Source organism: Kibdelosporangium persicum, from assembly GCF_013280595.1.
GTDB lineage: Bacteria > Actinomycetota > Actinomycetes > Mycobacteriales > Pseudonocardiaceae > Kibdelosporangium > Kibdelosporangium persicum.
In genome coordinates this window covers 1-57,549 of record NZ_JAAATY010000026.1, presented here as the reverse complement: position 1 = coordinate 57,549, position 57,549 = coordinate 1, and the positions used below count along the sequence as shown (strand labels likewise).

At 68.5% G+C, this 57,549-nt stretch carries 51 protein-coding genes (1 of these 51 only partly in view); 18 read left to right on the top strand and 33 right to left on the bottom strand.

All coding sequences use genetic code 11. The features are described 5' to 3' along the window. Positions 1–2,990, top strand: the final stretch of a protein-coding gene (locus GC106_RS34720) for an RHS repeat domain-containing protein (RefSeq protein ID WP_173139370.1). The gene continues 3,181 nt to the left of window position 1, outside the view; 2,990 of the gene's 6,171 nt are visible here — the last part of the coding sequence; its start codon lies off the left edge, out of view; it ends in the stop codon at positions 2,988–2,990. Between the two features lie 3 nt (positions 2,991–2,993). Continuing rightward, entirely contained in the window at positions 2,994–3,479 is a 486-nt protein-coding gene (locus GC106_RS34715) for a tetratricopeptide repeat protein (protein WP_173139369.1), read from the top strand. Between the two features lie 66 nt (positions 3,480–3,545). Here GC106_RS34715 and GC106_RS34710 read toward each other — a convergent pair whose 3' ends face one another. Next, complete coding sequence (locus GC106_RS34710) at positions 3,546–7,043, bottom strand: RICIN domain-containing protein (protein ID WP_173139368.1); 3,498 nt, start codon at positions 7,041–7,043, stop codon at positions 3,546–3,548. 164 nt (positions 7,044–7,207) lie between these two features. Continuing rightward, entirely contained in the window at positions 7,208–8,509 is a 1,302-nt protein-coding gene (gene ftsY / locus GC106_RS34705; protein ID WP_173139367.1) for a signal recognition particle-docking protein FtsY, read from the bottom strand. A 115-nt stretch (positions 8,510–8,624) separates the two neighbouring features. Between ftsY and GC106_RS34700 the strand changes: the two genes are divergently transcribed. The 3 genes from GC106_RS34700 (at position 8,625) to GC106_RS34690 (ending at position 12,041) form a co-directional block, all read left to right on the top strand. Next, positions 8,625–9,776, top strand: coding sequence for an anhydro-N-acetylmuramic acid kinase (locus GC106_RS34700; protein ID WP_173139366.1), 1,152 nt, complete (start codon positions 8,625–8,627; stop codon positions 9,774–9,776). Then, positions 9,763–11,337 carry a sodium:solute symporter gene (locus GC106_RS34695; protein WP_173139364.1) on the top strand — a complete coding sequence of 525 codons (1,575 nt, stop codon included), beginning with the start codon at positions 9,763–9,765 and terminating at the stop codon, positions 11,335–11,337. Before GC106_RS34700 ends, GC106_RS34695 begins: the two co-directional genes overlap by 14 nt. 62 nt (positions 11,338–11,399) lie before the next feature. Further along, complete coding sequence (locus GC106_RS34690) at positions 11,400–12,041, top strand: TetR/AcrR family transcriptional regulator (protein ID WP_173139362.1); 642 nt, start codon at positions 11,400–11,402, stop codon at positions 12,039–12,041. On the opposite strand, the gene GC106_RS34685 is transcribed toward GC106_RS34690, so the two are convergent. Beyond that, the gene (locus GC106_RS34685; protein ID WP_173139360.1) at positions 12,038–12,727 is read right to left on the bottom strand and encodes a YceI family protein; all 690 of its coding nucleotides are present in this window, start codon (positions 12,725–12,727) and stop codon (positions 12,038–12,040) included. The genes GC106_RS34690 and GC106_RS34685 overlap by 4 nt on opposite strands. Positions 12,728–12,875: 148 nt before the next feature. Between GC106_RS34685 and GC106_RS34680 the strand changes: the two genes are divergently transcribed. Then, complete coding sequence (locus GC106_RS34680) at positions 12,876–14,051, top strand: YncE family protein (protein ID WP_173139358.1); 1,176 nt, start codon at positions 12,876–12,878, stop codon at positions 14,049–14,051. Positions 14,052–14,103: 52 nt separating this feature from the next. After that, the gene (locus GC106_RS34675) at positions 14,104–15,237 is read left to right on the top strand and encodes a helix-turn-helix domain-containing protein (protein WP_173139356.1); all 1,134 of its coding nucleotides are present in this window, start codon (positions 14,104–14,106) and stop codon (positions 15,235–15,237) included. Here the strand turns inward: GC106_RS34675 and GC106_RS34670 are convergent. Beyond that, entirely contained in the window at positions 15,205–16,116 is a 912-nt protein-coding gene (locus tag GC106_RS34670; protein ID WP_173139355.1) for a GNAT family N-acetyltransferase, read from the bottom strand. The two genes, GC106_RS34675 and GC106_RS34670, sit on opposite strands and share 33 nt — an antisense overlap. Before the next feature lie 327 nt (positions 16,117–16,443). Then, positions 16,444–17,574 (bottom strand): alpha/beta hydrolase family protein, encoded by a 1,131-nt coding sequence (locus GC106_RS34665; protein ID WP_173139354.1) that lies wholly within the window; start codon positions 17,572–17,574, stop codon positions 16,444–16,446. Between the two features lie 122 nt (positions 17,575–17,696). On the opposite strand from GC106_RS34665, the gene GC106_RS34660 reads away from it, so the two are divergent. From GC106_RS34660 to GC106_RS34650, 3 genes are all read left to right on the top strand, one after another. Continuing rightward, on the top strand, positions 17,697–18,335 hold the full coding sequence (locus GC106_RS34660; protein WP_173139353.1) for a TetR/AcrR family transcriptional regulator: 639 nt from the start codon (positions 17,697–17,699) through the stop codon (positions 18,333–18,335). 8 nt (positions 18,336–18,343) lie between these two features. Next, a complete protein-coding gene (locus GC106_RS34655) occupies positions 18,344–18,742 on the top strand; it encodes a hypothetical protein (protein ID WP_173139352.1) in 399 nt (132 codons plus the stop codon). 168 nt (positions 18,743–18,910) lie between these two features. Further along, complete coding sequence (locus tag GC106_RS34650) at positions 18,911–19,519, top strand: GNAT family N-acetyltransferase (RefSeq protein ID WP_312873133.1); 609 nt, start codon at positions 18,911–18,913, stop codon at positions 19,517–19,519. A 79-nt stretch (positions 19,520–19,598) separates the two neighbouring features. Here GC106_RS34650 and smc read toward each other — a convergent pair whose 3' ends face one another. From smc to GC106_RS34635, 3 genes are all read right to left on the bottom strand, one after another. Continuing rightward, complete coding sequence (smc, locus tag GC106_RS34645) at positions 19,599–23,180, bottom strand: chromosome segregation protein SMC (protein ID WP_173139351.1); 3,582 nt, start codon at positions 23,178–23,180, stop codon at positions 19,599–19,601. A gap of 130 nt (positions 23,181–23,310) precedes the next feature. Continuing rightward, positions 23,311–24,045: an anti-sigma factor family protein gene (locus GC106_RS34640; protein ID WP_173139350.1), complete on the bottom strand. Its 735-nt coding sequence runs from the start codon at positions 24,043–24,045 to the stop codon at positions 23,311–23,313. Beyond that, entirely contained in the window at positions 24,042–24,560 is a 519-nt protein-coding gene (locus GC106_RS34635) for a sigma-70 family RNA polymerase sigma factor (RefSeq protein WP_173139349.1), read from the bottom strand. The genes GC106_RS34640 and GC106_RS34635 overlap by 4 nt, the downstream gene beginning before the upstream one ends. A gap of 104 nt (positions 24,561–24,664) precedes the next feature. On the opposite strand from GC106_RS34635, the gene GC106_RS49010 reads away from it, so the two are divergent. Then, positions 24,665–24,799 (top strand): hypothetical protein, encoded by a 135-nt coding sequence (locus GC106_RS49010; protein WP_281368706.1) that lies wholly within the window; start codon positions 24,665–24,667, stop codon positions 24,797–24,799. Here the strand turns inward: GC106_RS49010 and GC106_RS34630 are convergent, their stop codons facing one another. Next, positions 24,800–25,093, bottom strand: a complete 294-nt coding sequence (locus tag GC106_RS34630) for an acylphosphatase (protein WP_173139347.1) — start codon at positions 25,091–25,093, stop codon at positions 24,800–24,802. It lies immediately after the preceding gene. 147 nt (positions 25,094–25,240) lie between these two features. Between GC106_RS34630 and GC106_RS34625 the strand changes: the two genes are divergently transcribed. Beyond that, on the top strand, positions 25,241–25,804 hold the full coding sequence (locus tag GC106_RS34625) for a hypothetical protein (protein ID WP_173139345.1): 564 nt from the start codon (positions 25,241–25,243) through the stop codon (positions 25,802–25,804). 237 nt (positions 25,805–26,041) lie between these two features. Here GC106_RS34625 and GC106_RS34620 read toward each other — a convergent pair whose 3' ends face one another. Next, entirely contained in the window at positions 26,042–26,320 is a 279-nt protein-coding gene (locus tag GC106_RS34620; protein ID WP_173139343.1) for a hypothetical protein, read from the bottom strand. On the opposite strand from GC106_RS34620, the gene GC106_RS34615 reads away from it, so the two are divergent. Next, positions 26,319–26,687 (top strand): CAP domain-containing protein, encoded by a 369-nt coding sequence (locus tag GC106_RS34615; RefSeq protein ID WP_173139341.1) that lies wholly within the window; start codon positions 26,319–26,321, stop codon positions 26,685–26,687. The two genes, GC106_RS34620 and GC106_RS34615, sit on opposite strands and share 2 nt — an antisense overlap. A 93-nt stretch (positions 26,688–26,780) precedes the next feature. Here the strand turns inward: GC106_RS34615 and GC106_RS34610 are convergent, their stop codons facing one another. Beyond that, positions 26,781–27,002, bottom strand: a complete 222-nt coding sequence (locus tag GC106_RS34610; RefSeq protein ID WP_246367500.1) for a hypothetical protein — start codon at positions 27,000–27,002, stop codon at positions 26,781–26,783. 369 nt (positions 27,003–27,371) lie between these two features. On the opposite strand from GC106_RS34610, the gene GC106_RS34605 reads away from it, so the two are divergent. Next, positions 27,372–28,130, top strand: a complete 759-nt coding sequence (locus tag GC106_RS34605; protein WP_246367499.1) for an alpha/beta fold hydrolase — start codon at positions 27,372–27,374, stop codon at positions 28,128–28,130. A 49-nt stretch (positions 28,131–28,179) separates the two neighbouring features. Here GC106_RS34605 and GC106_RS34600 read toward each other — a convergent pair whose 3' ends face one another. From GC106_RS34600 to GC106_RS34565, 8 genes are all read right to left on the bottom strand, one after another. Beyond that, positions 28,180–28,884 carry a response regulator gene (locus GC106_RS34600; RefSeq protein ID WP_173139335.1) on the bottom strand — a complete coding sequence of 235 codons (705 nt, stop codon included), beginning with the start codon at positions 28,882–28,884 and terminating at the stop codon, positions 28,180–28,182. After that, a complete protein-coding gene (locus GC106_RS34595) occupies positions 28,881–31,427 on the bottom strand; it encodes a DUF4118 domain-containing protein (protein ID WP_173139333.1) in 2,547 nt (848 codons plus the stop codon). The genes GC106_RS34600 and GC106_RS34595 overlap by 4 nt, the downstream gene beginning before the upstream one ends. A gap of 26 nt (positions 31,428–31,453) precedes the next feature. Next, positions 31,454–32,047: a potassium-transporting ATPase subunit C gene (locus tag GC106_RS34590; protein ID WP_217281345.1), complete on the bottom strand. Its 594-nt coding sequence runs from the start codon at positions 32,045–32,047 to the stop codon at positions 31,454–31,456. 5 nt (positions 32,048–32,052) lie between these two features. Next, entirely contained in the window at positions 32,053–34,122 is a 2,070-nt protein-coding gene (gene kdpB, locus GC106_RS34585) for a potassium-transporting ATPase subunit KdpB (RefSeq protein ID WP_173139329.1), read from the bottom strand. After that, positions 34,119–35,777 (bottom strand): potassium-transporting ATPase subunit KdpA, encoded by a 1,659-nt coding sequence (gene kdpA, locus GC106_RS34580; protein WP_173139327.1) that lies wholly within the window; start codon positions 35,775–35,777, stop codon positions 34,119–34,121. Before kdpA ends, kdpB begins: the two co-directional genes overlap by 4 nt. Further along, positions 35,777–35,878 carry a K(+)-transporting ATPase subunit F gene (gene kdpF / locus GC106_RS34575; protein ID WP_173139325.1) on the bottom strand — a complete coding sequence of 34 codons (102 nt, stop codon included), beginning with the start codon at positions 35,876–35,878 and terminating at the stop codon, positions 35,777–35,779. Before kdpF ends, kdpA begins: the two co-directional genes overlap by 1 nt. Before the next feature lie 418 nt (positions 35,879–36,296). Continuing rightward, a complete protein-coding gene (locus GC106_RS34570; protein ID WP_173139323.1) occupies positions 36,297–37,670 on the bottom strand; it encodes a serine hydrolase domain-containing protein in 1,374 nt (457 codons plus the stop codon). Further along, positions 37,667–37,924 carry a hypothetical protein gene (locus GC106_RS34565; protein WP_173139321.1) on the bottom strand — a complete coding sequence of 86 codons (258 nt, stop codon included), beginning with the start codon at positions 37,922–37,924 and terminating at the stop codon, positions 37,667–37,669. Before GC106_RS34565 ends, GC106_RS34570 begins: the two co-directional genes overlap by 4 nt. A 178-nt stretch (positions 37,925–38,102) precedes the next feature. Between GC106_RS34565 and GC106_RS34560 the strand changes: the two genes are divergently transcribed. Then, on the top strand, positions 38,103–39,011 hold the full coding sequence (locus GC106_RS34560; RefSeq protein ID WP_173139319.1) for a GbsR/MarR family transcriptional regulator: 909 nt from the start codon (positions 38,103–38,105) through the stop codon (positions 39,009–39,011). Between the two features lie 202 nt (positions 39,012–39,213). Here the strand turns inward: GC106_RS34560 and mutM are convergent, their stop codons facing one another. The 6 genes from mutM to GC106_RS34530 all read right to left on the bottom strand — a co-directional run bounded on the left by mutM (position 39,214) and on the right by GC106_RS34530 (position 42,964). After that, entirely contained in the window at positions 39,214–40,077 is an 864-nt protein-coding gene (gene mutM, locus GC106_RS34555) for a bifunctional DNA-formamidopyrimidine glycosylase/DNA-(apurinic or apyrimidinic site) lyase (protein ID WP_173139317.1), read from the bottom strand. Further along, positions 40,070–40,816 carry a ribonuclease III gene (gene rnc, locus GC106_RS34550; protein ID WP_173139315.1) on the bottom strand — a complete coding sequence of 249 codons (747 nt, stop codon included), beginning with the start codon at positions 40,814–40,816 and terminating at the stop codon, positions 40,070–40,072. The genes mutM and rnc overlap by 8 nt, the downstream gene beginning before the upstream one ends. Positions 40,817–40,842: 26 nt before the next feature. Then, positions 40,843–41,025, bottom strand: a complete 183-nt coding sequence (gene rpmF / locus GC106_RS34545; protein ID WP_054294974.1) for a 50S ribosomal protein L32 — start codon at positions 41,023–41,025, stop codon at positions 40,843–40,845. A gap of 2 nt (positions 41,026–41,027) precedes the next feature. Continuing rightward, the gene (locus GC106_RS34540; RefSeq protein WP_173139313.1) at positions 41,028–41,618 is read right to left on the bottom strand and encodes a YceD family protein; all 591 of its coding nucleotides are present in this window, start codon (positions 41,616–41,618) and stop codon (positions 41,028–41,030) included. Between the two features lie 88 nt (positions 41,619–41,706). After that, on the bottom strand, positions 41,707–42,471 hold the full coding sequence (locus GC106_RS34535) for a flotillin family protein (protein ID WP_312873116.1): 765 nt from the start codon (positions 42,469–42,471) through the stop codon (positions 41,707–41,709). 85 nt (positions 42,472–42,556) lie between these two features. Further along, complete coding sequence (locus GC106_RS34530; protein WP_173139311.1) at positions 42,557–42,964, bottom strand: guanyl-specific ribonuclease; 408 nt, start codon at positions 42,962–42,964, stop codon at positions 42,557–42,559. A 55-nt stretch (positions 42,965–43,019) separates the two neighbouring features. Between GC106_RS34530 and GC106_RS34525 the strand changes: the two genes are divergently transcribed. Beyond that, the gene (locus GC106_RS34525; RefSeq protein ID WP_376777798.1) at positions 43,020–43,460 is read left to right on the top strand and encodes a GNAT family N-acetyltransferase; all 441 of its coding nucleotides are present in this window, start codon (positions 43,020–43,022) and stop codon (positions 43,458–43,460) included. Between the two features lie 244 nt (positions 43,461–43,704). On the opposite strand, the gene coaD is transcribed toward GC106_RS34525, so the two are convergent. Genes coaD through GC106_RS34505 form a run of 3 tightly spaced genes read right to left on the bottom strand, consistent with a single transcriptional unit; the run spans position 43,705 to position 45,517 of the window. Then, complete coding sequence (gene coaD / locus GC106_RS34515) at positions 43,705–44,187, bottom strand: pantetheine-phosphate adenylyltransferase (protein ID WP_173139307.1); 483 nt, start codon at positions 44,185–44,187, stop codon at positions 43,705–43,707. Positions 44,188–44,239: 52 nt separating this feature from the next. Next, positions 44,240–44,782, bottom strand: coding sequence for a 16S rRNA (guanine(966)-N(2))-methyltransferase RsmD (gene rsmD / locus GC106_RS34510; RefSeq protein WP_173139305.1), 543 nt, complete (start codon positions 44,780–44,782; stop codon positions 44,240–44,242). A gap of 12 nt (positions 44,783–44,794) precedes the next feature. Further along, entirely contained in the window at positions 44,795–45,517 is a 723-nt protein-coding gene (locus tag GC106_RS34505) for an SDR family oxidoreductase (RefSeq protein WP_173139303.1), read from the bottom strand. Positions 45,518–45,669: 152 nt separating this feature from the next. On the opposite strand from GC106_RS34505, the gene GC106_RS34500 reads away from it, so the two are divergent. Then, complete coding sequence (locus GC106_RS34500; RefSeq protein WP_173139301.1) at positions 45,670–47,760, top strand: HelD family protein; 2,091 nt, start codon at positions 45,670–45,672, stop codon at positions 47,758–47,760. A 141-nt stretch (positions 47,761–47,901) separates the two neighbouring features. Here GC106_RS34500 and GC106_RS34495 read toward each other — a convergent pair whose 3' ends face one another. From GC106_RS34495 to GC106_RS34480, 4 genes are all read right to left on the bottom strand, one after another. Then, positions 47,902–48,198, bottom strand: a complete 297-nt coding sequence (locus GC106_RS34495; protein WP_173139299.1) for a DUF2087 domain-containing protein — start codon at positions 48,196–48,198, stop codon at positions 47,902–47,904. A gap of 67 nt (positions 48,199–48,265) precedes the next feature. Then, positions 48,266–49,036, bottom strand: coding sequence for an arginase family protein (locus tag GC106_RS34490; RefSeq protein ID WP_376777791.1), 771 nt, complete (start codon positions 49,034–49,036; stop codon positions 48,266–48,268). An 89-nt stretch (positions 49,037–49,125) separates the two neighbouring features. Beyond that, complete coding sequence (locus GC106_RS34485; protein WP_173139295.1) at positions 49,126–52,503, bottom strand: pyruvate carboxylase; 3,378 nt, start codon at positions 52,501–52,503, stop codon at positions 49,126–49,128. A 102-nt stretch (positions 52,504–52,605) separates the two neighbouring features. Then, positions 52,606–53,397, bottom strand: coding sequence for a response regulator transcription factor (locus GC106_RS34480; protein WP_173139293.1), 792 nt, complete (start codon positions 53,395–53,397; stop codon positions 52,606–52,608). Positions 53,398–53,669: 272 nt separating this feature from the next. Between GC106_RS34480 and GC106_RS34475 the strand changes: the two genes are divergently transcribed. Next, on the top strand, positions 53,670–54,677 hold the full coding sequence (locus GC106_RS34475) for a coiled-coil domain-containing protein (RefSeq protein ID WP_173139291.1): 1,008 nt from the start codon (positions 53,670–53,672) through the stop codon (positions 54,675–54,677). Positions 54,678–55,156: 479 nt separating this feature from the next. On the opposite strand, the gene recG is transcribed toward GC106_RS34475, so the two are convergent. Further along, entirely contained in the window at positions 55,157–57,319 is a 2,163-nt protein-coding gene (recG, locus tag GC106_RS34470) for an ATP-dependent DNA helicase RecG (RefSeq protein ID WP_173139289.1), read from the bottom strand. Between the last annotated feature and the right edge of the window lie 230 nt (positions 57,320–57,549).

Sequence of the window (57,549 nt, the reverse complement as noted above, 5' to 3'; positions counted from 1 at the left end):
TGGTGCGCACCAACGGACCCAACGCGGTCATCAACAAGACGTTGCAGCCCGACGGCCAGTACGTCACGGACATCGATCTGCTCGACGGCCAGATGCGTCAACGGCAGTCGCAGGACCCCGCGCCGGGCGGCGGTCGTGTCATCACCGACACGATCTACGACTCGCGTGGTCTTGAGATCAAGACGAACGGCCCGTACTACAACGACGCTCCGCCCGGCACCGACGTGGTCACGCCGGACGAAGCGATGTTGCCCGCGCAGACCCTGTTCGAGTACGACGGCGAGAACCGGCTGAAGGCCGAGATCTTCAAGGTCGAGGGCGTCGAGAAGTGGCGGACCACGCACTCGTACTCGGGCAACCGCTACGACATCGATCCGCCGGACGGGGCCACCCCGACCAGCAAGATCATGGACGCCGAGGGCAGGCTCGTCGAGCTGCGGCAGTACAAGGGCTCGTCGCCGACCGGGGAGTACGACAAGACGACGTACACCTACACCCCGCACGGTCAGCTGGAGACCATCACCGACCCGGCGGGCAACGTCTGGCGGCACGAGTACGACCTGCTCGGCCGTGAGATCAAGACGACCGACCCGGACCGTGGCGTCACCGAGTTCACCTATGACGACGGTGACCAGGTCGCCACGAAGAAGGACGCCAAGGGCAACGTGCTGGCGTTCGCGTACGACGCCATCGGCCGCAACACCGCGATCCACGAGGGTTCGCTGGCCGGGCCGAAGCGTGCCGAGTGGACGTTCGACAAGCTGTCGGACGGGACCGCCGTTCCCGGCGTTCCGGTCTCGTCGACGCGGTACATCGACGGCCACGCGTACACCCAGACGGTGACCGGCGTCGACTCCGGCAACCGGCCGACCGGGATGAGCCTCACGATCCCGGCGGTGGAAGGGAAACTGGCCGGTACGTACAAGTTCTCGACCACCTACCGGCAGGACGGTGACATCGCCACGGCGACGATGCCGGCCGCGGGCGGACTGGCCGAGGAGACGCTGACCTACGGCTACAACAGCCTGGGTCTGCCGACCACGTTGTCCGGCAAGACGACGTACGTCACCAACACCACTTACACCCCGTACTCGGAGCCGCAGCAGGTCACGCTGTCCGCGGGTGGCAAGTGGGTCAAGCGGTCCGCCGAGTACGAGATCGGCACCCGGCGGCTGCTGCGGGCCGTGACCGAGCGCGAGACGCCCGGCCGGATGGTGGCCAACTCGTCGTTCACCTACGACCCGGCGGGCAACATCACCCGGATCCGCAACCAGCCGGGCGCGGACACCGGGGAAGCGGCCGACACCCAGTGTTTCCAGCACGACTACCTGCGCCGGATGACCGGTGCGTGGACGCCGCGCGACGGGAACTGTGCCACGCCACCGAGTTCGGCGAACCTCGGCGGCCCGGCGCCGTACTGGCACGGGTGGACCTACGACAAGGTCGGCAACCGGACCAGCGAGACCAAGGTGACACCGGACGGCAAGACGACGTCCAGTGTGTACACCTACCCGGAGCCCGGCCAGGCCCGTCCGCACGCCGTGCAGAAGGTGACCACGACCGGGCCGTCCGGCACGAAGGTCGACGACTACGGCTACGACGCGAACGGCAACACCACCGCTCGTAAGGGTCAGACCCTGGAGTGGGACCTCGAAGGCCAGCTGACCAAGGTCACCGAGGGCTCGAAGGTGACGTCGTACGTGTACGACGCGGACGGCGAACGCCTGATCCGTCGTGACAGCAGCGGAACCACGTTGTACCTCGGCACGACCGAGGTCCTGCTCACGCCCGCGGGCGTGGCTCAGGGCACGCGGCACTACGTGCACGACGACGAGACCGTCGCGGTCCGTACCTCGGACGGCAAGCTGCACTGGTTGGACCCCAACCACGTCGGCACCGCCGAGCTGTCGATCGACGCGGACACGCAGGAAGTGACGCGGCGGCGGACCGACCCGTTCGGCTCCGTGCGCGGCACCGCTCCGGCGTCGTGGCCGAGCCAGCAGGGGTTCGTCGGCGGCACGATCGATGCCGACACCGGGCTGACCCAGCTCGGTGAACGCGCGTACGACCCGTCGACAGGCAAGTTCGTCTCAGCCGACCCGGAGATCGACTACGCCGAGCCGCAGCAGATGAACGCGTACGCGTACGCCAACAACAACCCGACCACCTACGCCGACCCCGACGGCCGGTTCTGGGTGATCGTGGCCAGGGTCGTGGCGACCAAGGTCCTTGTGCCCGTGCTGAAACGGTACGTGGTGCCGGTGCTCAAACGTGTCATGGTCTGGGTCGGCAAGAAGATCGTGAGCGGCATCGCCTGGCTGGCCAAGAAGATCGGCATCAAATGGGTGCAAGTCTCCCGATGGGTGACCGTGATGGTGGTCAAGACGGTCCGGGTCTGGGTCCCCAAGATCGTCAAACAGATCAAGAAGTCCAGGATCTGGAAGGAAGCCAAGAAGAAGATCGCCAAATGGATAGGCAAGAAGAACGTCCAGCGCATCAAGAAGGCGGTCCAGAAGGTCAAACGGGTCTGGAAGAAGATCAAGGAGCGGGTCAAGAAGAAGCGGCAGGAGCCGAAGAAACCGCGCAAGAAGCAGAAGGCGAAGAAGCGCGACCCCAGGCCGGACCTCGTCGCGACCGGCAAGAACACCACCGTCGGGCCGCAGGTCAACCCGAGACGTGCCGGTAAGGACTTCGAACTCGACGGCGACGACGTGCTGCCCCAGCCGAACAAGGACGGCGAGCACCTCGGGCACTCCACGTTCGACAACGAGGAGGCACTGGCCCGCAACACCAGCGGTGGTGCGATGTGGCGGCTGCCGAAGGACGCGCAACTGCCCGAAGGCCTCGACTGGGTCAACGACAACGACCCGCCGGGCCACTACACGATCTACGCGACCCGCCGGATGAAGTTCAGCGAGTACAAGGCGAAGATCGAAGGGCTGCCGTGGGAGTATGTGAAGAAGGTCAAGAGCACGAAACCCAAGGGATGAGCAGTGGACAAAGCTGACAAGGCGTGGAAGGCGCTTGAGCGGGCCACTGCGTCCTACCGGGAAGCCGGTGACGCGGTGCTGGCCGGTGCCGACCCGGTGGAGACGCTCCGGGCGATCTTCGCGTCGGGCCGCAGCCACCACACCGCGGTGCGGCTGATCGGGGATCGTGCGGCCGACCGGCCGGAACTCGTTCAGGCACTGTTGCCCGAGCTGTTCGACACGGCACTCGGCGAATCTCCGATCGCCGCTCGTGCCAGGTACATCCTGGCCGGGCTGCGGGCTGACATGCGCGACCCGCAACTGGAAGCGCTGGCGTCACGGGAGATCGCCGATCCGGACCCCGACCGGTGGGAGGAGCTCCGCGCCCTCGCGGTGCTGCTCGAACAGGTCGGCCGGCTGGACATCCTCGAGTTCCTGAAGGATGCCGTCCGGGACTCGCCTGAGGAGGCCCTCCGCTGGATCGCGGAGGACTTCCCGCAGTACAGCTGAAACAACCTCGTGAGTGTTTGTCCGGGTTCTAACCCGGATAAACACTCACGAGGGTTTACCTGGGGGTCAGGGTTCGATGCGGAGGATGTAGCGCTGGTTCGCCGCTCCCGTGCAGGCGGACTGGACGATCGCCGTGTTGGTCGCGGTACTCGCGCCGCTCACCGTCAGGCACTTGTCGCTGTGCACGATCCGCGGCTGGACCACGACGTCCATGCCGCTGCCGCTCACGTAGTCCAGGCGGAACTGCTGGTTCGCCTGCGGCGCCCCGGTCGGCTCACAGGTCCACTGGCCGATCGCGATGTTGTCCTCCAGCTTCCAGCTCGGGATGTCCAGGCACTTGCCCGCGACCGTCCTGATCTGGAAGTACGGCGTGCTGCCGATGCGGTCCAGGTCGAACTGCTGGTGCGTCGCCGACGTGACACAGTCCTGCTGCTGGAACGGCCCGCCGTCGGCCACGTTGCCCGCCGGGGTGCCTGAGCACTTCTCGCTGTGGCTCGGCTGGAGGCGGTACTTGCGGTTCGGTTCGATGTAGACCGCGTCCGCCACGTTGGCGACCGCGCCCTGCCAGTCGGTTCGCTTGTCGGCGAAGGCCGTTCCGGTCGAGACGAACGTGTACATCTGCCGCTGGCCGTTGCCGGTGTCGTACAACGTGGCGATGTCACCCTTGCCGTCGCCGTTGAAGTCGCCCGCGGCGAGCGAGGACTTCAGCGAGTCGAACGCCGTGCTCTCCCAGCCGACTGCCACGGACCATGCGCTGCCCGTGGTGGTGAAGATCTGCACCTGGGTCGACGTGCCTCCACGGTTGTACGAGGCCACGATCTCGTCCTTGCCGCCCGCGTCACCGTTGACGTTCGTGGTCACGAAGGTCGCCTTGGACCGGTCGAACGCGGTGCTTTCCCACTGCGACACCGGGGCCGCGAACGTGGTGCCGGTTGAGACGTGCAGCCACAGCTTGGTCTGCGACGCACCCGGGGCACCACGGAAAGCGGCGATGTCGTCGTCGCCGTCACCGTCGAAGTCACCCGCGACCGGCGAGAGGTGGTTGACGTCCAGGCCCGCCGCGCCACTGTCCCACTGCAAGACGGGCGCCGCGAACATTCCTCCGCTTGACCGGTGCAGCCACAGCTTGGTCTGTGCTCCGGCGAGCCCCTGGAACACGGCCAGGTCGTCATCGCCGTCGGCGTCGAAGTCGCCCGCGGCGAGGCGCAGGTGCGACAACCGGTAGTCACCGGTCCACGCCGGTTCGCTCTCGGCGTTGAACCTGTTGCTGTCCGAACGCAACACGAACAACCTGACCTTGCGGTCGGGGTCCTCGCGCAGCACCGCGATGTCGCTGCGGCCGTCGCCGTCGAAGTCACCGTTCGCGCTCTTGATCCGGTACATCGGGAAGCCGCCGCTGACGTCGGTGTCCCAGCCGACATAGCCGGACGAGAAACCGCCGCCCGTGGACAGGAAGTTCCACGCCGCCGTCCGGCCGTTGCCCTGGTCGAACAGCATCGCGAAGTCCGCGCGCCGGTCGCCGTTGGTGTCCGCGCGCACCGCCGTGCCCGGGACGGCCCGCACCTGGGCCGTCAACGTCCACGACGGCGCCGACGGGCTGATGTTGCCTGCCTTGTCGACCGCCCTGACGTAGAGCGGCCGGGTGGATTCGTCGTCCCACACCGTGATCGGCACCGTGGCCGAGCCCTGCGCGTCAGCCGCGACCCACATCGTGGTCTTGTCCTGCTGGAACCCGTAACGGAACCCGGCGATGTCGGTGTCCGTGCCGCCCCGGGTGAAGGTCACCGTGCCGAGTTCGCCGACCGACCGGACCGGTGTGCTGTCGGGGAAGTCGGTCGACGTGATGACCGGCGGGACGGGCCGGGTCCGGTCCACGGTGAAGTAACACCTCGGCGAGTCCGGGCCGGCGATCAGCGCGTCCATGATCCGGGCGCGGTAGTTGAACACCTTCGCCGGCTGGTCCTCGGGCAGGACACCGGCCGGTACCGGGGACCACGAGAACGCGCCGCCGGAGCGGAACATCGGGGTGTCCATGGTCTGCACGACCGTGTCACCGTCGAGGATCTCCAGCCGTCCCTTGACGTTGTCGCCGTCCGGGTCCGACGCGACCGAGGAGAACGTCGGGGAGCTCGTGTTCAACGCCGTCGGCGCGGTGGCCGTGCCGCACGGCGTGGGCGGGACTGTCGTGAAACCGGTCGGCACACGCGGTTTGTTGTTGTACTCCACGACAAGCCGGGCGGTGCCGGGGATGAACTTCTTCCACTGCGAGTTCGTGCCCTCGTTGGGCGCTCGCAAGCCGAACGTCAGCGTGCCGGTCTTGGCGTCGGCGGTGTTCTGCACCAACGTCTTGAGCGCCGCGGACCCGAACTCCATCGGCAGGTCCGGCTGGGTCGTCGTGCAGCCGCCGCCCTCGTTGGCGTTGCCGGACCGGCTGTCCAGTTTGGTCAGCCACCACTTCTTGTCGGTGCTCGTCTCCGTCGTGGTGTTCCAGGTGATCTTGGTCCCCGCCTCGATCCCCTTGGTGTGGTACAGGTCCACCGGTGTCGCGGCGCAGGCGCCGGAGTGGTCGAGGGTGATCGCGAACCAGGTGTCCACCACCTGCGCGCCGGCGATCGGGGACGTGTTGACCTGGAAGAACGACCGGTGCCGGCCGTACGGCGACGAGAAGGTCTGCAGGCCGACCCGTGCGGTGTCCCGGTCGGAGGTCCAGTACTCGGTGTTCGGGGAATAGGAGTCCACCGAGACCCAGCGGTTCTGCGTGCCGCTGTAGGACGGGTCGATGTACAGCGGGAAGGTGGTGTCCGGTGACGTGAGCATCCCGGCGTCCGGCACGACGGTCAGTTCACCGTCGCCGACGCGCAGGCCCATCGGGTGGTGCTCGATCTCCTGCTCCACCGCGGATCGAGCGGCGGGTGGCGTCTCCCACATGGTCGGCGCGCCCGACTCGAAGACCACGTTCCCGCCCTCGTCGACGGCCATGGTCTTGCCGTTCTCGCCTGCCTTGATCTTCAGGCCGGACGTGCGGAACCTGATCTCGCGCAGCGCCGGGTTCGCCGCGGCCTCGGCGTTGTGCACGACCAGGACCTGGGAGAACCCGTCGACGTCGGCCGTGACGCGCAGGTCGACACCCGGCAGCACCTCCCGGTACGTGGCCGTGTCCCCCGTGAGCTCGGGCGCGGGCAACGCGCCCGGCCACGACAGCGCCAGCACCTTGCCGTCCTGCTCCAGCGAGGCCAGCGGGCTGTGGCCGCCGCCGGACATCCGGATCTTCATCGGCGTGACCTTGGGGCGGACCGAGCCGTCCGCGTCACGCACCAGCGTCGTGTCCACCGGAGCCCAGCCATCGGCCGTCCTGGCCCGGAACGGCCGGACGAACTGCTCGAGTGTCCTTGTCCCGGACGGATTCTGGAACACCCTGGTGGTCTCGGTGCCCAGTTCGGGCAGCTCGACCGGAACGTCCAGCCCGGACACCCCGGGACGGGCGTGTGCCGCGGAGGTTCCCGCACCGAGGCACACCAGAGCCAGGGCGCACGCCAGCAGGCGTGCGGATCTTCGTGATGTCAAGCCATGTCCCCTTCAGACACGAAGGCGGGGACTCGCACCGGCACCCCCCACGGAACCGTTGTAGCCCAGGCCATTCATCCCCGCGGGAGAATCCTCGCAGGTTCCGGGCGAAGAAGACATAGCTCTTGCAGTGACCGGCACCCCACCGGTCAGCCGGTCAGCGCTCAGCCCAGCAGGGCGTCGACGAACGCACCGGGCTCGAACGGCGCCAGGTCGTCGGCGCCCTCGCCGAGACCGACCAGCTTGACCGGGACGCCGAGCTGGCGCTGCACCTGGAAGACGATGCCGCCCTTGGCGGTGCCGTCCAGCTTGGTCAGCACGATGCCGGTGACGTCGACCACCTCGGCGAAGACCTTGGCCTGGGTGAGGCCGTTCTGGCCGGTGGTCGCGTCCAGCACGAGCAGCACCTCGTCGATCGTGGCCTGCTTCTCCGCCACCCGCTTGACCTTGCCCAGCTCGTCCATCAGACCGGTCTTGGTGTGCAGGCGGCCCGCCGTGTCGACGAGAACGGCGTCCACACCGGTGTCGGTCCCCCGCTTCACGGCGTCGAACGCCACGGCGGCCGGGTCGGCGCCTTCCTTGCCGCGGACGACCTCGGCGCCGACGCGGCTGCCCCAGGTGGTCAGCTGCTCGGCGGCGGCAGCACGGAACGTGTCGGCGGCGCCGAGCAGGACCGTCCGGCCGTCGGCGACGAGCACGCGGGCGAGCTTGCCGGTGGTGGTCGTCTTGCCGGTGCCGTTGACGCCGACGACCAGGACGACGGCGGGCTTGGACTCGTGCGGCAGTGCACGCACCGAACGGTCCATCTCCGGGTGCAGCGCCTCGACGAGCACCGAACGCAGGACCGTACGGGCCTCGTCGGCGGTCCGGACACCGCGGGCCTTCAGCTCCTCCCGGAGCTTCGAGATGATCTCGGCGGTGGTGGCCGCGCCGAGGTCGGCGAGCAGCAACGTGTCCTCGACGTCGGTCCACGAGTCCTCGTCGAGGTCGCCCGCGCCCAGCAGGCCGAGCAGGCTCTGGCCGAACGTCGACCGGGAGCGGGCCAGCTTGCCGCGCAGCCGTTCCAACCGGCCCGCGGTCGGCTCGATCTCGTCGAGCTGGGGCTTCTCCTCCTCGACGACGAGGGTGTCCGCGCCGGGCAGCGGAATGTCGACTATGTCGCGTTTCTCGGAATCCCTCGGTACCGAGGCGTCGTCGCCCACGCCGGGCTGGCCGTCGACCTCGGTGCGGTCCTCGACCGGGTGCACCGGCGGTTCGATCGTGGCCGTGCCGGACGCCGGGCCGGCCCCGCCGGACGACAGGCTGATACCGCCGCCGGCCTGGTACTTGGCCCGGTCTTCGACCGGCTTGCGCTCGGTGTCGGTCAGGCTCACGCGCCGGCGCCTGGCCAGCACCAGTCCGGTCACCACCGCCCCGATGACCAGGACCAGGACGACCGCGAGGATCACGATGAGTTCGGTGGACACAGGGCCATCCTCGCATCCATCGCTTCGACAAGCTTCAACTGCTTTTAACTCGTTTAGGTCAAGAATTCACCGTAAGGCTTGCGTGATCCCGACGTGTGGAATACACCACAGGTTCATGGACTCGTGCCGGGTCATCGGGCTGATCTCGGGCACGTCGGTGGACGCCATCGACGTGGCCCTGGCCGACATGCGGCTGTCCGGGGACGTCATCGAGCTCGTACCTGGCGGGCACATGGACATCGGCTACCCGGACGACCTGCGGACCGAACTGCTCACTGCCGGTTCCTGCACAGTGTCTTCTTCCTGGGCGGACCAGATGTGCAGACTCGACACCCGAATCGGACAATCGTTCGCCCATGCCGCCGCGACGGCCATCCGTGAGCTCGGTGAGGCCGACGTGATCGCATCCCTCGGCCAGACCGTCTGGCACTGGGTCGAGGACGGCACCTGCAAGGGCACCCTCCAGCTGGGACAGCCCGCGTGGATCGCCGAACTGACCGGCCTGCCGGTGATCGCGGACCTGCGCGTCCGTGACGTCGCCGCGGGCGGGCACGGCGCTCCGCTCGCCGGGCTGTTCGACCGGCTGTGGCTGACGAACGAAGCCGCCCTGAACATCGGCGGGATCGCCAACGTCACACTGCCCGGCAAGGAGGCGTACGACACCGGCCCTGGCAACGCGTTGCTCGACGCGGCCGCGGAGATGCTCACCGGCGAACGGTTCGACAAGGACGGCGCGCTCGCGCTGGCGGGCACGGTCCGCCAGGACCTGCTGGACGTGCTGCTCGCGGACCCCTACTACCGGCTCGCGCCGCCGAAGTCCACCGGCAAGGAGCACTTCAACGTCGGCTACCTGAAGGCCGCGCTGGCCCAGGTGCCCGCGGTCGACGGTCCAGACCTGATGGCCACCCTGGCCGAACTGACCGCCGTCACGATCGCCGACGCGTGCGCGGGGCACCGCGTCGTGGCGTCCGGCGGCGGGGTCCGCAATCCCGCGCTGATGGCCGCCCTGGCTCGTCGCCTGGACGTCGTGACCAGTGACGCACTGGGAATCCCGAGCGACGCCAAGGAGGCGTACCTCACCGCTCTGCTCGGTTTCCTGACCTGGCACGGAATCCCGGCTGATCCGCGGACCGGTGCCGCGGGACCGCGCCTGCTGGGCAGCATCACGCCCGGCCGTGATCCGCTCCGCATGCCCGCCCCGGCGGCGACCAGCGTGAGCCAACTTCGAGTCGCAGCACCACTGGGAGGGCACCTTGCGCGTTCTTGACCTCGCCATCATCGCGATCTTCTTAGTCGGCATGCCGCTGCTGGGCGTGCTGATCGGCGGCAGGCAGAAGTCGTCGGACGACTACTTCATCGGCGAATCCAAGATCAAGTGGTGGGTGGTGTGCCTGTCGGTGGTCTCCGCCGAGACGTCCACCCTCACCGTGCTGAGCGTGCCGACGGTCGCCTACCTGGCCGCTCCGGGCGCGGGCGGGATGACGTTCCTGTCGCTCGCGCTCGGCTACGTGATCGGCCGGATCGTCGTGTCGTTCGTGCTGCTGCCCAAGTACATCGCCGGTGACCTGGTGACCGCGTACGCCTTTCTGGGCAAGCGGTTCGGCGCCGGCATCCAGAGCACCGCGTCGGTGACGTTCCTGTTCACCCGGCTGCTGGCGGACGGGCTGCGGCTGTTCGCCACCGCCATCCCGATCAAGGTGGTGCTGGCCAGCCTGGGGCTGCCGGACGTGAACTACTGGTGGATCGTGGCCGCGCTGGGCATCGCGATGGTCGTCTACAGCTACTTCGGCGGTGTGCGCGCGGTGGTCTGGGTCGACGCGATCCAGATGCTCTGGTACGTCCTCGGCGCCGCCGCGGTGATCATCGTGCTGGCGAACAAGCTGCCGGACGGCTGGTTCGGCAAGGCCGCCGACGCCAACAAGTTCCAGCTGTTCGACTTCTCCTCGCCGATCCTGAGCAACCAGTACGCGCTGCTCACCGCGGTGATCGGCGGCGCGGTGCTGTCGATGTCCTCGCACGGCGCCGACCAGCTGATCGTGCAGCGGCTGATGGCCACCCGCGACGTCAGGGCCAGCCAGAAGGCGCTGATCGGCAGCGGCATCGTGGTGTTCCTGCAGTTCGCGCTGTTCCTGTTCATCGGCGTGATGCTGTGGGCGTTCTACAACGGCGCCTCGCCGACACAGGCGCTGAAGCTGAACAACAACGACGAGCTGTTCGCGAGTTTCATCGTCAACGAACTGCCGACCGGGCTGTCCGGTTTTGTGCTCGCCGGCATCCTCGCCGCCGCACTGAGCTCGTCGCTCGGCGCGCTGGCGTCGTCGACGGTGACCGACGTGTACCAGAAAGTGGTCCGGCGCAAGCTGACCGACGCCGAGATCTTCCGTCAGGGTCGTATTTGGACAGTCATATGGGCGGGCATCCTGGTCGTGGTGGCCGGCCTGTTCGCGACGTTCTTCCGGCGCGGTGAGCCGATCGTCGAGCAGGGACTGTCCATCGCCGGTTTCACGTCCGGCGCGCTGCTCGGCGCGTTCCTGCTCGGCCTGATCTTCCGCAGGTCCAGGCAGGGCGACGCGATCGTGGCGTTCCTGACCACCATCGTGGTGATGGCGTTCGTCATCCTCGGGCTGAAGTTCGCCAAGGACACCGGCGCGTTCCTCGCCGTCGACTTCGGCAAGCCCGCGGGCAACTCGGTGAGCCTCGCCTACCCGTGGTTCCCGGCGCTCGGCGTGCTGATCACGTTGGTGGTCGGCGGGCTGCTTTCGTTGCGCCACCGGGCACCCGCCCCGCCACCGGACACCGGCCAGCCCGAGGCGGTCAAGGCCGCGTAAGAACGAACCCCTCTCCCAGGCCCGGGGCGTCTATTGTGGGAGCACCTTTGGGAGGGAACGGCATGACCGGCACCACGCGTGCGCCGCGAAGACACTACGGCGGCAGGTCCGATGCGCAACGGCGAGCCGAACGGCACGAACGCCTGATGGAGGCCGGGCTCGAACTGTTCGGCTCCGAGGGCTACGCGGCCACCTCGATCGAACGGCTGTGTGCGACGGCGAGTGTGTCCACCAGGAACTTCTACGAGGAGTTCCCCGGCAGGGAGGCGTTGCTGGTCGCCTTACACGACCGCATCACCGAACGGGCCATGGCGAACGCACTCGCCGCGCTGGCAGGCAGCGAGGACGATCCGCTGCGCGAGCGCGTCGGGAAGATGGTGCGGGCGTACATCACGACGACGTCCAGCGATCCGAAGTGGACGCGCCTGGCGTACGTCGAGGTCGTCGGGGTCAGCCCGGCCGTCGAACAGCACCGGCTGAGCTGGCGGGAACGCATCGTCGAGTCCCTCGTCGCGGAGGCCGAGCGGGCCGTACGAAGAGGGGAGGCCGCGCCGCGCGACTTCCACCTGACGGCCGTCGCGTTCATCGGCGCGGTCAACGAACTGGTGTACTACTGGTCCATGCACAACCGCAGCAGGCCGCTGGACGACCTCTGCACCGAGGTCACCCGGCTGGCGGTCGCCGCCATCACCGCACCGGCCTAAGTCGTCTTCCTGAGGTTGAGCAGGACCTCGATGATGCCGTTGTCCTCGATGTCGATGCCGGGGATGCCTGGGTCCGGGATGCTGTAGTCGGCGAACTTCACCGGGATGCTGGTCTGCACCTGGATGGTGTCGGCGTTGCGGACCACGCTCAGGTCCACCTGAACCGATTTGCCGACGCCGCGCAGCGTGAGCTGGCCGGCCGCCTTGACGGACACCTTCTGCCCGGCGGCGGGGACGGACCCGAAGTCGACCGGTCCCCGCAGCGCGAAGGTCGACGTCGGGAACTGGGACACCGACATGATGTTGTTGCGGAACTGCTCGTCGCGCCCGCTCTTGTCGGTCGCCACCGACGCCATGTCCACCGTGACCTCGCCGCTGGTGATCCGGGTACCGCTGAGCGCGGCCGTGCCGGTCACCTTGCCCGTCCGGCCGACCGCGGTGGTGTCCTGGCCGAACAGGATCTCCTGCACCCGGTAGCCCGCCTGTGATCCCTCCGACACCGTCCACGTGCCGTCGACCGGCACCGCCTCGCCACCGCCCTGCTGCCCCTCACCCAGAGCCAGCTCCTGGGCAGGAGGGTCGGAGAGCACGTTGATGTAGAACCACGGCCCGCCGACGAACGCCAGCAGTCCCAGCGCGATCGCGCCGATCAGCCACGCTTTCCAGTGCCGCTTGAATCTGCCCATGCCGGTACTACGCCGCTCGGTCCAGTCCGGTTCATTGGCTTTTTCGGACATTCTCCGGCCCGCACGTTGGTCTACCGGCTCTTGGCGCACGGTCACCCCGGAAAACAGACTTGTCACCCGGAGTGAATCTCGATGGAGAGGAGATTCCATGCGCTCCAAGCGGCTGGTGGCCGCAGCGGCGGGCGTGGTCGTCGCCCTGACCGGCGTTGTCCCGGCGGCGGCGCAGGCGCAACAGCTCAAAGATGTCGTGCTGGTCGGCAACGCGCAGGCGGGCACGGTCAGCTTCCTCGACGGTCACACGTTCCAGGTGATCGGCACCCTCAACGCGATTCCCGACCTCGAGCAGCGGCTCGCCGCGATGAACCCGATCGAACGGATCGGGTACGAGACGGTGAACGCGATCCAGGGCTACAAGAAGTTCGTCGACGACGTCGCCATGTCACCGGACGGCAGGACGCTGTACGTCTCCCGGGGCAATCTCGCCGACGTGGTCGCGTACGACGTGGCGAGCAAGCGCCAGCTGTGGCGGACCAAGGTCGAGGGCTTCAAGGCGGACCACGCCGCGATCTCGCCGGACGGCACCCAGTTCATCGTCTCCGCGCTGACCGTGGAGAAGGCGCACGTCTACGACACCAGGACCGGCGCCATCCTCAAGAGCTTCCCCACCGGGACGTACCCGCACGGCAACGACTACGCGCCGGACAACAAGACGCTGTACAACTCCAGCATCGGCACCACGTCGTTGATCAAGGCCTTCAACTGGGCCAAGGGCAAGCGCCAGCTGACCGCCGTGGACCCGGCGACCTGGACGGTCAAACGCACCTACCAGTTCGACTACGGCATCCGTCCCGCGCTGTTCATGCCGGACAACAAGACGATGTACGCGCAGCTTTCGTACCTCAACGGCCTGGTCGAGTACGACCTGCAGGCGGGCCGGATCGTGCGGACCGTCGAACTGCCGTACAGCCAGAAGGCCGCGCAGATGAACCCGGACGACTACCCGCAGAACTCCGCGCACCACGGCATGGCGTACTCCGGTGACCGGATCTGCGCCGCGGGCACGATCGACGACTACACGGTCATCCTCGACCGGCCCGGCCTGACGGCCAAGGGATACGTGCACTACCCGACCGACGCCCTGCCGTACTGGTCGACGACCAGTCTGGACGGCAAGTACTGCCTGGTGTCGCTCAGCAACCGCAACGCCATCTCGGTCGTCGACTACGCCACCGCCAAGGAGGTCGCCCAGATCCCGGTCGGGCACTTCCCGCAGCGCGAACGGCTCGGCGTGCTCAGCCAGGAAGCAGTCGCGGCATTTGGCTGATCTGTCCTTCTCGCAATACCTTCACCCTTGAAGGTTGCGCGAGGAGGCAAGGATGCCTGCTGGTCGGACAAAGCTGCGTCGGCTGATGGAACAGATGCGTGCCGAGCCGGACACCGTCGAAGGCGTCACCGCGGCGGCCAGAGCCAAGTCGGCCCTGGTCGCCGCGCTGCCCCAACAGGACGTGCAACGGCATATCGCCGCGCTGATGGCCGCGGTGTCCTCGGCGTACATCGACGGCGTCGAGCTCGGCGACAGCATCCACGTCGCCGACCGGCTGGCCGAGGACCGTGCGCTCCAGGGCATCCCGCTCGCGTCCCTGCTGGAGGGCTTCCAGGCGGGCAGGCACTACGTGATGACCCAGATCTTCGAGCGGACGGCCGGGACCGAGATCGAGCCGGCCGAGGTGTTCGAGTGCCTGATCGAACTGGACGCGATGGCCAACGAGATGCAGAACCGGCTCGTCCACGTCTACCGGGAGACCGAGCTGAGCCTGACCAGGACGACGCACGCCGTCCGGCTGCAGGCACTGCGCAGCCTGCTCCACAAGGGACCGACGGGCAACGCCGCCGCGGTCGGCCTCGATCCCCGCAAGCGCTACCACTGCGTCATCGCGGACGTCAGCGCGCCGCGGGAGGCGCGGCAGTTCGAAGCCGCGTTGACGACCGCCGACGGTCTGTGCGGCATGGTGGACGGCTACCTGTGCGCGGTCAGCGGGCGGTTACCCGAGAAGAAGTTCGACATCCTGCTCGTCGCGGCGCCCGCTGTGCCCGCCGCGGAACTGGCCGGCGCGTACCGGCTCTGTCAGACGGCGCTCGCCTCGGCGCGCCGGCGCAATCTGCGCGGCCTGCAGCACCTGACTTCGCTCGCTCTGCCGTTGAGCGTGGACACCCATCCGGCGTTAGGGCGGATGCTCGCCGCGGAACACCTGGCCGGGCTGGATCATGACGACGAGTTCCACCGGTTGCTGGCCAAGACGGCGTTGGCGTACCTGGAACACGGCGGCCGGACCGATCTGGTGGCCAGTGCCCTGCACGTGCACCCGAACACCGTCAAACACCGGCTTCGCCGGATGGCCGAGCTGACCTCGTTCGACCCGACGCCGAACGGCAACGGCTCGCTCGCGCACGCGTTGCGCTGGTGGTGGGCTTTGCAGTCATGGCTTTCGCCGGTAGGCGACAAGCTCTAGCTCGGCGTCGAAGCCGAGCCGCCGGAACATCGTGGCCGAGGAGTGATTGTCGACACGCACCACCGCGGCGGCCTGTGATTTGGCGCCGTTCCCGGCGTCCAGCTCGCACAGCAGGCCCTGGACGACCCGCCTGCCGACTCCGACACACCGCATGTCGGGTTCGACGGCCACATAGTCCACCAGGTGCTCGCTCTCCTGCGTATAGCCCGCGGCGAACCCGGCGAGCTTGCCGTCCGCCTGCCGGAGGGCGACGACCATGTGCTTGTCGTTGTCCAGCAGCTGTTGAGCCGTGTTCGTCGTGTCGGGGAAACATCGGCCGAACAGGTCGGCGAACTGGGCGTTCATGCTGCCGTCCGCGGGCAGCCGTTCGACCTTCTCGCACTCCTGGGTCAGCATGGACCTCAGGTCGGCGCCTTTCAACGTGAAGATCCAGGTGGCAGTCTCCCGTTCGAAGCCGTGCCGCCTGGCGAACTCGGCGAGCTCCCGGTGCTCGGTGTGGCCGTAGAGATTCAGGTCACGGATGTTCCGCAGGTGGGGTAGCTTGAGCGCGGCCTCGTAGAGCTTGTCCGCGGTGCTGTGCCACGCCTGCGGGGTGGCTGGGTGGCCGGTGGGCAGGTCGATATGCGGGCCGTACAGCCAGCCACGCCCGACTTCGGCGTTGACGTCGGTGCTCAGCACGCCGCACAGCGCGCCGCTGGACCGGAAGGCCAGCAGGGCGCCCGCTTGCCATTCGGGGTCGACTCCGGCCAGCTCGTCAGCGATTTCCTCTTCGGTGTACCCGAAGAAACCGATGTGGTGCGCGGGGTCGGCCTGCAGGCGTGCGACGAGCGACACGACTGCGGGCAGGTCGCCCCGCGTAGCCGGACGGATTTCTGTCATGACGGAATCCTGAACTTCTGAACGGCTGTGCGCATCTGGTTTACCGGCTTGTTAGTGAACGCCGCTTCATTGACGGTTGCCCGGATGCACGAAACGCAGGCTGACCTGGACCGGACAGGCGACGCGCCCTAGGTCGTGTTTCGAATGTCCCGGTCGATGAGAGTCGGGATCGGGGCGGTTCCTGGCGTCGCCGCGGGATCGCCGCGAATACTGGTTGTCTTTGGGCGGTCCCGCGGTGGCGTCAGGGGCCGCATCCGGCCCGGCTATCGCGATCGGGCATTTGAAACACGGCCTAAGCCCGGATCACGTTCCCGACGCCGAAGTAGCTCAGCGGATGAACGAGACGTCCGGGTAACGCGGCGACGGCCCGGCGAGCAGTGGTTGCGGCCGTTTCCTGAGATGCTCGTCGAAGAACGCCGCGATGTAGGCGCGTTGGGCGTCGATCGCACCGGCCGGGTCCACCGTGCCGATCAGGCCGGTGTGGTCACCGCCCAGCTTGGGCAGCAGCCATTGCGCGTCGGTGAACGTGTAGTGCCTGCCCGCTGGGAAGTTCAGGTCGAGCAGCCAGCCGGTGGACGCGTCCCAGAACGTCCGCCAGTCCGGTTCGGACAGATGGGTCCGCGGCTTTCCGTACAGCGGCGGCTGTTGTGGCGAAGACCCGGCTCCCATGAACATGAACGGGCGGTCCACCCCGAGTTCGGGCCGGTTGTAGCCGAACGAGAACCAGCCGTCCATGTTGATGCCCGCGTCGACGCGCCTGTCCACCTGCATCACCCGGGCAGCGGTGACACCACCGCCGGAATGGCCGACCATGCCGACCCGGGACAGGTCGAGCATCTTCAGCCCGCTCAGCTTGTCCAGGACGAACCGGACGTCGTGCTCGCGGGCGTCCATCAGGCGCTGCTTGGCCTTCTCGATCTCGGCGGGGTCCTCGATGGGCAGGTCGAAGACCTTGTCGGTCCTGACCTTTCCGCCAGGGAACTCGACCGCGGCCTCATAGGTGTGGTCGACGGTGACCACGGCATATCCGCGGCTGGCCAGTTCCTCGGCCAGGATCGTGCCCATCGTCCGGGAGTTGCCGACGCCCGGCGAGTAGAGCACCACCGGGAACTTCCCAGGCAGGGAAGGCGCGTTGACGAAGGCGTTGGCCCGGATCGCGCCCCAGTCCGTGCGAATCCCCACCGGCGGCTCGATCTCGTAGTACTTGGCCAGCGCTGGCGGGACATAGGACGCACGGCGGCCGACGGGGAACGCGGGATACCACACGCTCACCATCAATTCCCTTGTCTCATCAGGAAACCACGGGTCAGACCGGCCGTGCTGCACCAGATGCAACTCGGTCACGCCCACACGATGCCGTCCGGTCGGCTCGGGCAACTCCAGGGTCGAGGCGTGCGCGGGCACAGTGCCGCCGCCCAGCACCAGCAACACCAACGCCAGAAGGATGACTTTCCGCATGGGCGCAGCCTGCCGGGAGGACAGGCCACGCACATCAGGCCCGGGAACGTCAGCCCCGGGGATGACTCCTCGCGGCAAAAAATAAAACCGATCGATCGGTTTTTTAGTGTAGGGTCGCCGTCATGACGAACGAGCGAGACGGCCGTCTGGCACGCGGCGAGCGCACGAGGGCAACAGTGCTGGATGCCGCCGTAGCCCTGGCTTCGGTGCACGGACTGGAGGGCCTGTCGTTCGGACAGCTCGCCGAACACCTCGGCACGAGCAAATCCGGGCTGTTCGCACACTGGAAGGACAAAGAGCGACTGCAGCTCGACACCATCGACTGGGCACGTCGTCAGTGGACCGACTGCGTCATGGCGCCTGCCCTGCGCACCCCGCCCGGCGTGCGCAGGGTGTTCGCACTCCATGAGGCACGGTTGGCCTTCTATGCGGACGGCATGTTGCCCGGCGGCTGTTTCTTCCTCGCCGCACAGACCGAATTCGACGACCGGCCAGGCACCGTGCACGCCCGGACCGCCGCTTCGCTGCATGACTGGCTGGAGTTCATCCGGTCACTGATCGACGAGGCCGTGGCCCTCGGCGAACTCCCGGACCACATCGACACCGCCCAACTCGCCTACGAGATCGACGCGCTGGGCGAGTCCACAGTGATCCACTCTCGGCTCGTCGACCGCGATGCCACCTTCACCCGCGCCCGGCGAGCCGTCCTCGACCGGCTGCGCGCCCTAACCACCGATCCCGCTCTCCTGCCGAAGGACTGAGAACAGTGGTGAAATCCTGGACTTCCGGACCGGCCGGCCGAAGCGGTGAGGTGCTCGTCAGCGTCACCGACTTCACCGCCGACCACCTCAGGGACATGCCGGGGATCCACCTCGCCGGAACACGTCTCGCACGGTTGTGGCCCGGCCTCGAAGGTGCCGTCGGGCACTGGCTCTGGGCGGAGCCGCTGAGACGCCGGTGCGGCTCCGTCTCGTTATGGCAGAACGGCAAAGCGCTGCGGGCCTTCGTCGCGCTGCCGGAACACCGCGAGATCATGCGCACGTACCGCAACCGCGGCACACTGCGATCCACCACGTGGACCACGCGGGACCCGGAACTGCCCGAGGTGTGGAGCCAGGCACTGGCGTTCCTGCAAGGCGATCACGGACGCCAACCGTATGCCGGGTAACGTGCCCACCCACCAAAGCCGTACTCACACGGGTTCGACACGTCGAGCGCTTTGAACCGGGCGTACCGGCTCTGTCGAAGGACGTTCCGGCTGAGCAGGCAAGACGATCCCCCGCCGAGTTGCGGTGTCAGTACGGGCAACTTGGCGGATACTGTTCTCTTGCCCATCGTGATCGAAGGTCGACCGGTCCCTGGTTCAGATCAACCCGATGCGAAGAGGTCGACGATGAAGATGTCTGCTGAGTTGACCACGCGCCGCCACGACTCCGTGCACATGCGGAGGCAACGCGACGCGCTGCTCGATGTCTATCGCGAAGTGTACGCAGACAGGCTGGCCAATCCGTTCTTCACAGTCGAGCGGTTCTGGCAACGGCTGGAGGCTTACGCTGCCAGAGATGGCTTTTCTCTGGTCACTGGGCATGTCGGTGATGTACTGGTGGGCTACACCTTGGGCCATACGCTGCCGCCGGACGCTCGGTGGTGGAACGGATTCCGTGGCGAGATCGACCATTCGCTGCTCGATGAAGACGGCCGTCGGACGTTCGCGGTGAACGAATTGATGGTCTTGCCAGAGTTTCGCCGCCGCGGTTACGCCCATGCCCTTCATAATGCCCTGCTTCACGACCGTCCGGAGGAACGAGCCACGCTCTTGGTGCGGCCCGACAACATTCCGGCACGCACGGCTTACCTCAACTGGGGCTGGTACAAACTGGGTGACTTGCAGCCGTTCGACGATGCGCCGGTGTACGAGGCGCTGATCGTGAAACTGAATGGTTGAACGACATCGGAACCGTCCACCGTGGCGAGTTCGCGAGTGCGTGAGTGCCGCACAGGGAAACTGGCTTGCCTGGGAGTGCTTAGCCCTTGTTGTTCAACCGCTGTGAGATCACCTGGGTGACGCCGTCACCGCGCATGCTGACGCCATAGAGCGCGTCGGCGATCTCCATGGTGGGCTTCTGGTGCGTGATGATGATCAGCTGCGAGGTTGCCCGGAGCTCCTGCAACAGGCCGATCAGCCGGCGCATGTTCGTGTCGTCCAGCGCCGCCTCGACCTCGTCCATCACGTAGAAGGGCGAGGGCCGGGCGCGGAAGATGGCCACCAGCATCGCCACCGCCACCAGTGACTTCTCACCACCGGACAGCAGGGACAGCCGCTTGATCTTCTTGCCCGGCGGCCGTGCCTCGACGTCCACGCCGGTGGTCAGCATGTCGTCGGGATCGGTCAGCAGCATCCGCCCTTCCCCGCCGGGGAACAGCGTGTTGAACACGATCTCGAACTCGCGCGCCACGTCCTCGTAGGCCGACGCGAAGACCTCGAGGATCTTGTCGTCGACCTCCTTGACGACCGTCAGCAGGTCACGCCGGGTCGCCTTGAGGTCTTCCAGCTGCGTGGACAGGAACTTGTACCGCTCCTCCAGCGCGGCGAACTCCTCCAGCGCCAACGGGTTCACCTTGCCGAGCAGGGCCAGGTCCCGTTCGGCCTTCTTGGCCCGGCGCTGCTGGGTGTCGCGGTCGTACGGCGTCGACGGCGGCCGGATCACGTCCTCGCCGCGCTCCTTGGCCGCCTCGTACTCCGCGATCTCGTTGGCGGGCGGCGGGATCGGCCGGTCCGGGCCGTACTCCAGGACCAGGTCGTCCAGGCCCATGCCGAAGTCCTCGGCGATCTTGGTCTCCAGCTGCTCGATCCGCAGCCGCTGCTCGGCGCGCAGCACCTCGTCGCGGTGCACGGCGTCGGTCAGTTTCTCCAGCTCGGTCGACAGTTCACGGACCCGGCCGCGGACGTCGAGCAACGCCGCCTCGCGCTGGGTCCGGCGGGACGCGACCTCGTCCCGTGCGGCCGCGGCGCGCTGCAACGAGATCTCGATGCGCTCGATGGCCAGCTCACCGCCCTCGACCACGGCGTCGGCCACGCGCTTGCCGCGCGCCCGCGCCTGGCGGGCGCGCTCGTGCCGTTCGCGAGCCTCGCGCTCCTGACGAGCCGCACGACGCAGTCCTTCGGCCTTACCCGCGACCGCGCGCGCACGTTCCTCGGCGGTACGCAACGCCAGGCGCGCGTCCATTTCCTGCTGGCGCGCGGTGTTCAGCTGGGCCACGGCCTCGTCGCGGACGCGCGAGTCGGGTTCGTCGTCCAGCGGCTGTTCCTGGGCACCGACCAGGCGCTCCTCCAACTCGGCCAGTTTGGTGAGCTGGTCCTCCCTGGTCTGCTCGACTTTGGCGCGCTGGTTGCGGATTCGGTCGACCTCGGCCCGCACAGCGTTGGCCGCCTGGCGCATCCGGGCGATCCGCTCACCGGAGCGGGCCCGGCGGACCCTGGCTTCGCTTAACGCTTCCTTGGCCGCGTTGACCTCGTTGCGCCGCGCTTCCTGTTCGGCCCGTGCCCCGGCAAGTGCCCCAACGGTTTCCGCGAGGGTGTGCTCGAAAGAGGTCAGCTTGTCGTTGGCCTCGTCGACCGCCGCCTGGACCTCGATCACGCTCTCACTGCGACCGGAACCACCGACCGCCCAGTCGGAACCGAGCAGGTCACCGTCCCTGGTGACGGCCCGCACCGTCGGGTGCGCGGCGACGATCTGCCGTGCGGTGCCAAGGTCCGAGACGACGACAACGCGGTCCAGCGCGCGTTCCATGGCCGGGCGCAAGGCTTCCGGGCACCGCACCAGGTCCACGGCCCACTGCGCACCATCAGGCAGGTACGGCCACGCCGAGCGATCCACAGTAGACGGACCACCGCCGATGACGATCCCCGCGCGGCCGGCGTCGTTGTCCCGCAACAGGGACAACGCCGACAGCGCGTCGTCACCACCGGCGACCGCGACGGCGTCGGCGATCGGGCCGAGCGCCGCGGCCAACGCGACCTCGGCACCGGGCCGCACGGTCAGCAAAGCCGCGATCGACCCGAGCAGGCCGGGCAGCCGGTGGCCGGCCGCCAGCAGCGCGCCCGCGCCGTCCTTCCGGCTCAGGCCAAGCGAAAGCGCGTCCACCCGGGCCCGCCACGAAGCGATCTCCCGCTCCGCCTTGCGTTCCGCGGCGACGAGTTCGTCCACCCGCGCCTTGGCCTGCGCGGCCGCCGAGACGGCCTGGTCGTGCCTGCTTTGCAGGGACTCGTCGTCGGAGTCCTCGACGCCGGTCTCCAGCTCGGTCTCGGCCAGCTCGGTCGCGGCGATCTCGGCGCGCTCCTCGGCCTCGGCCAAGGTGGTGGACAACCGCTCGATCTCCTCGGCGGTCGCACTCGTCTTACTGCGCAGCGCTTCGACCTGACCGGCCAGCCGGGCCAGGCCCTCCCGGCGGTCGGCGATCGCGCGGACGGCGGCGATGTGCGCCTTCTCGGCCTCGGCCACCGCGCTTTCCAGCTCGGAGCGCCGCGCCAACGCCTCGGACAGCGCCTCACGGGCCATCTCGACGCCTTCCGCGAGCTCGACCTCCAGCTCGGCGGCCTCCTCGGCCTCGGCTTCGAGCAGTTCCGGGTCCTTGCCCTGGTTCTGCCGTTCGCCCTCGTCGGAGAGGTGCCGGGCGCGTTCGGCGGCCAGCCGGACCGTGCCGCGCAGCCGCTCGGCCAGCGCGGACAGCCGGTACCAGGCGTCCTGGGCCGCGTTCAGCGCCGGGGCGTCCTCGGCCAGGCTCGCTTCGATCTCGTTCTGCTCGGCCTGGGCGAACTGCAGGGCCCGCTCGGTCTCACCGCGCTTGGCGCGGGCGGTGGCCTCGTCGGCCTCTTCCTTGGCCAGTTCATGCCGCGCGCTGACCAGGTCGTCAGCGATCAGCCGCAGCCGCGCGTCCCGCAGCTCGGCCTGCACGACCTGGGCGCGCCGGGCGATCTCGGCCTGCTTGCCCAGTGGTTTGAGCTGACGCCGCAGCTCGGCGGTCAGGTCCGTCAGGCGCGTCAGGTTGGCCTGCATCGCGTCCAGCTTCCGCAGCGCCTTCTCCTTGCGCTTGCGGTGCTTGAGCACACCGGCGGCCTCTTCGATGAACGCCCGGCGGCCTTCCGGCTTCGACTCGAGGATCGCGCCGAGCTGGCCCTGGCCGACGATGACGTGCATCTCCCGGCCAATGCCGGAGTCCGACAGCAGTTCCTGCACGTCCATCAGGCGGCAGGTGTTGCCGTTGATCTCGTACTCGCTGGCGCCGTCCCGGAAGATCCGGCGGGTGATCGAGACTTCGGAGTAGTCGATCGGCAGCGCGCCGTCGGAGTTGTCGATGGTCAGCGTGACCTCGGCCCGGCCGAGCGGCTGACGGCCGCCCGCACCGGCGAAGATGACGTCCTCCATCTTGCCGCCGCGCAGCGACTTCGCGCCCTGCTCCCCCATCACCCAGCTCAGCGCGTCGAGCACGTTCGACTTGCCGGACCCGTTGGGCCCGACGACACAGGTGATCCCCGGTTCGAAGCGCAGCGTCGTCGCTGAGGCGAAGGACTTGAAGCCCTTCAGCGTCAGGCTCTTGAGGTGCACGTGACGGTCGACCTCTCGCTGGAAGCTGGCACGTCTATCCCGCCGAGGGTACCCGGGCGGGCCCGGCGATCCGCGCAGGCGGGCTCCCCGCGTCGCGGGGGCACGGCACTGACCAGCCCGGATGCCCGGCTTACCGCGACTGCATGCCGACGAGCACGCCACCCGCGGCGACGACCTCGACCCGGTCGATGTCGGTCAGCTTGATCGAACTGCTGCCGGGGATGGCGGTGACCTCGCGGTAGTAGTCCGCGGACCACTTGCCCGCCTCCTCGCGGCGGCCGTCCCGGCTGTAGACGACCAGGTGGCAGATCTTGCGGCCGGCCGGGACGTCCTGCATCGAGACCTTGACCTCGGTACCCCACGGGTGACCGGTCAGGTCGACCCGCCCGTGCACCCCGGTCGTCGGGTCGGTCGCGGTCCACGTCACCTGGATCGCGGTCGACCCGCCGTCTTGCGCCGGCCGGAACATGACCACGCCGCCCAGCGCCAGCAGGACCACGGCGGCCGCCGCGGCCAACGCGACGCCGCGTCGCCGCCACCAACCCGCCCGCTCCTGCGGCTCGGGCTCCATGACGGGCGGGGACGCCTCGATCACCGGCAACTGGGTGACCAGCTCCGGCGGGACCGGCCCGGGGCCGGCCGCGTCAGGACCGGCCGGGTCGGCCCCAGGCCGGTCCATCTGCTGGACGGCCTCGAAGTCCTCGGGCGTGACACGTTGCAGGAGGCCGGGCAGGGGCGCGAGCCGGAGCATCTCGGCAGTGCAGATCGGGCACTCGTCCAGGTGCCGTTCGAACGCCGGCCGGTCGGCCGGGTCGAGCGCGCCAAGCAAGTAGGCGCCGAGCGAGACGGTCTGACGGCAGGTCACGGCTCGGTCACCCCCCGTTCCTCCAGTGCGTCGCGCAACGCCCGTAGCGCGTAGAACGACCGCGATTTGACCGTGCCCGGCGGGATGCCGAGCACGGACGCCGCCTCGGCCACCGTGCGCCTGCGGAAGAACAGCTCGCCGATCACCGCGCGGTGCTCCTTGCTCAGCGCGCGCATCGCCTCGGCGATCTGCCAGCTCTGCAGTACCCGGTCGAAGTCGTCGTCGGTATGCGGGAGGTCCTGAGCGGGCATCGGCACCTCGGTGACCCGCGCACCCTGCCGACGGTAGCCGGAGACGATCAGGTTCCGGGTCACCGTGTACAGCCACGGCCCGGCCTGATCGACGCTCAACGTGTCGGCGTTACGCCACGCACGCAACAACGTCTCCTGAACCACGTCCTCCGCCCGCTGCAGATCGCCACCGACCGAGCGCAGCGCGTAGGCCAGCAACGGTCGGCGGTACTTGTCGTAGAGCTCGCGAATCAGTTCATCGCTCTGCTCGGGGGTGTTCCCCACGGCGTCTATTACGCCCGGTCACCGCGCTCGGTTCAAGTCAGCCGGGTGAACCTTCGTGAAGTTCAGGACGTGAAAGAAGCGAACCCGAGGAAGGAGCGAGACGCATGAACTACAGCATCGCGGCGCGTGCCGTGGGCGCGCTCATCGGCGTGCTGGCGACGATCGTCTTCGCCGCGTGCACCCCCACCGACGGCCCGGCGTCCGACGACCAGGGCACCGAGCAGTCCGGTGGTTACTAGTTAACGTTCTACGAACCCGATGAGGCCGCCACGCGCCTCGGACCACCGCTCCACGACCGTGTCCACACGACCGGGTGAACCTCCGCCGCGCAGCACGGCGAGCAGCTGCTCACAGTGCGCTTTGGCTCCCTCGGCGACCACCTCCACCCGGCCGTCCTGAAGGTTGCGAGCACCTCCGACAAGGCCGAGCTCGAGCGCGCGTGCCCGCGTCCACCAGCGGAAACCGACTCCCTGAACGTGCCCGTGCACCCAAGCGGTCAGTCGCACCGTAGGCTGATCGGCGGTTGATGGCATGCCCCGAATGATCGCAGGCGCATCGAACAGGCCTCGTTCGGTAGTGGTACGTTACCGGGCCGTGACGCCCTGTTCGTCCCACTCGGGGCCGGACAGGAATTCGCACACTCCCGACTGACGGCGTGTCTGCGAGGAGGAGCCCCCCGCATGGCCGAAACACCCGAGCGGACCGAGGTCCAGCCCCCGGCTGAGCACCCGGCGTCCGGCATGAAGCGTTCCTACGCGCTGCTCGCGGCCGCCGGTGTCGGCGTCGCGACCGCGTGTGCGGCACTGGCCAGTTTCGCCGTCGCGGGTGGCGGTGAGGCCCAGCCGGGCGGCGGCACGTCGCAGACTCCCGTGTCCCAGGTCAACGCGCCCCGCAGCGCGACGCCGCTGCCCGAGACCGCCACGACCGACATCCCGGTGACGGACACGTCCAGCACGGAGACCTCGTCCGGCGCGCCGTCGCCGGGCGGTTCGCCGTCGAACAGGCCCGCCCAGCCCAACAAGCCGGGCCAGTCGAACCAGCCGGGGCATCAGCCCAGCCAGCCCGCTGGTCAGCCGAACCAGCCGCCGCCCAACCCGGGTGGTGGCGGTGGCGGCTCGACGCCTCCGCCGAACACGTCGCCGACGCAGCAGAACCCGCCCACGAGCGTCACCATGCCGCCGTCGTCCAGCACTCCCACGACCCCCACCACGCCGACGAGTCCGACGACACCTCCGACTGGCTGAACATCCGCTGAATGCGGTAAAAACACGCTGAGCAGCCGATACCAACGGGAACAACCCGAAAGGGTGTGAAGATCACCCGTTAGTGGTACGTTGCGCGACCGTGAGTGAAACGCGACCCCGACGCGCCACGATCATGGTAAGTCTCGCCGCGCTCGCCGCAGGTGCGGCGATCGCGGGCGGGGCGACCATCCTGGCCTTACCCCAAGGCGACTCCCCCCAGGTCCCGATGGCGATGGGCTACAACGGCGCCAACAACGCCAGACAGACGGGCTCCATCCCGCCCACCGACTCGGCCACGGCGCTGGCAGCCGCGCCCGGGTCCGCCTCGGTCCCCGGCTCGACGTCCCCGACGACTTCGTCGAGCACCGCGGCGAGCAGTTCCTCAGCCCCGCCCTCCTCAAGCTCCGCCTCGCAACAGCCGAGCAGCCCCGCGGCACCCCCGCCGCCACAGTCCCCGACGCAGCCGGAGAAGCCGGCTCCGTCCCCGACGCAGACGGCCTCCCCGAACGCCGGCATGGCGGCCGAGGTCGTGCAGATGGTCAACGACGTGCGCAGGCAGTTCGTCCCGCAGTGCGGTTCCCTCACCGTGGACGCCCGGTTGACGAGCGCGGCGCAGAAGCACAGCACCGACATGGCCTCGCAGAGGTACTTCTCGCACACCTCGAAGGACGGCCGGTCCTTCGCCGACCGGATCCGCGCGGAGGGATATCCCAGCCCCGGCGGCGAGAACATCGCCCAGGGCCAGCGCTCCGCCAGGCAGGTGATGGAAAGCTGGATGAGGTCCGAGGGACACCGCGAGAACATCCTGCGCTGCGGGTTCCGGACGATCGGCGTCGGCCTGGACACGAACGGCTTCTACTGGGTGCAGAATTTCGGCTTCTGAAAAAGGGAAGCGCCCGATCGATGACGTGCACGGTGCACCGGCACGACAAAGCCGCCGAGGCGCACGCCGTCTCGGCGGCTTCGCGGAAAACGATCAATCCCGGTCGCTGAATCCCCAGGCTTCCAACGCGGTCGCGACGAACTCACCGCCGACGTCGTTGGCCTGATCGGCGCGGCCACGCCGGCGCGCCGGCCTGTCCCGCTCGTCGTCGCCGAGATCCCCGGCAACCTCGATCACCTGGTGGTTCTTCCCTGCCGGTCGGCGCCCGCCCTGGCCGCAGCCGTTCGGGCAGGGGTGCTCCAGATCGCGCAGCACCCCGTCGAGGCAAGGCTGCCGCCACCGCAGCACACCTTCCCCCCGGCACATCGGGCACTCACTTGGGAACCTGGCCGACACCGCCACAGGCCCGACAATAGTCCTTGCGATTCGGCGCCATTCCCGACCCGAGGCAGACTGGGCACTCATTCACACTGCTCACCTTCTTCGTCGTCGCTGGCGAACAGGCCCTCCACACATGAAAATATCTCGGGATGGTCTGGTCCACAGCAACAAAAACCGCCCAATCGTGTGATCACCTGTAACCGGGACGTTATCGACACAACCCTTTCGGACCAGCGATGAGTTTCCGCCGCGCCCACAGTCTCAGTCATCAACAGCACGACGAGAGAGGACACCGTCATGGGCATGACACATTCGGCGGACGGCACCAAGATCGCTTACGAGAGCGCGGGCAGCGGACCCGCCGTTGTGCTCGTCGACGCGGCGGGCGGTCACCGCGACTTCAACTCGCTGCGTCCGCTGGCCGACCTGATCGCCGAGCAAGGCTTCACCACCTACACCTACGACCGCCGAGGCCGGGGCCTGAGCACGGACACCCAGCCGTACGCGGTGGAACGCGAAATCGAGGACCTCGCCGCCGTGATCGAAGCCGCGGGCGGCCAGGCCTCGGTCTACGGATGGTCGTCCGGTGCGCTGCTCGCCATCCGAGCGGCCGCGAGTGGACTGCCGATCACCCGCCTCGCGGTGTTCGAGCCGCCGTACGGCGGCTCCGACGAACACGACGACACGATCCGGGCACAGCTGGAAACCCTTGTCGCGGAAGGCAAACGTGGCGAAGCCGTGGATCTCTTCCACACCGTGATCGGCGTGCCGGAGGACATCATGGCCCAGATGGCCCCGATCAAGCCCGCCCTGGAGAAGATCGCCCACACCTACCCGTACGACTGGACGATCGCGGGAACCACGACGCAGGACCACATCGCGGCGGTCCCGGCGCCCACTCTCGTGCTCGACAGCACGGCGACGGGCAAGGAAATGCACGACGGCGTCGAGGAAGTGGCCCGGCTGATCCCGGATGCCGTGCACAAGCGCCTCGAAGGCGAGTGGCACGGCCTTCCGAACGAGGTGCTCGCGGCCGCGCTCACCGAGTTCTACCAGCATTGAGGACCACACCCTCGTGAGTGTTTATCCGTGTTCTAACCCGGATAAACACTCACGAGGGTTGAGCTGGGGTTATGGTCTCGAAGCGGTATCCCATGCCTGGCTCGGTCAGCAGGTGCTTCGGCTGGGACGGCATCGGTTCCAGCTTGCGCCGCAGCTGGGCCAGGTACACCCGCAGGTAGTGGGTCTCCGCGGCGTACGCGGGGCCCCAGACCTCCTGCAACAACTGCTTCTGCGCCACCAACCGGCCCTTGTTGCGGACCAGCACCTCGAGCACGCCCCACTCGGTCGGCGTCAGGTGCACTTCGGCGCCCTCCTTGAGCACCTTCTTCGCCGCCAGGTCCACGATGAACGAGCCCGTGTCCACGACCGCCTGCTCGTCGCCTGGCCCGGCCACTGTGGAGCGGCGGACGGCGGCGCGCAGCCGGGCCAGCAGCTCGTCCATGCCGAACGGTTTGGTCACGTAGTCGTCCGCGCCAGCGTCCAGTGCCTCGACCTTGTCGCCGGAGTCGGTACGCGCGGACAGCACGATGATCGGCACGGTGGTCCAGCCGCGCAGCCCGGCGATCACCTCGGTGCCGTCGATGTCGGGCAGGCCGAGGTCGAGCACGACCACGTCCGGCTTGCCCTCGGCGGCCGCACGCAGCGCGGCGGCGCCGTCGTGCGCGGTGATCACCTGGTAGCCGCGGGCCGAGAGGTTGATCCGCAGCGCACGCACGATCTGCGGCTCGTCGTCGACCACGAGTACCTTCGTCATGACTTCGCCTCCGGAAGTGAGATCACGACGGTCAGCCCGCCGCCCGGCGTGTCCTCGGCTCTGATCGTGCCACCCATCGCCTCGGTGAAGCCCTTCGCCACGGACAACCCGAGCCCGACGCCGGTACCCCGGTCGTTGAGCCGTTGGAACGGCTGGAAGACCGTTGCGGACGTGCCCTTCGGCAGGCCCGGCCCGTGGTCGACCACCCACAGTTCGACGTGGTCGCCGTACGCGCTCGCCCGCAGCGCGATCGACGGTTCGTCCACGCTCACGCGGCCGTCACCGTCCACGTCGACGTTGCGGCGCGGCACCAAAGTCCCATGCCGCAACGCGTTGTCCACCACGTTGGCGATCACCCGTTCAAGCAGGCCGACGTCGGCCCTGACCAGCGGCAGCCGCTCGTCCACGTCGACCGCGATCTCGTTTCTGCCATCCACACCGGACAGGGCTCGGGCCACGACCTCGTAGTAGCCGACCGCCTTCATCCGCGGCTCGACCGCGCCGGTCGCCAGCCTGGACGAGTCGAGCAGGTTGTCCACCAGGCCGGTGAGCCGGTCGGCGGACTCCTCGACGGTTTCCAGCAGTTCGGCCGTGTCCTGCTCGGACAACGTCAGGTCGGGTGCGCGCAGGCTGCCTACGGCGGCCTTGATCGACGTCAGCGGCGTACGCAGATCGTGTCCCACGGCCGAAAGCAGCGCGGTCCGCAACTCGGTGGTCTCCGCACGGCGTCGTGCCTGGTCCGCCTGAGCGGCCATCCGCTGCTGACGCAGGGCGAGCAGCGCCTGTCCCGCTGCCGCCTCAAGGACTCGACGGTCGTGCGCGGGCAATGCCCGGCCGCGCAAGGCCAAATGCACGTCCGTCGTGACTGGAATGTCCACATCGGCCTCGTCGGGCTCGTCACACGGGCGCTCCCCCCGGCACGCCACCCGGTGCCACACGCCGTCGGTCTTCTCCAGCAGCGCCACCGAATGCAGCCCGAAGTTCTCCCTGACCTTGTCCAGCAGGCGGTCGAGCGGATTGTCGTGCGTCAGCACGGTCCGGGAGTACGAGGCCAGCAGCGCGGCCTCAGTACGGGCGCGGGCCGCCAGCTCGGCTCGTCGTGCCGCACGGTCCACCACCACCGCGACCATGACCGCGACGACCACCATCGCCACGAGCGTGACGACGTTCTGCTGGGCGTCCACGGTCAGCGTGAAGAACGGCTCGGTGAAGAAGAAGTTCAACAGCGCGGCGCTGAGAATCGACGCGAACAGCGCGGGTCCCAGCCCGCCGACCAGGGCGACGACGACGGTCGCCAGGAAGTAGTCGATCACGTTCGTCGACAGCAGCAGGTCCTGCCGCAACCAGACACCGATCGCCGTCGCCAGCGCGGGCAGCACCATGGCCAACGTCCAGCCGATGATCCGGCGGCGCCGGGAGATCGGGCTGCGGGCGAGCGTCGCGCGCAGCCGGCCACCCGATTCCTCGTGCGTGACCATGTGCACGTCGATCGGCCCGGACCGCTGCACCACGGCCGCGCCGATGCCTTCGTCGAACACCCTGGCCAGCCGGGACCGCCGCGAGGTCCCGACCACGAGCTGGGTCGCGTTCACCCCGCGGGCGAAGTCGAGCATCGCGGTCGGCACGTCGTCGCCGACGACCGTGTGGAACGTCGCGCCGACGTCGTCGGTCAGCTTGCGCAGCTTGCTGAACGCACCCGGGCTCACCCCGGCGAGGCCGTCGCCCCGCAGGATGTGCAGGACCATCAGCTCGGCCCCGGCCCGGGCCGCGATCCGGCTGCCGCGCCGGATCAGCGTCTCGCTCTCCGTGTCGCCGGTGATCGCGACGACCACCCGTTCCCTGGCCTCCCAGGTGTCGGTGATGTCCTTCTCCGCGCGGTACCGCCGCAGCGCCACGTCCACCTGGTCGGCCACCCACAACAAAGCCAGCTCGCGCAACGCCGTCAGGTTGCCGGGCCGGAAGTAGTTGGCCAGCGCGGCGTCGATCTTGTGCGCCGGGTAGACGTTGCCGTGCGCGAGCCTTCTGCGCAGCGCCTCCGGCGTGATGTCGACCAGTTCGATCTGCTCGGCCCGGCGGACCACCTCGTCGGGCACGGTCTCCTGCTGGCGCGCCCCGGTGATCCGCTCGACCACGTCGTTCAGGCTTTCCAGGTGCTGCACGTTCACCGTGGACAGCACGTCGATCCCGGCGTCCAGCAACTGCTCCACGTCCTGCCAGCGCTTGCCGTTGCGGGAACCGGGGACGTTGGTGTGCGCGAGCTCGTCGACCACCGCGACTTCCGGTTCGCGGGCCAGCACAGCGGCCACGTCCAGCTCGTCCACCCGCATGCCGCGGTGCTCGAAGTGCTGCCGCGGCATCACCTCCAGGCCGGTGAGCAGCTCCGCGGTCTTGGCCCGGCTGTGCGTCTCGACCAGGCCGACCACCACGTCGGTGCCGCGCTCCCGGCGCCGGTGGGCCTCGCCGAGCATGGCGAAGGTCTTGCCGACACCGGGTGCGGCACCCAGGTAGATCCGCAGCTCACCGCGACGACGCTTGTAGTCCACGTCGCCAGTGTGCGCTCTGGAGGTGCTCACCCGCGCTTCATGGCCTGTACGGCCAGGTTGAGTTTGAGCACATTCACGCCCGGATCACCGATCCCCTGGCTGGTGTTCTCGCTGATCAAGCGGTCGACCTGGGCCGGCGTCAGGCCGTTCTCCCTGGCCACGCGCGGTGCCTGAAGATGCGCGTACGCCGGGCTGATCTGCGGGTCCAGGCCCGAAGCGGACGCCGTCACCGCGTCGGCCGGAACCCGCGCGGGGTCCACGCCCTCCCTCCTGGCGATCGCGTCCTTGCGCTCCCGCACGACTTTGACGTAGTCGTCATTGGCCGCGCCCTTGTTGGATCCTCCTGAGCTGGACGGGTCGGCCGGCCCGAGCGGGTCCTGCGCCAGGGCGGACGGCCTGGTGTGGAACCACGGGTCGTGCTCCGGGTCCTGAGCGACAGGATCGACACCGATCAGCCCCGAGCCGACGTTCCGGCCGTTCTGGCTGATGATCGAGCCCTCGGCGGTGGAGTGCAGGCCCGGAACCCGGGACACCGCCCAGACACCGAGCGGGTAGAGGACGCCGGTGAGGGTCGTCAGGACGATCAGAATCCGCAACCCGGCCCATGCTTGCCTTACCATCGTCGTCACATTCCCGGAATCAGTCGGACCAACAGGTCGATCAGCCAGATGCCGACGAACGGCGTGACGATCCCGCCAAGGCCGTAGATCAGCAGGTTGCGGCGCAGCAGCGAACGCGCGTCGGCCGGGCGGTACCGCACACCCCGCAGTGCCAACGGGATCAGTGCCACGATGATCAGCGCGTTGAAGATCACCGCGGACAGGATCGCGCTCGACGGCGAGTGCAGTGCCATGATGTCGAGCCTGCCGAGCTGCGGGTGGATCCCGGCGAACATGGCGGGCAGGATCGCGAAGTACTTGGCCAGGTCGTTGGCGATCGAGAACGTGGTCAGCGCGCCCCGCGTGATCAGCAACTGCTTGCCGATCTCGACGATCTCGATCAGCTTGGTCGGGTTGGAGTCCAGGTCGACCATGTTGCCCGCTTCCTTGGCGGCCATGGTGCCGGTGTTCATCGCCACGCCGACGTCGGCCTGGGCGAGCGCCGGGGCGTCGTTGGTGCCGTCGCCGGTCATCGCGACGAGCCGTCCGCCCTCCTGCTCCTTCTTGATGAGCGCCATCTTGTCTTCCGGCTTGGCCTCGGCGAGGAAGTCGTCCACACCGGCCTGTCCGGCGATCGCCTTGGCGGTCAACGGGTTGTCGCCGGTGATCATGACCGTCCTGATGCCCATCGCGCGCAGTTCGCCGAACCGTTCCCGCATCCCGGGTTTGACCACGTCCGAAAGCCGGACCACGCCCCGGATCACCGTGCCCTCGGCGACGACCAGCGGCGTTCCGCCTTCCGAGCTGATCCTTTCGACGATCTCGTCGACCTCGGGCAGGACGTCCTGGCCGGCCCAGGCCGTGACCGCGCTCGCCGCGCCCTTGCGGACCGAAGTGCCGTCGAGGTCGACACCGGACATCCGGGTCTGGGCGGAGAACTCGACGAACTCGCCGCCCCTCTCGTGCTCGCTCGGCGACGCGGGCAGGCCGTGTTCGGTGGCGCAGAGTTCCACGATGCTGCGGCCTTCCGGTGTGCCGTCGGCCAGGCTGGACAGCCGAGCGGCCCGGGCGAGGTCCTGCACTGTGGACTGTCCAACCGGGATCAGTTCGGTCGCCCGGCGGTTGCCGAAGGTGATCGTCCCGGTCTTGTCCAGCAGCAACGTGCTCACGTCACCGGCGGCCTCGACCGCACGGCCCGACGTCGCCAGGACGTTGCGCTGCACCAGCCGGTCCATGCCCGCGATGCCGATCGCCGAGAGCAGGGCGCCGATCGTGGTCGGGATCAGGCAGACCAGCAACGCGGTCAGCACGATCACCGACTGGCGGGACCCGGCGAACGCGGCCATCGGCTGCAGGGCGACGACCGCGAGCAGGAAGATGATCGTCAACGTGGACAGCAGGATGGTCAGTGCGATCTCGTTCGGCGTCTTCTGCCGTTGTGCGCCTTCGACCAGCGCGATCATCCGGTCCACGAAGGACTCGCCCGGCCTGGCCGAGATCTTCACGACGATCCGGTCGGACAACACCGTGGTGCCGCCCGTGACCGCGGACCGGTCGCCGCCGGACTCCCGGATCACCGGCGCCGACTCGCCCGTGATGGCCGATTCGTCCACGGTGGCGATGCCTTCGACGACATCGCCGTCCCCCGGGATGACGTCACCGGCCTCGACGACGACCAGGTCACCGATCCGCAGGTCAGCGCCCGGCACACGCTCCTGGCTGCCGTCTGCGCGCAACCGGCGGGCGACGGTGTCCTTCTTGGTACGCCGGAGGGTTTCGGCCTGCGCCTTGCCCCGGCCTTCGGCCACGGCCTCGGCCAGGCTGGCGAACAGGACCGTGAACCACAGCCACAGCGCGGTGCCGATGCTGAACACACCGGGGTCGCCGATCGCCAGCACCGTGGCGAGCAGGGAACCCACCCACACCACGAACATGACCGGGTTGCGGGCCTGGTGGCGCGGGCCGAGCTTGCGTAAGGCGCCAGGGAGGCTGGAGACGAGTTGTCCGGGACTGAAGACCCCGGCACCCACCCGGCCCGCGTGCTCGACGTGGCGCCGGGTCTCCTCCTCCGGGGTGCGCGTGACGGTCGTGGTCATGCCAGTGCCTCTGCGATCGGGCCCAGAGCGAGGGCCGGGATGAAGGTCAACGCCGCGACCAGCACGACCGTGCCGACGAGCATGGTGGCGAACAGCGGACCGGTGGTCGGCAGTGTCCCCGCGGTCTCGGGCACTTTCCGTTGCACGGCAAGCGAACCCGCCAGGCACAGCACGGCGGTGATCGGCACGAACCGGCCGAACGCCATGCACAGGCCGAGCGTGGACTGGAACCAGTCGTTGGTCACGGTGATGCCCGCGAACGCGCTGCCGTTGTTGTTACTCGCTGAGGTGTACGCGTAAAGCACCTCGGAGAACCCGTGCGCGCCAGGGTTGTTCAACGCGCCCGCGGTGTCCGGCATCAGCAACGCCGCGCCTGTGCCGAGCAGGAGGACCGTGGGCATCGCCAGGATCGCGACGGCGGCGCACGTGACCTCACGCTTGCCGAGTTTCTTGCCCAGGTATTCGGGCGTCCGGCCGACCATCAGGCCCGCGAGGAACATCGCGATGATCGCCACCACCAGCATGCTGTAGAGGCCGCTGCCGACGCCGCCGGGGCTGAGCTCGCCGAACATCATGTTCAGCAACGTCCCGCCGCCGCCCAGGCCGCTGAAGCTGTCGTGCATCGAGTTGACCGCGCCGGTCGACGTGGACGTGGTCGCGTTGGCGAACAACGCCGAACCGGCGATGCCGAACCGGACTTCCTTGCCCTCCATGGCACCGCCCGCCAGCAGCGCGAGCGGGCCGTTCGGGTGCGACTCGGCCCACCAGATGACCGTGAGCATCCCGCCCCAGAGCACGCCCATCACCGTGAGCAGGACCGTGCCCTGCCGCTTGTTGCCGACCAGCACACCGAACGTGCGCGTGAGACAGACCGGGATGACCGTCAGCAGGAAGATCTCGATCAGGTTCGTCCAGGAACTGGGGTTCTCGAACGGATGCGCGGAGTTGGCGTTGAAGATGCCGCCGCCGTTCGTGCCCAGTTCCTTGATGGCCTCTTGGGAAGCGGCGGGCGCCAGGGCGATCCGGCTCACACTGCCGTCCGGATTGGTCACGTCCACACCGGACTTGAGACTCTGCACGACCCCCAGCGCGATCAGGACGATCGCGAAGACGAAGGCCAACGGCAGCAGAACCCGCACCGTGCCCCGGGTCAGGTCCACCCAGAAGTTGCCGAGCCGATCGGTCTTCGCCCGGACGAACCCCCGTACCAGCGCCATCGCGACCGCCAGCCCCACCGCCGCCGACACGAAGTTCTGCACGGTCAGGCCGAGCATCTGGACGGCGTGGCCCATCGTGGTCTCGGGAACGTACGACTGCCAGTTCGTGTTGGTGACGAAGCTGATCGCCGTGTTGAACGCGACGCCCGGACTGGCCGTACGCCCGAAGTCGAACGGCAACAGGTGTTGCAGCCGTTGGATGAGATAGAGCAGCACGACCGAGACGAACGAGAAGGCGAGCACGCTGGCGGCGTAGGTCTTCCAGTGCTGCTCCGAATCGGGGTCGACGCGCCCGACCCGGTAGACGGCCTTCTCGAGCCGTAAGTGCCTGGCGGACGTGAAAACCCTGGCCATGTAGTCGCCCAACGGCTTGTAGACCACTGCCAGGGCAAGCAGAAGCAGGCCGACCTGTGCCAGGCCGGCCCAAGTCGGCGACATCAGAACTTCTCCGGTCGGATCAACGCGACGAACAGGTAGACAAGTAAGGCAAGGGCCAGCACACCCGCGACGATGCCGGCCAGATCGGACGTCCCGCTCACAAGCGCTCCAGTCCCCGCAGGATCAACGCGAGCACAGCGAAAACCCCGATCAGCAGCACCGCGTAGGCCAGGTCGGCCATGTGCGCGCTCCCATCTCGAACGACAGGGCCGCCCCGCCGGCGGCCCGCCTGTGACGAGCGTGCATGCCCGAACCGCCCGACCGGGAATCACCTGATGGCCTCTTTATGCGCGGGACCACCGCATTTACGCGATCCTGAGACCCCCGGCCTTTCGGAGGGACAGATACCCAAGCGGCCGCGCTTCGCGCACGGGAGGCACCCCACGACCCGAGACATCTTTTCTTCCCCGCCCGGAGGCTCCGGCACGAAGACGGATACCCGCGCACAGGTCAGTCCTGCAAGCCGGGCTTCGCGGTGGCCGATCGGATCGTGGAGTGCCTGGACCACCTGATACGGCATTAGACGCGCGGGTGCACCCGGCAGTTGGTGTGCAGGTACTTGGCCGCGCCGTCGGTGAAGTCGTAGATCGCGACCGTCTGGGTGTCCTCGAGCGGATCGGTCGGCGGCATCAGGAAGTGCGTCGCACTCACCGGAAGCAGCTCGTATTCGACGCGGTCGGGTTTCCGCATGAACTCCGCCTGCATCGGATCGAGTACCAAGGTCAGCGACAACCGTCCATTGGCGACCGACACCTCGTGCCGCGCGCCGGGGCGCTCATAAACGCCTTCGTACCTGGCCAGGTCGAGATCAAGTGTCGCGTCCGGCACGGGCAGGTCCGGGATGGTGGCCGCGCCCAGGTCGGCGAGGATCTCGTTGAACACCTCACGGTAGAAGCGTTCCCGCGGTCCGCCGTTGGTCAGCATGGTGACGGCCGTGTTCGAGTCCGGCAGCAGCCGCAGCCGGGCGTTCTGACCGATCGTGCTGCCGTCGGTCGCGTAGACGGTTTCACCGTGCCAGTCACACACGATGAGGCCCAGTGCCCATTCCGGCCCGAACATGTACGGATCTGGCACGGGCACGCGCGAACGCATCATCTCCCGGATACCCTCCGCCGACAGGATTCGTTTCCCGTTCGGCGCAACGCCTTCGTTGAGCAGTACGTGTGCCAGAGCCAGCACGTCGCGGGTTGTCGACGTGATGTTGCCGCCCGGACCGAACGCGCGCGGCAAGAAGTCGATCGGCGTGACGATCGGGCCCTCGTCCAGCGAGCGGATCAGGTGTCCGGTCGCGGCGCGCGTCTCATCGACCTGTTCCCACCAGCTATTGGTGTCGGTGAGGCCCATGGGTTCGAAGAGACGGTCCCGCATGACACCGTCCCAGCGCTTGCGGTTGTGCACTTCCAGGATTCGCGCGAGAATCGCGTACCCCAGCGCCGCGCTGTACCCGTGCGTCCGGCCCAGTGGGAAGACCTGGGGTGCGTCCGCGATGTTCTCGATCATGCGCTCGTAGACGTCGTCGTCCTCGCCGGGATCACCGTAGGCCTCCTCGATCCCGCTGGTGTGGTTCAGCAGGTGCCGAGGGGTGACTTCGGCGCTTGCCCGGGGATCGGCCACCGCGAACCCGGGCAGGTAGGCCCGCACTGGTTCGTCGAGGCCGACCACGCCCTCGTCGACGAGTTGCATGAACGCCAACGCGGTCCACGTCTTCGTCATGGAGCCGCACTGGTAGACGGTGTCCGTCGTGGCGGGTTCCCGCGTTTCCACGTTCCGCACGCCGACGGCGAACTCAGTCACCTCGCCGTCGTGCAGCACACCGATCGCGGCGCTCGGAATCCCGTACTCGGCAAGGAGATCGGCGACCCGGCCACGCATCCGCGGTACGTCGATCGTCATCGCGGAAGGCCCACCGCGTTCGCCGCGTCCGCTTCGAAGTACTCGGTGGTGGCATGGGCGCCGGCGTGCGCTTCGAAGAAGTCCCGGACTTCGTCGACCGAGTCGTGGACGATGACGTTCACCGCCTTCGTCCCGTCGGTGCTCGCGACAGCGAACTTCCACCCGGCGCCCTTGGGCAGCCTGGCATGCGCCTTCTTCAGGCCGTTCCAGAACTTGGTGTTGTCGGAGACGGTCGACACGACCAGCACGTGCATGATGATCCCTTTCGCTTTCCGGATGCGGAAAAGCTATGTTGCGTTTCAACCGACGTCAACGATTCGGGCGATAAAATGGCTGGTAGAGCCCAAATCATTGCAACAGGCTTGCCGGGAATGCAACTATGACAGCAGAGCCGTTGCAATGTACTGCTCGTGAACGCAAGGAGGTGCGACGGTGCCAGGCCCCAGGCTGACCACCGAGGACCGAGGCCGGATCGCCGAATGGCTGACCGAGGGTCTTGGATACGCCGAGATCGCCCGGCGCCTGGGCAGGCCGACGTCCACGATCAGCCGCGAGGTGGCACGCAACGGCACACACGGCGACTACGTGGCCGACCAGGCGCAACAGGCCGCCGGCGACCGTGCCCGGCGACGCAAGCGGCCCCCTCGGGCCGAACCGACGCCGAACGATGCCGCCAGGGCCTTCGTGGACGAGTTCGCGCCCCTGCTGATCGCGACCGGCATGCCCAGGATGACCGCCCGGGTCTTCACCTGCCTGCTCACCGCGGACGCCGACGGCCTGACGTCAGCCGACCTGGTCGAAGCGTTGCGGGTGAGCCCGGCCTCGGTATCCAAGTCCATCAGCTATCTGGAAGCCATGGAACTGGTCGTGCGCCAACCGGCTTCGACCGGACGCCGCGAGCGCTACCTGATCGACGACGACATCTGGCGCCGGGCATGGCGGGCGGACACCGGGGCACACGGACAGATCGCCGCCGCCGCACAGACCGGCATGGAGATCTTCGGCGCGACCACGCCGGCGGGTGTCCGGCTCGAGCAGATGGGACAGTTCTTCGGCCGCCTGAGCGAGCAGATGAACGACAGCCCGCTCGCGGAGGCCGTCGTGTACGACGCGTTGACCGTCGTGGCCGCCCTGGTGCACGCCGGTCGACCACTGACACCGGACACGATGGCCACCGCGCTCGACTGGCCGCGGGACCGGGTCGTCGCGGCCGTCGACGCGATCAGGGCGAAACCGGCACTCGCCGATCCCTTGGCGCTACAGGCGATCGCGCCCGAGACGTACACGGTCGCCCCGAGGCCGGATCGCCTGAGCGCGGCACAACGCCGAGCGCTGCGCTAGGCCGTGTTTCAAATGCCCGATCGCGATAGCCGGGCCGGATGCGGCCCCTGACGCCACCGGGGGACCGCCCAAAGACAACCAGTATTCGCGGCGATCCCGCGGCGACGCCAGGAACCGCCCCGATCCCGACTCTCATCGACCGGGACATTCGAAACACGACCTAGCCCATGTCCGTCCACACAGGACCGGAGTACGTGGAGAGTCAGGACGCCGAGGCCGGGCGGGGCTGGCACCTGGGGCACGAGAACGACGAGCGGTTCATGAACGCCTCACGGCGGATCGGCCGACCGCATCGGGCGCACGGCTTGCCTTCCTGGCCATAGACGTTCAACGACCGGTCGAAGTACCCGGACTGACCGTTGATGTTGACGTACAACGCGTCGAACGACGTCCCGCCGACGGCCAGCGCCTCGTTCATCACCTCGGCCGCCGCGTCCAGGAGCGCGGCGGTCTTCGGCGCGGTCAGCCGATCCGTCGGGCGGGCCCAGTGCAGTTTGACGCGCCAGAGGGCCTCGTCGGCGTAGATGTTGCCGATACCGGACACCAAAGTCTGGTCGAGCAGGGCGCGTTTGACGTCGGTGTGCTTGCGGCGCATGGCCTGCACGACCGCGGCCTGGTCGAAGGCCGGGTCCATCGGGTCACGGGCGATGTGGGCCACCGGGGACGGCAGCCGGTCGCCGTCCACCTCGACCACATCGGACAAAGCCAGGCCACCGAAGGTGCGCTGGTCGACGAACCGCAGTTCCGGGCCGTCGTCGTCGAAGCTGAGACGGACCCGTAAGTGTTTCTCGTCCGGGGCGCCGACCGGCCGCACGAGCATCTGCCCGCTCATGCCCAGGTGCGCGATCATCGCGTCACCGCCGGACAGCTCGACCCAGAGGTACTTGCCACGTCGCCGGGCCGCGTCGATGCGCTGCCCGGCCAGACGGGCTTCGAAATCCCGCGCGCCGGGCACGTGCCTGCGCACCGCGCGCGGGTGCATGACCTCGGCTTTGGTGATCACCCGGCCCGCGGCGTGGTCCGCGAGACCGCGGCGGACCACTTCGACCTCGGGGAGTTCAGGCACCGGAGCCGTTCTCGGGAGGCAGATGGATCTCCGAGAGCTCGCGGTACGCCGCCTCGGCCGCCTTCTGCTCCGCTTCCTTCTTGGTCCTGCCGTCACCACTGCCGTAGCTCTGCCCGGCGACCACCACGGTCGCCTTGAACTCCTTGCGGTGGTCCGGCCCCTCTTCCTCGACCCGGTACTCCGGCACGCCCAGCCCGGCCGACGCGCACAGCTCCTGCAGGCTGGTCTTCCAGTCCAGGCCCGCACCCCGCCTGGGCGCCTCGTCGAGCAGCTGGTCGAACAGCTTGTGCACGACCTTGCGCGCGACGTCGATGCCTTCCTGCAGGTAGACCGCGCCGATCACGGCTTCCAACGTGTCGGCGAGGATGCTGGCCTTGTCCCGGCCGCCGGTGAGCTCCTCACCGCGGCCGAGCAACAGGTGCGCACCAAGACCGCCCGCGCCGAGGCCACGAGCGACCCGCGCGAGCGCGTGCATGTTCACCACGCTCGCCCGCAACCGGGCCAACTGGCCCTCCGGCAGCTCACTGTGCGTGCGGTACAGGTGATCGGTGATCACCATGCCCAGCACCGAGTCGCCGAGGAACTCCAGCCGCTCGTTGGGTGGCAGGCCGCCGTTCTCGTACGCGTACGAGCGATGGGTCAGGGCGAGCTGCAACAAGTCGGAGTCCAACTGGACGCCGAGCGCGTCCATCAGCGAGCTGGGATCTCCCGCGCCGTTCCGGCCGCCCCTACCTCCCATTGCCCTGTATGCCTCCGCCTTTTCGATCAAGCAGGCTGGGTGACCTGGCGGCCGTTGTACTGGCCGCAGTTCGGGCAGGCGACGTGCTGGGGCTTGGGCTGGCGGCACGCGCGGTTGCTGCACGGCTCAAGTGGAATCGCGGTGGTCTTCCACTGGGCGCGGCGCGAGCGCGTGTTCGAGCGCGACATCTTCCGCTTGGGAACGGCCACGGCTACTTCTCCTCAGGTCGGTCACTGGAATCCCCGAGCCGCTCTTGCAGCGCGGCCCAACGGGGATCGATTTTCTCATGCCCGTGGTCAGGGCCGAGATCGGCCCACTTCACTCCGCAGCCGGGGCACAGCCCGGCGCAGTCGGGCGTACACAACGGGACCTGCGGCAACGCGAGCACAACGGCATCACGCACCACGGGCTCCAGGTCGATCCGGTCGTCGACGAGGCGCGGAACCTCGTCCTCGTCCGTTGTCTCCTCGGTGGCGCTGTGCGGATACGCGAACAGCTCCGTCAGCTCCACCTCGACCCGGCTGGTCAGCGGGTCGAGACACCGCGCGCACTCACCCTCGACGGGCGCGGACGCGGTGCCGGAGACCAGTACGCCCTCGACCACCGACTCGAGCAGCACGTCCACGTCGACAACGGCGCCGCGCGGGGCGGCGATGACGTCTTCGACACCGAGCGGCGACTCGAGGGTCACCTCCCGGTGCACGGCGCGACTGCTGCCCGGGCGGCGGCCTAGCTCACGGGTGTCGAGCACCCACGGGCTGGCGGCGGCGTTCCGGGTCGGGGCCTGCCGGTTTTCGGACATGTTCGATCTCGGGAAGGTAGTGGGACGGGAAAGGTCAACCCGACAAGCGTACGTGACCGGCATGCCGGTCACGAAATCGGGGCGATCGTCAGCCGTCGTAGTCGAACGGCACGGCGCCGTTGTTCTGCGGGGCCACGGCCTGGACGTGCGGATTCGGGGTGTGGACGCCGGTCGCCTGGGTGGCCCGCAGGTGCGTGCGGCCCTTGCCGACCGTCCGCAGCGTGTGCGCGAGCAGGTCCTCGAACTCCGCCAGCTTTCCGTCCACATAGGCGTCACACTCGGCGCGCTGCCGGTCGGCCTCGGCCGCGGTGGCCTCGAGGATCCGGGTGGACTCGACGTGCGCGGCCTGGACGACCTCGGTCTGCGAGACCAGCCGGGCCTGTTCCATCCGGCCGTCCTCGACCGCGTGCTCGTAGGACTCCCGGCCTGCCTGCAGCATCCGCTCGGCCTCGGCGTGCGCCCGGCCGACGAGTTCGTCGTACTCGGCGTGGCCCTTCTCGATCTCCTGGTCGGCCCGCTGCTCGGCCTCGCTGACCATGCGCTCGGCCCGCGCCCGCGCGTCGGCCAGGATGCGCTCGGCCTCGGCCTGCGCGTGGGCCAGCGTGTTCTCCGCGTCGGAGGTGGCCTTGCTGATCTTGGTCTCGGCCTCGTGCTCCGCCTTGCCCACGATCTCGTCGCGCTTGTCGAGCACGTCCTGCGCGTCGTCGAGCTCGCCGGGGATGGCGTCGCGGATCTCATCGAGCAGTTCGAGGCAGTCCCCTCGCGGCACGATGCAGTTGGAGGTCATCGGGACGCCCCTGGCCTCCTCGATGATCGTGACGAGCTCGTCGAGAGCCTCGAACACCCGGTACACCTGTTGTCTCCCTCGTCAGACGCACTTTCCGCCAACCCCAGTCTGCCGGTAACCGGGCGGACTGGGGTGGACGTCGGAGGGTGTGTCAAGCCCGAATGTCGACGAGCCGGAAACTGGCGTAGTGGTCGGCGGTGTAGAAGTACTCGCCGGCGCTGCCGGTGACGATCCGGCGGGCGCCACGGGTCGAGCTGCCCGGAGTCTTGACGGTGTACTCGTGGTAGTAGCCGGTGGAGCAGAGCGGCAGGAGCCGCTCCCGGTTCTGGAACACCGAACCGTCCTGCCGATACGGGAACGGCCCGCCCTGCCGGATGAGCCGCACGGTGTCGGTGGCCTGGCTGGGCAGTGCGGACAGGTTGACCCTGGTGAACCCGGAGGTGTCGCCGCACACGGCCTGGACGGCGGCCTGGCCCGCGCCGGCGGGCGCGGTGACCCCGACGAGACCGATCACGAGAGCGAACAGGACCTTCACTGCGCGTAATGTGATGTTGGTCATTCACGCACCGTAGCCCGGTCGTGTGACAGTCAGATGAATCATGGACGGCGTGACCGTGCAGATCAGACGAGCTGAAGCGACCGACGTGCCCGCGATCGTCGAGATGATCGCCAACGACCAGCTGGGAGCGAAGCGGGAGCGGCCCGGCGATCCCCGGTACCTGGCGGCTTTCGAGGAGATCGCCGCGGACCCGAACCAGTACCTCGCGGTCATGGAGGTGGACGGGTCCGTCGCGGGGACGCTGCAACTGACCTTCACACCGGGACTGTCCCGGCTGGGGATGAGGCGGGCGACGATCGAAGCGGTCCGGGTGCACGAGAACCACCGCGGCTCGGGACTCGGGCAGCGGTTCATCGAGTGGGCGATCGAGGAGGCACGGTCACGCGGATGCGGGCTGGTGCAGCTGACCACGGACGCCAGCCGCGCGGACGCGCACCGGTTCTACGAGCGGCTCGGCTTCAAGGCCAGCCACATCGGCATGAAGCTGCCCCTCTGACTCGGCCGGAGCGCGCCTCACCGGACGGCAATGTCCAATGTGGAGGGTGGGAGCCGCCCCTCGTGCACCAACTGGAGCACCACGGTCGCGACCATCGGCTTGGTCAGACTGGCGATCCGGAACCGCCCGTCGCACGGCAGCGGGTCCCAGTGTCCACATCGGACGCTCCAGCTTCGGCACGCCAGGTCTTCCCGCGATCGTGCACGGTGAGCACGGCGCCCGGCACCCCGGCGGCGAGACCGTCTCAGGCTCGTTCGGCCAGGCGCTTGAGCAGCCGGTCGTTGATCTGCGCGGGCAGCAGGTGCGAGACGTCGCCGCCGTACTTCGCGACCTCCTTGACCAGCGAGCTGGACAGGAAGCTGTACGCCGGGCTGGTCGGCATGAACAGCGTGTCGATGCCGGACAGCTGCTGGTTCATCTGCGCCATCTGCAACTCGTAGTCGAAGTCGCTGACCGCGCGCAGACCTTTGACGATCGCCTTGATGCCGTGTTTCTCGCAGTACTGGACCAGCAACCCGTGCCACGAGTCCACGCGCACGTTCCCCAGGTGGCTGGTCACGTCCCTGAGCATCTCGGTGCGCTCGTCGACCGTGAACAACGTCTGCTTCGACTTGTTGATCATCACGGCGATCACGACCTCGTCGAAGACCTCGGCGGCCCGCTCGATGATGTCGAGGTGCCCGTTGGTCACAGGGTCGTAGGAGCCTGGGTAGACCGCCCTCCGCATGGGCCGAAAGGTAGCAGCCGAACGGGCTCACCCACCGCTCTCGTGGCGCCGGTCACTCGGCCGGGTGTTCCGCCCAGTGCAACACCGTGTCGCCGTACTTCTTCGTCCGCAGCGCCGCCAAAGGGGCAGGCCAGACGGGTTCGGCGGCCCGCACGGACTGTTCGAGCACGACCAGGGCGCCCGGCGCGGTCCAGCCGGTCAGGGCGTTGATCTCGGCGGAGACGTCCAGATCGTAGGGCGGGTCCGCCAGCACGAGGTCGAACGGCGACGCCTCGCCGGACAGGAACGTCAGCACCTTCGAGGACACCACAGAGGTCCCGGGAAGCCCGACGGTGGCGACGTTTCGCCTGAGCACGGCCACGGCATTGCGGTCGGCCTCGACGAAGGTGACCGAGGCGGCACCCCGCGAGAGGGCTTCGAGCCCCAAGGCGCCGGACCCGGCGTAGAGGTCGAGCACACGGGCGGAGGAGAGGTCGAGCAACGCGTCGACGGCGCTGAACAGCGCCTCACGAACCCGTTCGGAGGTCGGGCGGGTCCCCCGGGGTGGTACGGCCAACCGGCGGCCGCCGGCCGTACCTGCCACGATCCGAGTCACCGGGTGATGATCTCACCGGCCGTTGTGGCCGCCTCCGTTGACGTGCAGCACCTGTCCGGTGACGTGCGCGGCGCCAGGTGAGGCGAGGTAGGACACGGCCGCGGCGACGTCCTGCGGGACGCCGGGACGGCCGGACGGGATCTCCTTGACCAGGAAGTCCCGGCGCTCGTCGGTGAGCGTGTTGTTGAAGAACTCGGTCTCGACGGTCATCCCGGGCGCCACGACGTTGGCGGTGGCCCGACCGGCGAGTTTCCTGGCCAGTTCCACGTTCCACGGCACGATCGCGGCCTTGGCGGGCCCGTACGAGCCGCTGCCGCGCACACCGGCGATCGAGCTGATGCTGATGATCCGGCCGTTCCCGGCCAGCCGCGGCAGCAGGGCCTCGGTGACCAGCACGGCGGAGATCACGTTCGACTCGTAGTCGGCCAGCCAGAGCCGCTTGAGCGCGGCCAGGTCGCCGGCCGGGGCGGCGAGGCCCTGGCGCGCCATGTTGGCGCCGGCGTTGTTGACGAGGATGTCGACCGTTCGGGGTAGTTCGTCCAGAGCCGCTTGGACCGCGGCCGGGTCGGTGGCGTCGAACACCACATGCCTGGCACCGATCTCCGCGGCGGTCGCGGCGAGCACATCCGGCCTGCGTCCGGTGACGACCACGTCCACACCGTCGCTGACCAGCTGGGATGCGATGGCACGGCCGATTCCGGTCCCACCGCCTGTGACAACAGCAGTCAATGTCATGGGTGCATAATCTTGGGTTGCGGACGGAGCCGGTCAAGCTTTCACATCCGTGGAACGTGATCTGAACCAACATCCTGTCGACAAGTGGTTTGTCAACCGCTGAGAGAGCGTAATGTGGCTCTTCCGTCCCAAAGAAGAACCGGGGGTCGTGGGTGTCGCAGGCCGCAGTCCGACAGGCGGAGATCGCGATCGAGCAGAAGCACGTGGACGTTGTCTACGCGCGGCTGGCCGACATGCGGGTGGAAGCCGAAGAGATGCGCGATCGCGGTGATCGCCTCGCACACGGTGCGGGCACCGAAGCCGTGTTCGAGCAGGCGTCCATGCTCTACGAGCGTGATGTGATGGTCCGGCACGCCAACCGGATCCTGCAGGCGCTCGACGCGGAGCACGAGGGCCTGGTGTTCGGTCGTCTCGACGAGAGCACCGGTGAGACGCTGTACGTGGGCAGGCTCGGCATCCGGGACGCGGAGTTCGAGAACCTGGTGACCGACTGGCGTGCTCCCGCGGCCGCGCCGTTCTACCAGGCCACGGCCGAGCAGCCGATGGGCGTGGTGCGCCGCAGGGTGATCCGCTCGTCCGGCCAGCAGGTGGTGGAGATCGACGACGACCTGCTGATGCCCGACGAGCAGCCGGACACCATGCAGGTGGTCGGCGAAGGCGCGCTGATGGCGTCGCTGAACCGGGCTCGTAGCGACCAGATGCGCGACATCGTGGCGACCATCCAGAAGGAGCAGGACGAGGCGATCAGGGCGCCGTGGCGCGGTGTCACGGAAATCACCGGCGGTCCCGGCACTGGCAAGACCGCCGTGGCCCTGCACCGCGTGGCGTACCTGCTTTACCGCGACCGCAAGCGGATGGGCAGCGCGGGCGTGCTGGTGCTCGGACCGTCCACCGCATTCACGTCATACATCTCGCGCGTGTTGCCTTCGATGGGTGAGGACAGCGTCGAACTGCGCTCGTTGGGCAACCTGCTCGACGGCGTCGAGGCGACCCGGATCGACCCGGCGCCGATCGCGGCGATCAAGGGTTCGCTGCGGATGCGGCGCGTGCTGAAGAAGGCCCTGCGCGACACGCCGCCGGACGCGCCGACCGAACTGCGGATCACGTACCGCGGCGAGGTGTTGAAGCTCAACGAGCAGGAACTGGCGAAGGTTCGCCGTCAGGTGCACAGCCTGGGCCGCCTGCCCAACCGGTCCCGGGTGGACGCCGCCGAGGCGTTGCTGGAAGCGTTGTGGCACAAGGCAGAGTCGTACGAGGGCTACGACGTCACCAAGAAGGACCTGCTAATCGACCTCGGCGAGCGAATCGACTTCCACCGGTTCGTGGTGGTGTTCTGGCCGATTCTGACACCGACCGACGTGCTGCGTTCGCTCGGCGACCGGGCCCGGTTGGCCCGTGCGGCAGGCTCGACGTTGTCGAAGCGCGAAGTCGACCAACTGGCGGCCTCGTGGCGCAAGGACGACTGGTCCGTCGCCGACGTGGCGTTGCTGGACGAGCTGCGCACGTTGATCGGCCCGCCGCCCAAGCGCCGCAACAGGCGTGCGGTGCTTGAGGAGCAGCCGGAGCCGAGCGGCCGTCGCCGTCCGGAGAACTACGAGGACTACTCGCACATCGTCGTCGACGAGTCACAGGACCTGTCGCCGATGCAGTGGCGGATGATCGCGCGCCGCGGCCAGTACGCCAGCTGGACCCTGGTCGGCGACCCGGTGCAGAGCACGTGGCCGGACGTGGCGGAGGCCCAGCAGGCCCGGGACACCGCGCTGGGCAAGCGAACCACGCGCCGCCGCTTCACCCTGCGCACGAACTACCGCAACTCGGCGGAGATCTTCAACCTCGCCGCCCGCGTGGTCCGTGACGTGGCGTCCGACGACGAACTCCCGCGTGCGGTCCGGGACACCGGCATCGAGCCGGTGATCGAGTCCGTCGTCCCGGGCTCGTTGCCCGGCGCGGTCCGGGACGCGGCCCGGGACCTGCTGACGCGGGTGGACGGCACGGTCGGCGTGATCGCGTCGATGACCAGCATCGACAAGGTCCGCTCGTGGATGTCCGAAGTGGACGACGACCGCGTGCGGGTGGTGGACGCGATCGAGGCCAAGGGCCTCGAGTACGACGCGGTGGTCCTGGTCGAGCCGGCCGAGATGGTCACCGAGTCGATGACCGGCCCGCGTGCCCTCTACGTCGCCCTGACCCGCGCCACCCAGCGTTTGACCGTGCTGACCACCGACGAGAACTGGCCCGCCTAGGAGCCGCCGTGTCCACCATTCCGGCACCCCGAAACACCCATTCCGGCACCCCGAAATTCCCCCGCACGAACCCGCGCGGGAATTTCGGGGTGCCGGAACGTGCAACTCCTGGTGCCGGAATGGTGGACACGCCCGTAGGGATTAGCTCACCCAGCCGCCGGTGCGCCAGTACTGGCCGTGCTCGCGGGTGAGGAGGTCCTCGTCGACCAGGTAGCGGCGGAGCGTGACGTAGTCGGTCTCGCCGCCGTCGCACCACGCGCGCAGGACGACGTCGACTTCCTTCTCGGGGAAGCGGCGGCCCGGTTCGAACGAGGCCGCGATGTGTTCGAGCAGGATTCGCCTGCGGCCGCGTTTGGCCGGGAAGCGAACCAGGCGGCCGTCCCGGATGAACGTCCGGAGCACTTTCTCGGCCTGCGGGTCGGCGTAACCGAAATCCATACCGCATTGATAACCCGCTGGCCGCGAGCCCGCCAACCGATATAGCCCGTTCCCGGCCGGGAGCTGCTCAGTCCTGAGCGCCGCGCCGCAGAGCTCCCACCACCGCCTCGACAAGTGGCCTGAGCTTGGCGATCTGCGCCGGGTCGGCGGTCGCACACTCGGTGATCCCGGCGCCCACCACAGGCACTGGGATTCCGTCGATCGTGGCCGCCACCTCGGCGATGCTCAGCCCGTCGGGCTCCGGAAAGGTCGCGCCGCCGAACTCCGACGGGTCCAGCACATCCAGGTCGACATGGAGATAGATCCGCTCGCCCGGGTACGAGTCGGACGTGACCAGCCCGCGGTCGATCGCGGCCTGCTCGCCCGGGTCGATCGACCGCGCGCCGACCAGGACGGCGTTGCCCGGCCGCAAAGCCGGGCCGGCCACGAACTCCGGGTCGCCCTCACCGAACAACACCCGCAACGCCATCCCGTGGAAGGCGCCCGACGGCGACGTCGACGGCGTGTTCAGGTCCGGATGCGCGTCGAACCACACGACACCGAGGTTCTCGCCGTGCCGGAACCGCGCGACCCCGATCGGCGCCACGTCCGAGCCGCAGTCGCCGCCGATCGTCAGCACCGGTCCGCCGGGCGCCTCCAGGGCCGCGAGCTGGGCGGTCCGGTTGACGATCAACGCCGCCCGGTTCGCCACCCCGCCGACCGCGGGCGAGTCCTCAGTGGACACGGGAACCACGGACGGCTCGACCCCGGCGATCTCACCCGCCAGCCTGCTCAGCGCCAGGCACCCGTCGGGCAGGAACCGCGCCTTGTCCACCAAAGCGCCCTGCCGCTGCGGCACAGCATGAATCTGCACAAGGTCCCCCAGGCATACGAATGGCCGTGACGACGAACCCATCGCCACGGCCACCGTATCGCCCAGGACATCCCTTACGACAGCACGATCAGCAGGTCGCCGCCTTCCACCTGCTGCACCGAGCCGATCGCCAGCCGCTGCACGCGGCCGCCCTTCGGCGCGGTGATCGCGGCCTCCATCTTCATCGCCTCGATCGTGGCCACCGTGGCACCGGCCTCGACCTCGTCGCCCTCGGCCACCGCCAGCGTGACCACGCCGGCGAACGGGGCGGGCACGTGGTTCGCGTTGCCCCGCTCGGCCTTCTCCGCGACCGGCAGGTTGGACGCGATCGACCGGTCCCGCACGGGGATCGGCCGCAGCTGGCCGTTCAGCGTCGCCATCACCGTCCGCATGCCGCGCTCGTCGGCCTCACCGACGGCCTCGAGCTCGATCAGCAGCCGGACGCCCGGCTCCAGGTCGACCGGGTACTCCACGCCGGGCCGCAGGCCGTAGAAGAAGTCCTTGCTGGCCAGCACCGACGTGTCGCCGAACTGCTCGCGGTGGGCCAGGAACTCCTTGGTCGGCCCGGGGAACAGCAGCCGGTTCAGCGTGCCGCGCGGGTCCTGCTCCAGCGCCTTCTTGTCGTCGTCGGACAGCTCGGTGACGCCCTTGCGTGCCGGACGTCCGCGCAACGCCTTGGTGCGGAACGGTTCCGGCCAGCCGCCCGCCGGGTCGCCGAGCTCGCCGTGCAGGAACCCGATCACCGAGTCCGGGATGTCGAACCGGCCCGGGTCGGCCTCGAACTCCTTCGGGTCGACGCCCGCGCCGACCAGGTGCAACGCCAGGTCGCCGACCACCTTGGACGACGGAGTCACCTTGATCAGGTGACCGAGCATCCGGTCGGCCGCGGCGTACATCGTCTCGATCTCCTCGAACCGGTCGCCCAGTCCGAGCGCCTTGGCCTGCGTGCGCAGGTTGGACAGCTGACCGCCGGGGATCTCGTGCAGGTACACGCGTCCGGTCGGGCCGGGCAGGCCCGCCTCGAACGGGTAGTACACCCGCCGGACGATCTCCCAGTACGGCTCCAGGTCGGACACCGCCTGCAGGCTCAGCCCGGTCTCCCGCTCGCCGTGGTCGGTCGCGGCCACGATCGCCGAGAGCGACGGCTGGGAGGTCGTGCCGGACATCGACGCCGTCGCGCCGTCCACCGCGTCCACACCGGCCTGGATCGCCGCGAGGTACGTCGCCAGCTGGCCACCCGCGGTGTCGTGCGTGTGCAGGTGCACCGGCAGGTCGAACTCCTTGCGCAGTGCGGTGATCAGCTTGGTCGCGGCAGGCGGCCGCAGCAGGCCTGCCATGTCCTTCACCGCCAGCACGTGCGCGCCCGCGCCGACGATCTGCTCGGCCAGCTTGAGGTAGTAGTCCAATGTGTACAGCTGCTCGCCCGGGTCGGACAGGTCGGACGTGTAGCACAGCGACACCTCGGCGATGGCCGTGCCGGTCTCCCGGACCGCCTCGATGGCCGGGCGCATCTGCTCGACGTCGTTGAGCGCGTCGAAGATCCGGAAGATGTCGATCCCGGTCTTCGTGGCCTCCTCGACGAACTTCTGCGTCACCGCCTCCGGGTACGGCGTGTACCCGACGGTGTTGCGGCCACGGAGCAACATCTGCAGGCAGATGTTGGGGACCGCTTCACGCAGGCGCGCGAGCCGTTCCCACGGGTCCTCAGCCAGGAACCGCAACGCGACGTCGTAGGTCGCGCCACCCCAGCACTCGACCGAGAGCAGCTCGGGCATGGTGTGCGCGACGTACGGCGCCACGGCCAGCAGGTCCTTGGTCCGTACTCGTGTGGCCAGCAGCGACTGGTGCGCGTCACGGAAGGTCGTGTCGGTGACGCCGACCAGCTTCGCCTCACGCAGCCACCGGGCGAACCCCTCCGGGCCGAGCTCGGTCAGCTTCTGCTTCGAGCCGGCGGGCGGGTCGCCGTTGATCTCGACCGACGGCAGCTTCTCCACCGGGTCGACGAACTTCGGCCGCTCGCCGTTGGGCTTGTTGACCGTCACATCCGCCAGGTACGACAGCAGCTTCGTGCCGCGGTCCGCGGAGTGCCGTGCGGTCAGCAGGTACGGCCGCTGCTCGATGAAGCCGGTGGTGATCCGGCCCGCCCGGAAGTCCGGGTCGTCGAGAACCGCCTGCAGGAACGGGATGTTGGTGGCCACGCCGCGGATGCGGAACTCCGCGACCGCGCGGCGCGCCCTGGCCACGGCCGTCTCCAGGTTGCGGCCCCGGCAGGTCAGCTTCACCAGCATCGAGTCGAAGTGCGCGCTGATCTCCGTGCCCGCGAAGGCGGTGCCGCCGTCCAGCCGGATGCCCGCGCCGCCCGGCGAGCGGTAGGCGCTGATCATGCCGGTGTCCGGGCGGAACCCGTTCGCCGGATCCTCGGTCGTAATCCGGCACTGCAGGGCGAACCCGCGCAGCCGCACGGCGTCCTGGCTCAGCCCGAGGTCCGCCAGGGTCTCCCCGGCGGCGATCCGCAGCTGCGACTGCACCAGGTCGACATCGGTGACCTCTTCGGTAACCGTGTGCTCGACCTGGATCCGCGGGTTCATCTCGATGAACACGTGCTTGCCGGACGGGTCGAGCAGGAACTCGACCGTGCCCGCGTTGCGGTACCCGATGTGCCTGGCGAACTTCACCGCGTCACCGCAGATGCGTTCCCGCAGCTCGTCGGACAGGTTCGGCGCGGGCGCCATCTCGATGACCTTCTGGTGCCTGCGCTGCATCGAGCAGTCCCGCTCGAACAGGTGCATGACCTCGCCGGTGCCGTCGGCGAGGATCTGGACCTCGATGTGCCGTGGGTCGACCACGGCCTGTTCGAGGAAGACGGTGGGGTCGCCGAACGCCGACTCGGCCTCACGCATCGCGGCCTCGATCGACTCACGCAGCGTGCTGGCCTGCTCCACCCGTCGCATACCACGGCCGCCACCACCGGCGACGGCCTTGACGAACACCGGGAAACCGATGCGCTCCGCCTCGGCCAGCAGCTCGTCCACATCGGACGAGGGAGCGGACGATTCGAGCACCGGCAACCCGGCAGCCTTGGCCGCGGCGACCGCCCTGGCCTTGTTCCCGGTCAGCTCGAGCACCTCGGTGCTCGGGCCGACAAAGGTGATTCCGGCTTCGGCACAGGCTCGTGCCAGGTCGGGATTCTCCGACAGGAAGCCGTAACCGGGGTACACGGCGTCAGCACCGGACTTACGAGCGGCCTTCACGATTTCGTCCACCGACAAGTACGCACGTACCGGATGGCCCTGCGCACCGATCTGGTACGCCTCGTCGGCCTTCAGCCTGTGCAGTGAATTGCGGTCCTCGTAAGGAAAGACGGCAACCGTTCCGGCGCCGAGCTCATAGCCGGCGCGAAACGCCCTGATCGCGATCTCGCCGCGGTTGGCGACGAGTATCTTGCGGAACATCGCCCGGATACCTCCTGGTCGCGCTGGTCGTCCGGAGAACGCTACCGGTCGGAGGCATCCGGGGCACGGGTTGTGGTGATCGACGTCATGCGGACGTGTCCACTAGGTGGAATCGACCAGGCCGTAACCACGCGCGTTGGTCAGCGCCTGCGGCCGGTTACGGGCGCTGAGCTTGGAGAACAGCTGCCGCTGTTCGCTTTGGACGGTCTTGACGGCGATGCCGAGCGCCTGCGCGGTCTGCCGGACCGACTCGCCCCTGGCGATCGACTCCAGGATGTCGCGTTCCCGCTTGGTCAGGGTGCGCGGCGGCTCGCCGCCGGGGCCGCGGGCCTGCCTGCCCGGCAGCCGCATGCCCAGCCTGCCGACCTCCGCGGTGGCCTGCGTCCGGCTCTGCACGTCCAGCTTGGCGAAGATCCGCCGCTTGTGGTTGGTGACCGTGTGCGGGCTGATGCCCAGCTCGTCGGCGATCTCCGCGGCCGAGCAGCCCGCGCAGATCAACGCGAGGATCTCCAGTTCACGCGCGCTCAGGCCGTGCCCAGGGGTGGCCGGACGCCAGCCGCTCTCGGCCTCGGCCAGGGCGTCGCGCAGGGCCGCGACGCCGAACCGCGTGCTGACCAGCCGGTGTACACCGGCGTGGTGCAGGAACGCGAGGCTGTGGGCGTCCAGCGCGCGATGCAGGCCGACGATGTGCGGTTCGCACCGAGCCGCGCGCAGTTCCGCGACGAGTTCGAGTTCCTCCGGCTCGGCCGAACGCAGTTCGACCACCGCCGTGTCGGGCGACCGCAGCGTGCACAGCCGCAGCAGGCCGTCGCCCGTCGCCGCCGCTCCGGCGACGAGGTATCCAGGCAACGACGCTATCCAGTTGGCGAGCGCATCCCTCAACAAGCCGTCCACGCAACGCAGGACGACCGTGTGCCGGTAATCCGACATAGTGCGGCCCACTTCCCGCCACGCCGCGTAGGAGTGTGAACACAGGGTAAACGACTGGCGACGCACAGGTCTGGACCATTAGGGCTAATTCCGGCGAGGCCGACCGCCGGATCACCGTCCGCGCTCGACCGGAGTCGATCAGGTGATCACGACTGGGCCGACCGGACCAAGATCACTACGACGTGCAGGGTGTACCTCACACGTTGCGCCATCGAGGGATTCACTAAAGTGGTGGAATGGCCGTTGCCAACGAGTCCCAGAAGTCCACGCCCACCTACTTCGACTCCGCGTTGAACGGATACAACAAGAAGCAGGTGAACGAGCGGGTCACCGGGCTCGTGAGCGATCTGAAGGACGCCACGATCGCTCGCGACGAGGCGAACGCGCGGGTGGCCGAACTGACCAAGGCACTGAACTACGCGCAGCAGGAGCTGACGGACACCAAGGCCCGGCTCGAACGGATGGCCACCAACCCCAGCAGCGCCACGGCGATGACCGAGCGCGTGCGCGAGATGATGCGCCTGGCGGAGGAAGAAGTGGCCGAGCTGCGCCGCGGCGGCGAGGAGCACGTCAAGGAACTGCGCGCGAAAGCGGACAAGTACGCCTCGGAGACCCGTTTCGCCGCGGACAAGTACGCGGTGAAGATCCGCGACGACGCGGACAAGTACGCCGCCAAGACGCGCGCGAAGGCCGACGCGCTGGCGGGCGAACTGCAGACCCAGCACGACGCGCGGATGGCCGAGCTGGAGCGGCGCCGCAAGGAGCTGGAAGAGAAGTACACCAAGCACCACAACGACCTGGACGCCGAGTACGACCAGCTGAAGGCGAAGCTGACCGCCGAGCACACCCAGCTGATGACCGAGGCCAGGGCCGAATCCGCCAAGATCGTGGCCGAGGCGAAGAAGGCCGTGGAGCAGTTGGAGAAGGAGTCGGCGGCGACCCGGACCCGGCTCGACCAGGAAGCGGCTGCCGAGCGCAGGAAACTGGCCGACGAGACGGAGAAGACGATCGCCGCCCAGAAAGCCGAAGCCGAGCGCGTCGCCGCGGAAACGAAGGCGGGCGCCGAGGAAATCGCCGCCGAAATCCTCAGCAAAGCCGAACAGAAGCAGACCGAGGCGGACACGTCGACAAAGCGCCTGATCGAACTGCGCAACCAGATCGCCGAGCGGCTGACCGCGACGAACCAAGCGGTCCAGGAAGCGATCAAGCACTTCGAATCCGAAGAAAAGCCCGCAAAGAAATAGCCCCCAACCCCACCCCGGCCGCGCCCGGCCTCCGGCCGACTACGCACGGCCGCGCCCGACAGCGCGCTGCGGCCCCGGGCGTGTCCACCTTTCCAGCACCCCGTGTCCACCACTCCAGCACCACGAGATACACACTCCGGCACCGCGAGATGCCCACTCCGGCACGCCGTGTCCACCACTCCGGCACCCCCCAGATACACACTCCGACACCCCGTGTCCACCACTCCGACACCTTGAGATGCTCGCTGCGGCATGACGAGATTTCCGCCCGCGTCGCCGCGGAGATTTCGCGGTGCCGGAAACGCCAAGACACGGCGCCGGAAACGCCAAGACACGGCGCCGGAAACGCCAAGACACGGCGCCGGAAACGCCAAGACACGGCGCCGGAAACGCCAAGACACGGCGCCGGAAAGGTCAAGTCGCGGTGCCGGAAAGGTCAAGTCAGGGTGCTGGAAAGGTGGACACGCGCGGGGGGTGGGTCAGGCTTTCTGGAGGTATTCGGCGCGTTCGGAGTCCACCAGGGTCTCGGCCATTCCGCGCAGTCCCGGGCTTCGCGCAAGGCCGGGATCGTCGGCGACCAGACGCTGGGCTTCTTCGCGGGCCTGGGAGATCATCTCCGAATCCCGCAACAAGGACAGCATCTTCAGCTGGGACCGTTTACCTGACTGGGTCGCACCGAGGATGTCGCCCTCACGGCGGATCTCCAGGTCCAGCTGGGCCAGTTCGAACCCGTCCACAGTAGACGCCACAGCGTCCAGGCGCTCACGGGTCGTTGTGCCTTCGAGGGCCTCGCTGACCAGCAGGCACAGGCCGGGTGCGCTGCCCCGGCCGACACGGCCACGCAGCTGGTGCAACTGGCTCACGCCGAACCGGTCGGCGTCCATGATCACCATCGCCGTCGCGTTCGGGACGTTCACGCCGACCTCGACCACCGTCGTGGCGACGAGGACGTCCACCTCGCCCGCGGCGAACGCCCGCATGGTCGCGTCCTTGTCGTCCGCGGGCATCTTGCCGTGCAGCACCGCCACCCGAAGTCCGGACAACGGCCCCGCGGCCAGCATGGGCGCGACTTCCTCGACGGCCAGCGGTTGCCGGCGGCCGTCGTCGTTCAGCGGCGGCTCCTCGGCTTCCTCGGCTCCGGCCTCGCCGATACGCGGGCAGACGACATACGCCTGGTGCCCGGCGGCGATCTCCTCACGCACCCGTTGCCAGACCCGGTCGAGCCACTGCGGCTTCTCCGCCACAGGAACCACGTTCGTCGCGATCGGCGACCGACCACGCGGCAGCTCCCGCAAAGCGGACGTCTCCAGATCGCCATAGACCGTCATCGCGACGGTCCGGGGAATCGGCGTCGCGGTCATGACCAGAACATGCGGGCTGGTGCCGTCCCCGGCACGAGTCCGCAGCGCGTCCCGTTGCTCAACGCCGAAGCGGTGCTGCTCGTCCACGACCACAAAGCCGAGGTCGGCGAACGACACCTTGTCCTGGATCAGCGCGTGCGTGCCGACCACGATCCCGGCCGCGCCGGAAGCCGCGTCGAGCAAAGCCTGTTTACGCGCGGCCGCGGGCAAGGACCCGGTCAGCAGGGTCAACCGGGTCGCCTGTTCGGCGGCCCCGAGTTCGCCTGCTTGGGCCAGGTCGCCGAGCATCTCCTGTAGGGACCGTGCGTGCTGGGCGGCGAGGACCTCGGTCGGCGCGAGCATCGCGGCCTGCCGGCCGGAGTCGACGACCTGCAACATCGCCCGCAGGGCCACGATCGTCTTTCCGCTACCGACCTCGCCTTGCAGCAGCCGGTTCATCGGGTGCTGGCCGGACAGGTCCGCCGCGATCGCCTCGCCGACTTCCTGCTGGCCCGCGGTCAGTTCGAACGGCAGTCGCGCATCGAACGCGTCCAGGATTCCCCCGGCCTTGCGCGGGCACGCGGGCGCGGGACGGGCCGCGGCGGCCTGGCGGCGCAGGGCCAGCGCGAGCTGCACGGCGATGGCCTCGTCCCACTTCAGGCGCTTACGGGCGGCGCCGATCTGGTCCCAGCCCTCCGGCATGTGGATCGCGCGCAGCGCCGCGTCGAGCGGCAGCATGCCGCGGTCCTTCAGCAACGCGGGCGGCAGCGGATCCTCCGCTCCCTCCCAGACTCCCAGCAGCTGCTTGACGCAGTTGGCGATCTTCCAGGTCGGCATCTTGGCCGCCGCCGGGTAGATCGGCCGCATCTTCTGCAGCTCGGCGTCGTCCTCCTCGTCGAAGATCTGCACTTCCGGGTTCTGCAGCTGCAACTTCTTGTTGAACACGCCGACCTTGCCGGCGAAGAACCCGCGCGCGCCGACCTTCAGCTGGTCCTTGTACTTGCCCTGCTGGTTGAAGAACGACATCGTCAGCCTGCTCTTGCCGTCGGTGATCTCCACCTCGGTACGGGTGCCGCGGCGCTGACGCATCTGGTGCCTGGTGACCCGGGTGATCTCGGCCTGGATCGTGACGTGTTCGCCGATCTCGAGCCCGGCGATGTCGGTCAGCTCGCCGAACTCGACGTACCGGCGCGGATAGTGCCGCAGCAGGTCACCGACGGTGTGCAGCTCAAGGGCGGCCGCCAGGGCGTCGGCCGACTTCTTGCCCAGTACGGGCTGCAGGCTGTCATCGAACGAACTCATCACCGGCAGACTATCGAGAAGGTCCGACAATGTTGGATTGTCCTCGCTCCGCGAGGACGGGCTTGGTCGCCAGAGCCAACCATTTACGCCCCGCCCCACGCAGCCGACATCTCCGCTGATGGCAGATCAACACTGTGGCCGGGACGATGCCGGGCGTGTTGCGTGGCGTAAATGATCGGCGCAACCAAGCCAACCACCCGCCAAACGACCCGCCCCGAACCCGGATTGCC

What these genes read in the sequence shown, in the direction of transcription:
- GC106_RS34700 (WP_173139366.1), top strand. Translation starts at nt 8,625, where the DNA reads ATGGACTCGTGCCGGGTCATCGGGCTGATCTCGGGCACGTCGGTGGAC.
- GC106_RS34690 (WP_173139362.1), top strand. Translation starts at nt 11,400, where the DNA reads ATGACCGGCACCACGCGTGCGCCGCGAAGACACTACGGCGGCAGGTCC.
- GC106_RS34685 (WP_173139360.1), bottom strand. Translation starts at nt 12,727, where the DNA reads ATGGGCAGATTCAAGCGGCACTGGAAAGCGTGGCTGATCGGCGCGATC.
- GC106_RS34680 (WP_173139358.1), top strand. Translation starts at nt 12,876, where the DNA reads ATGCGCTCCAAGCGGCTGGTGGCCGCAGCGGCGGGCGTGGTCGTCGCC.
- GC106_RS34675 (WP_173139356.1), top strand. Translation starts at nt 14,104, where the DNA reads ATGCCTGCTGGTCGGACAAAGCTGCGTCGGCTGATGGAACAGATGCGT.
- GC106_RS34670 (WP_173139355.1), bottom strand. Translation starts at nt 16,116, where the DNA reads ATGACAGAAATCCGTCCGGCTACGCGGGGCGACCTGCCCGCAGTCGTG.
- GC106_RS34665 (WP_173139354.1), bottom strand. Translation starts at nt 17,574, where the DNA reads ATGCGGAAAGTCATCCTTCTGGCGTTGGTGTTGCTGGTGCTGGGCGGC.
- GC106_RS34660 (WP_173139353.1), top strand. Translation starts at nt 17,697, where the DNA reads ATGACGAACGAGCGAGACGGCCGTCTGGCACGCGGCGAGCGCACGAGG.
- GC106_RS49010 (WP_281368706.1), top strand. Translation starts at nt 24,665, where the DNA reads ATGAACTACAGCATCGCGGCGCGTGCCGTGGGCGCGCTCATCGGCGTG.
- GC106_RS34630 (WP_173139347.1), bottom strand. Translation starts at nt 25,093, where the DNA reads ATGCCATCAACCGCCGATCAGCCTACGGTGCGACTGACCGCTTGGGTG.
- GC106_RS34625 (WP_173139345.1), top strand. Translation starts at nt 25,241, where the DNA reads ATGGCCGAAACACCCGAGCGGACCGAGGTCCAGCCCCCGGCTGAGCAC.
- GC106_RS34615 (WP_173139341.1), top strand. Translation starts at nt 26,319, where the DNA reads ATGGCGGCCGAGGTCGTGCAGATGGTCAACGACGTGCGCAGGCAGTTC.
- GC106_RS34620 (WP_173139343.1), bottom strand. Translation starts at nt 26,320, where the DNA reads ATGCCGGCGTTCGGGGAGGCCGTCTGCGTCGGGGACGGAGCCGGCTTC.
- GC106_RS34605 (WP_246367499.1), top strand. Translation starts at nt 27,372, where the DNA reads ATGACACATTCGGCGGACGGCACCAAGATCGCTTACGAGAGCGCGGGC.
- GC106_RS34600 (WP_173139335.1), bottom strand. Translation starts at nt 28,884, where the DNA reads ATGACGAAGGTACTCGTGGTCGACGACGAGCCGCAGATCGTGCGTGCG.
- GC106_RS34590 (WP_217281345.1), bottom strand. Translation starts at nt 32,047, where the DNA reads ATGGTAAGGCAAGCATGGGCCGGGTTGCGGATTCTGATCGTCCTGACG.
- kdpB (WP_173139329.1), bottom strand. Translation starts at nt 34,122, where the DNA reads ATGACCACGACCGTCACGCGCACCCCGGAGGAGGAGACCCGGCGCCAC.
- kdpA (WP_173139327.1), bottom strand. Translation starts at nt 35,777, where the DNA reads ATGTCGCCGACTTGGGCCGGCCTGGCACAGGTCGGCCTGCTTCTGCTT.
- GC106_RS34570 (WP_173139323.1), bottom strand. Translation starts at nt 37,670, where the DNA reads ATGACGATCGACGTACCGCGGATGCGTGGCCGGGTCGCCGATCTCCTT.
- GC106_RS34565 (WP_173139321.1), bottom strand. Translation starts at nt 37,924, where the DNA reads ATGCACGTGCTGGTCGTGTCGACCGTCTCCGACAACACCAAGTTCTGG.
- rnc (WP_173139315.1), bottom strand. Translation starts at nt 40,816, where the DNA reads ATGGGAGGTAGGGGCGGCCGGAACGGCGCGGGAGATCCCAGCTCGCTG.
- GC106_RS34540 (WP_173139313.1), bottom strand. Translation starts at nt 41,618, where the DNA reads ATGTCCGAAAACCGGCAGGCCCCGACCCGGAACGCCGCCGCCAGCCCG.
- GC106_RS34530 (WP_173139311.1), bottom strand. Translation starts at nt 42,964, where the DNA reads ATGACCAACATCACATTACGCGCAGTGAAGGTCCTGTTCGCTCTCGTG.
- coaD (WP_173139307.1), bottom strand. Translation starts at nt 44,187, where the DNA reads ATGCGGAGGGCGGTCTACCCAGGCTCCTACGACCCTGTGACCAACGGG.
- GC106_RS34505 (WP_173139303.1), bottom strand. Translation starts at nt 45,517, where the DNA reads ATGACATTGACTGCTGTTGTCACAGGCGGTGGGACCGGAATCGGCCGT.
- GC106_RS34495 (WP_173139299.1), bottom strand. Translation starts at nt 48,198, where the DNA reads ATGGATTTCGGTTACGCCGACCCGCAGGCCGAGAAAGTGCTCCGGACG.
- GC106_RS34485 (WP_173139295.1), bottom strand. Translation starts at nt 52,503, where the DNA reads ATGTTCCGCAAGATACTCGTCGCCAACCGCGGCGAGATCGCGATCAGG.
- GC106_RS34475 (WP_173139291.1), top strand. Translation starts at nt 53,670, where the DNA reads ATGGCCGTTGCCAACGAGTCCCAGAAGTCCACGCCCACCTACTTCGAC.
- recG (WP_173139289.1), bottom strand. Translation starts at nt 57,319, where the DNA reads ATGAGTTCGTTCGATGACAGCCTGCAGCCCGTACTGGGCAAGAAGTCG.